This is a genomic window from Lysobacter sp. Hz25, from assembly GCF_046097045.1.
Taxonomy (GTDB): domain Bacteria; phylum Pseudomonadota; class Gammaproteobacteria; order Xanthomonadales; family Xanthomonadaceae; genus Lysobacter; species Lysobacter antibioticus_B.
Window position 1 is genome coordinate 873,671 of sequence record NZ_CP175666.1, and the last position, 57,671, is coordinate 931,341.

Here is a 57,671-nt window from a genome sequence, read left to right on the forward strand (position 1 = left end):
GCGACACAGACCCCGTTCGCCGGTCCTGATTTTTATTCTTGCGCTGCTCGCGACGCACTTGCCGGGCGCGGCGGCGGATCGCGTCGATGCGCCGGGCGCCGATGACGCGAACCGGCGAGCGCTCGACCGCATTTTCGACGACGTCATGGGGCGCTACCGCCTGCCCGGGCTCGCGATCGGCGTAGTCGAAGATGGCGTGGTGACGTACGAGCGCACCGCCGGCGAGTTGGTGGCCGGCGAGGGCGTGGCGATCACGCCCGACAGCGTGTTCAAGATCGCCTCGAACACCAAGTCGATGACCACGGCCTTGCTGGCGCGTCTGGTCGATGCCGGCAAGCTGCGCTGGGACGACCCGGTGACCCGGCATCTACCGGGTTTCCGCATGCACGAGGATTGGGTCACGCGCGAGATGCAGGTGCGCGACCTGCTGATCCACAACAGCGGTCTGCGCGCCGGTGCCGGCGACCTGATGCTGTGGCCGGAGCCGAACACGTTCACCCGTGCCGACATCCTGCACGGCCTGCGCTATCTCAAACCGGTGCACAGCTTCCGCTCGCGTTACGACTACGACAACCTGCTCTACATCGTCGCCGGCGAAGTGGCTGCCGCGGCCGGCGGCGCGTCGTACGAGACCTTGCTGCGGCGCGAAGTGTTCGCGCCCTTGGGCTTGGCGCGCTGCCAGATCGGCGATTGGAGCCGCGATGCGATTGGCGATGTCGCGCAACCGCATGTGCAACGCGACGGCCGCAACGTCGCGGTGCGCCGCGACGGTGCGCAGATCGCGGCGACCACGATGGACCCGGCCGGCGGCGTGCGCTGCAGTCTGCGCGACATGACCACCTGGATCGGTGCCTGGCTCGACCCCGGGCGCGCAGGCGCCGACGGCAAACCTTGGTTGTCGCCGCGGCAGCGTGAGGAGTTGTGGCGGCCGCAGATGGCGATGACGGTGTCGAAGCGGCAACGCGAATGGAGCCGGACCCATTTCGCCGCCTACGGCTACGGCTGGCGGCTCAGCGATGCCGACGGCTTGCTCAAGGTCTCGCACACCGGCACGCTGATGGGCATGTACTCGTTGGTGACCATGCTGCCCGAGCGCCGCAGCGGTTTCGTCGTGTTGATCAACGGCGACGCCGGACAGGCGCGCAGCGTGCTCGACCAAGTCCTGAGCGAACGTCATACCGCACCGGCGCGGGCCCGTACGGTCGCCTATTACGCCGATGCGCTGGAGCGCGAAGCGCAGGCGCCGGCGGCGAAGCGCGCGCCGGATACCTCGAAGCGCACGGCGATACCCGCTTCGGCGCTGCACGATCGTCTGGGCGTCTATCGCGACCCTTGGTTCGGCGAGGCCTCGGTCTGCGCACGCGGTGACGGCGTCGAGTTCGCTGCGCGCAAGTCGCCCTTGCTCACGGGTAAGATCATGAGCGTCGGCGAGCGCCTGTTGCTCGACTGGACCGCGGACGAGGTCGATGCCGAGGCCTGGCTCGACTTCGCGACCGCGGCCGACGGCGCCGTCTCCCTGACACTGGCCAAGGTCGATCCCGATGCGGATTTCAGCTACGACTACGAAGACCTGGCGTTCGCGCGCATTGGCGACTGCCCTTGAGTCGAGTTTGGCGTTGGCGCTCACGGCCTGCGCTACGTCGCCGGCAGTTCTGCCCAAGGCGCAAGCGGTCGCGCCCGAGCTGTCGCCTGCGCGTGATGCCGCCGCTGCGGGCATGGTCGAGATCCGCTCGCTGGTCTGGGACATCTCCTTGGACATCCGCTATGCCGGCCAGGACAACTTCGTCGGCCGCCCGGTGAAGGGTTACGAGGCGGCCGGGTGCTATCTGCACCAACGCGCCGCCCAGGCTTTGGCCCGGGTCGAACGCAGCCTGCGCCCGCAGGGATTGATGCTGCGGATCTACGACTGCTACCGGCCGGTGCGTGCGGTCCAGGACTTCGTCGCCTGGGCCGGCGACCTCGACGATCAGCGCAGCAAACCGCACTACTACCCGAACCTCGACAAGCGCGACCTGCTCGGCGACTACATCTCGCCGACCTCGGGCCACAGCCGCGGCGCCACCGTCGACCTGGGCCTGCTGGAGCTGCGCGAAGACCGTTTCGAGCCGATGGACATGGGCACGCCCTTCGATTTCTTCGACGAAACCGCGCATACCGCGTCGCCGAACGTCAGCGCCCGACAGCGCTCCAACCGCGAGCTGCTGCGTTCGGCGATGCGCCGCGAGGGATTCGAGAATTATCCTCTGGAGTGGTGGCACTACACCTACAAGCCGGAACCCACCCCGAAGACGGCGTTCGATTTTCCGGTGAGGTGAACGCAGGCCGGGACTTCGGCTTTCGGCGTTGCGCTTCGGCCTGGGCGTCCGCATTGCCTGTTTCCCCTCACCCCAACCCCTCTCCCGTAAACGGGAGAGGGGCCAAGAGCGGATGGCTTCGGGTCCTCTTTTCCCTTACGAGAGAGTGACTAAGAGCGGATGGCTTTGGTTCCCCTTTCCCGTTACGAGAGAGGGCTAAGAGCGGACGGCTGTGAGTCCCCTCTCCCGTTTACGGGAGAGGGTTAAGGTGAGGGCGTAGTGCTGCGCGGCCTCAATCGAACCTCAACGTCCCGCGCCTGCGGCATCCGGCAAGTACAGCTCGGCAATCCGCAAGGCGAGGCGATACGGCTCGGGGTCGTTGCGATTGCTCAGCAACACCACGGTCAGGCGCCGCTGCGGGTAGCGCACGATGACGTTGCGGAAGCCGATGCTTTCGCCGGAATGCCACAGAGTCTCGCCGGTGATGCGCCAACCGTAGCCATAGGCGACATCCGCCAAGTCGGTGGACGTATGCGGGCTGAAGGCCAGGCGTCGCGATGCATCGCTGAGCAAGCGATCGTCGTACAGGGCTGCGTCCCAGCGGGCCAGGTCGTCGATCGAGGAATAGATGCCGCCGTCGCCGAGCACCGCGCTGGTCGGGCTCTGGTCGGTGCGGGTCCAGCGGCCCTCCCCGAAGCTGTAGCCGTAAGCGCGGTGCGCGACCTCCGACACGTCGCGCTCGTAGGCGACGGTGTCGCGCATGCCCAGCGGCAGGAAGATGCGTTCGCGCAGGAAGGTGGCGAAGCTCTTGCCCGAGGCTTTTTCGACCGTCAGCGCGAGCAGGGCATAGCCGCTGTTGCTGTAGCGATAGCCCTGGCCGGGGATGAAGTAGGTGCGGTCCTGGTCTTCGAGGACGCGCAGCACGTCGCGGTCGTGCATCTGCCGGTCGCGGTCGTCGAACTCCGGCGGCATGACGTCCTCGTAGTCGATCAGGCCCGAGGTGTGGCTGAGGATCTGGCGGATCGTGATCGCTTCGGCCGCCTTCGGCAGCGACGGCAGCCAACGTTTGATCGGGTCGTCGAGGCCGAGCTTGCCGTCCTGCGCGAGCAACAGCACCGCGGCGGCGGTGAACTGTTTGCTGATCGAGGCCAGGCGGTAGTTGGTCTGCGGAGTCGCGGCGGCGCCGTCCTCGAGCACCGCCCGGCCGTAGCCGCGGCGCAGCACCGCCTGGCCGTCGCGCAGCACCAGCAACGAAGCGCCGGGGCCGTCGCCGGCGTAGTCGCGCATCAAGGCGTCGACGCGTTCGGCCGTGGCCGGGTCGGCGTTCGCAGGATCGGTGGTCGAAGAAACCGGCGCGCCGGCGCAGCCGGCGATCAGGGCGGACAGCCCCAGGGTCAGGGTGATCGTTCGCATCGGCCGATAGTGCGACAGGGTGGGGCGCGGCTGGAAGTGTCTTGGTTATGGTGGGGAGGGGCTGCACAGGCGGGCTCCGCCTTCCTTTCGCGGGGCCGAATACCCAGGGCTTTACCGAGGTATGACGCTGAAGTCTCTGGATTCCCGCTTTCGTGGGAATGACGGCTGGCGGTACGCCCCGAAACCGCCCTGCCGTCATTACCGCGAAGCAGGCTCCGCTTTATTTCGGCGAAGCCGAATACCCGGGGCTTCACCGAGGCGTGGCTCTTAAGTCTCCGGATCTCCGCCTTCGCGGAGACGACGGCTGCAGTGGCGCCGCCCGGGATTCGATCCACCACTGGAACACTCCGGGACCCGATTCGGCGTCTTTCAGTGCTTGCTATTAAATAGCGCGCTATGTAAATTGAGCCCCATGAAGAAGCCCGCCGCCTCCGCCAAATCGCTGCAGCCGACCCTGTTGCTCGACGACCAGCTGTGCTTCGCCCTGTATTCCACCAGCCTGGCGCTCAACAAGGTCTATCGCAAACTGCTCGCCAAGCTCGGCCTGACCTATCCGCAGTACCTGGTGATGATGGTGCTGTGGGAGCGCGACGAGGTGACGGTGTCGGAGATCGGCGAACGGTTGTTCCTCGATTCGGCCACCCTGACGCCGCTGCTGAAGCGCCTCGAAGCCGCGGGCCTGGTCACGCGCACCCGCGCCGCCAGCGACGAGCGCCAGGTCATCATCGAGTTGAGCAAGTCCGGGCGCGCCTTGAAGACCAAGGCCCAGGGCATTCCACAGGGCGTGTCGTGCGCGGTCGAAGGTTGCTCCTACGAGCAACTGGCGCTGATCAAGCAGCAACTCGAAAGCCTGCGCGAGAGCCTGATCCGAAACGGTTGATCGATGTCGGCGGTCCGCCGGAGGCATCGTTCGATTCTGTAAATAGTGTGCGATTAAATAGTCATCGATTCATTTCAGGCGGGCTTGCCGCCCTCCATCACCACCCCACCGGAGCCTCACCATGTCCATCGAAAAAGTCCTCTACACCGCCCACGCTCACGTTACCGGCGGCCGCGACGGCCGCGCCGTCTCCTCCGACAACGCGCTCGACGCCAAGCTGACCACGCCGCGCGAACTCGGCGGCGCCGGCGGCGACGGCACCAACCCGGAGCAGCTGTTCGCTGCCGGCTATTCGGCCTGCTTCATGGGCGCGCTGAAGTTCGTCGCCGGCCGCGAGAAGATCGCGCTGCCCGCCGATGCGGCGATCGACGGCAGCGTCGGCATCGGCCAGATCCCGACCGGTTTCGGCATCGAAGTCGAACTGAAGATCTCCCTGCCGGGCCTGCCGCGCGAACAGGCGCAGGCGCTGGTCGACAAGGCCCACGTGGTCTGCCCGTATTCCAACGCCACCCGCGGCAACATCGACGTGACCTTGACCCTGGTCTGATCGGCGCGGCGATACCGCGTGGGCCCACGATGCGGCCCATGCGGGACTGCGAGCGATGACGAACGGCCCGGTTGCGCAAGCAGCCGGGCCGTTTCCTTTCGAGCGCGGCACTGCGATGTTCGCGGCACTGTTCGATATCTCCCGCACGACGTGCACAGGCTGCGCGGTGAGTTTCGGTGAGCTACATACAGCTGCCTGAATACGGGTGAGGGAACGTGAGTTCGCAACGCAGGCCGATCAATAAACTGCTACGCGATCGCACAGACTCGCCATGGCGTTTCGTTCTCTGCTGTCGCGAATCGACTCGCCAGCTGCGTTGTCGATCACCGCTGTCGTTCGTAACTGTCGAAACAGGATCTCGTCGTTGTCGGTTGGCCGGGCCAGCGCCCGGCCTCGTCGTTGGCACGGGCGTGACGCCGTTGTAATCGAAGGTCCTCGTCCTTCGACCGTCCCCGTCGTGCCAGCTTTGGCTAACGGAGGAACGGTCATGCCCGCAGATGCGCGTCGTCGTCTTCGCCTACATCCCCTCAGCCGCGGCATCGCCCAGGCGATCCCGCTGCTGATCGCCCTGCAAATGTTCGCCGGCCAGGCCCGCGCCGCGTGCACACCGGCCGTGCCGACCGACGGCGCCACGGTCAGCTGCACCGGCGTGCCGATCCTGCTGCCGCCGAATCCGAATAGCTTCCTCAGCAACGCCAACAACCTCGACGTCACCGTCCAGGCCGGCGCGATCATGAGCACGCTACCGGGCGGCACCGCGATGACCTTGGGCGGCACCGGCCTGACCCTCAACAACCTCGGCGCGATCGACGCCAATGCCGCCGGCTCACTGGTGCTGGCGCGTGCGCTCGCGGTCGGCAACCTGATCGCCCCGACCAGCGGCAATGTCGTCATCAACAACCAGGGGTCGATCGAAGGCACCTTCGACGGCACCTTCGGCCTCGGCGGCACGGCGATGCTGGTGGCCAACAGCGGCACCACCACCATCACCAACAGCGGCTCGATCGGGATGAGCGCGTTGGGTCTGTTCGATCCGGTCAATTCGGTCGCAGTCGCCATCTACGGCGGCGGCAACGTCAACTTCACCAACACCGGCACGATCACCGGCCGCGTCGCCTTCGCCAGTCCGGGCAGCGGCGGCAACGTCTTCGTCAACGCCGGCACGATCAACGGCAGCGTCTCGCTCGGCACCGCGCTCAGCAACGACACCTTCGTCGCGGTGACCGGCTCTTCGCTCAGCAACCCGCTGATTCCGCTGCCGCCGGTGACGATACCCACGCCGACCCTGCCGCCCGGGCTGCTGACTTTCGCCGCGACCGGCACGGTCGACGCCGGCGTCGGCGCAATCGACACCCTGGTGCTGCAGAACACCGTTGCCGGCCCGGGTTCGGGCACCGGCGGCAGCGGCTCGATCTCGGCGCTGCAATACCTCAACTTCGAAAACCTGACCGTCAACAGCGGCACCTGGACCTTGAGCGGCGCCGTGGTCAGCGACAGCGCGACCCTCAACGGCGGTTTGTCGTTGTTCGACAATGCGCTGTCGTTCGGTGCAGGCACCCTGACCGCGAACGGCGGTGCGATCCAGGCCTCATTGCCGGGGCTGACCCTGGCGCAGAACGTCAACCTGACCGGCGGCTTGATCGTGCAAGGCCCTAACAGCCTGAACCTCGGCGGCACCGTCAGCGGCGCCGGCGGCCTGATCAAGAACGGCACCGGCACGCTGTCGCTGCTCGGCAGCAACAACTTCAGCGGCGGCCTCGCGCTCAACGCCGGCGGTCTCACTCTCGGCAGCGCCGGCTCGCTCGGCACCGGCCTGTTCCTGGTCGGTGGCCCGGCGACGCTCAACACCGCCTTTACCGGCACCTTGACCAACCAGGTGCAGCTCAACGGCGCGCTGAGTCTCAATGGCGCCGGCACGCTCACGCTCGCCGGCAACGTCAATGGCGCCGGCAGTCTGACCCTCAACAGCGGCGCGCTGGCGCTGACCGGCAGCAACAATTACAGCGGCGGTACCGTGCTGCAGGCCGGTTCGATCGATGTCGGCAACAACAGCGCGCTCGGCACCGGCACCCTGACCGTCAACGGCGCCGGCTCGCTCACCGGCGCGGCCGGCGTGACCCTGACCAACAACGTCGTGCTCAACAACACCCTCAACTTCGGTGCCGGCGGCGGTGGCGGCGCGTTGACCCTCAACGGCACGATCAACGGTGCCGGCGGCATCAGCCTCGCCGGCGCGCCCGGGCTCACCCTCAACGGCAGCAACAATTTTTCCGGCGGCTTCAATCTCGGCGGCGGCGCACTGACGGTCGGCAGCAACACCGCTCTCGGCAGCGGCGCGGTGACCGTCAGCGGCGCCGGCACCCTGGACGCCAACACCGCGGTCAGTCTCGGCAACAACTTCAATCTCAATGCCGGGCTGGGCATCCTCGGCAGCAACGACCTCGCCCTCAACGGCAACCTCGGCGGCCTCGGCGGCCTGACCAAGAGCGGCGCGGCGACCTTGAGCCTGAGCAACGCCAACGCCTTCGCCGGCGGCATCAACCTGCTCGGCGGCGGACTCAGTGTCGGCACCAATACCTCGCTCGGCCTCGGTACCTTGACCGTCAACGGCGCGGCGAATTTCACCTCTACCGCGGCGGTCAACCTCGGTAACGCGGTGGTGCTGAATGCCGACCTCGGCATCGGCGGCAGCAACGACATCGGTTTCGGCGGCCTGATTTCCGGCGCCGGCGGATTGAACTACGGCGGCAGCGCCACCTTGAGCCTCAACGGCGCCAACGCCTTCGGCGGCGGCGTCGATCTGTCCAGCGGCAGCCTCAGCGTCGGCAACAACCTCGCCCTCGGCACCGGCGCGCTCGACGTCAGCGGCAATGCCGGCTTGAGCGCCGGCGTGCCCGGCATCGCGCTCGGCAACGCGGTCAACCTCGCCACCGGCACCACCCTCGCCCTGAGCGGCGCCAATGCGCTCGCGCTCAACGGCACCATCGCCGGCGACGGCGGTCTGTCGATCAACGGCAGCGGCGCTTTCACCCTCGGCGGAAGCAACAGCTTCGGCGGCGGCGTGTCGCTCGCCGCAGGCAATCTCCTGCTCGGCGCCGATGCGTCGCTCGGCACCGGCACGCTCGACGTCGCCGGCAACGCCAGCCTGGCCAGCACTGGCGCGGCCTTGAACCTCGGCAACGCGATCAACCTCGGTGCCGGTGCCGGGCTCACCCTCGGCGGCGGGGCTGATTTGAGTTTCGGCGGCACCATCGGTGGCGCCGGCTCGTTGATCAAGACCGGTGCCGGTGCAGTCTCGCTCAACGGCGCCAACAACTTCGGCGGCGGCTTCGACCTGCAGGCCGGCACGCTCAATCTCGGCACCGATACCGCGCTCGGCAGCGGCGCGCTGTCGGTCAACGGCGCGGCCACACTCAATGCCAGTACCGCGCTGAGCGTGAGCAATGCGATCAACCTCAACGCCGCACTGAGCATCGGCGGCGCCAACGATCTCGCCCTCGGCGGCACCATCGGCGGGGCCGGCGGCTTGAGTTTCAACGGCCCGGCCACGCTCACGCTGAGCGGCGCCAACGTCTTCAACGGCGGCGTCGCGCTCGGCGGCGGCACCCTCGCGGTCGGCTCCGACCTCGCTCTCGGCAGCGGCGCGCTCAACGTCGGCGGCAACGCCGGCCTGACCGCCAGCGCGCCGAACATCGCCTTGACCAATGCGATCAACCTCGGTGCAGGTACGACACTCGCCATCAGCGGTGCCAACGCGCTCTCGCTCGACGGCAGCATCGGCGGCGCGGGCGGCCTGGCGATGAACGGCGCCGGCACGCTCGAACTCGGCGGCGCCAACCTGTTCGGCGACGGCGTTGCGCTCAATGCCGGTACGCTCGGCGTCGGCAACAACCTCGCCGTCGGCACCGGCACGCTCAGCGTCGGTGGCGATGCCGAACTCACCGCGACCGCGCCTGCCATCGCCCTCGGCAATGCCATCACCTTGGCGAGCGGCGCGCAGCTGGGCATCGGCGGCACCAACGATCTCGCCCTCAACGGCAGCATCGGCGGCGCCGGCGGTCTGGCCTTCGACGGCAGCGGCACCCTGACGCTCGGCGCCGCCAACACCTTCGGCGGCGGTTTCGAGCTCGACGCCGGCACGCTCGCGCTCGGCAATTCCACCGCGCTCGGCAGCGGCGCGCTCAGCGTCGGCGGCAACGCCAACCTCAGCGCCGCGATCGCCGGCATCGATCTGGCCAACACCGTCAACGTCGACGCCGGCACCGCGCTCAGCGTGATCGGCAGCAACGGCCTGACCCTGAGCGGCACGGTCATGGGCAGCGGCACCCTGATCAAGGCCGGCAGCGCCGCGCTTACCCTCAGCGGCAACGTCTCCGGTTTCGCCGGCGGCCTGTCGGTGCAGGGCGGCACCCTCAACGTCAGCAATCCGATCACCGCCGGCTTCGCTTCAGCCGCCGGCACCAGCGCCAACTTCAGCGGCGGCGTCGACCAACTCAGTGCGACCGGCGCCATTGCCGGCGCGGTCGATCTCGGCGGCGGCGACGACCGTTTCTACAGCAGCCTGGCGAACCTCGCCGGCACCACCGGTTCGATCAACGCCGGCATCGGCAGCGACACCTTCGCGGTCGGCGGCAGCGGCGAGGGCAGCTTGCCCGGGGCTTCGTTGATCGGCTTCGAACAACTCAACCTCGCTGCCGGCGGCAGCCTGATCCTGCCCGCCGGCGGCACCGCCAACTTCGCCAACAGCGCCATCGCCGGCAACCTGGTGCTCAACGGCACGCTCGCCGGCAACGCTGCGGTCGCGGCGGGCGGCGCACTGATTGGGGACGGCGCGTTGACCGGTGCGTTGACGCTCGGCGGTACTCTCGCGCCTTCCGGCCTGGCCGGGGCGACGGGTGCGGCCGGCGGCAACGGATCGGTCGGCGCGTCGCTCAATGTCGCCAGCCTGATCGTCAATCCCGGCGCGACCCTGCAAGTGCGGCAGACCGGCGCCGGCGTCACCGACAGCGTGATCGTCGCGGGCACGGCGACCTTGAACGGCGGCCAGGTCGTGGCGATTCCGCAGGCCGGCAGCTACGCACCGGTCACCGACTATCGCATCGTCGATGCCGCGGCGATCAGCGGCGCCTTCACCGGCGTCTCGCAAACCGCCTTGCCCTTCCTCGATGCGACCCTGGTGACGATCGGCAACGACGTGTTCCTGCGCTTGAGCGAACACGATGTCGGCGGCAGCGGCATCCGCTTCAATCAGTTCCCCGGCCTCAGCGGCAATCAACAGGCGGTGGCCAACGCCTTGCAGACGATCGCGGACGCCAACAGCGGCCAATTGCCGATCCTGATCGCGGCTGCGCGCGGCCTCACCGCGGCGCAGGCGCCACGCGCGTTTGATACGCTCAGCGGCGAGACCTACGCCTCCATCGTCAGCGCCCAGCGCTACAACGCCGAGCAACTGCAACGCAGCGTCGCCCGCCAGCTCGACCGCGTGCGCGATGCCGGCGTCGAGGACGAGGACACCCTCGGCACCTTGTGGGCGTCCGCGTACGGCGGCCGCGCCGAGTTCGACGGCGAAGGCCTGGCCGGCATCGACAATTCGCTCGCCGGTTTCGCGATGGGCCTGGAAGGTTCGCCCGGCGCGAACTTCCGTTTCGGCGGCCACCTCGGTATGGCCCACTCGAAGATGGAGACCGACCGTCGCGACGACCAGGTCGAAGCCGATCTGTTCAATGTCGGCATCCAATGGTTGTATGCGCCGGGGGCGTTCTGGACCCAGGGCGCGGTCGGCTACAGCTATGCCAGCTACGACGCCGAACGCGAGATCGCGGTCGGCAGCTTCAACGCCCGCACCGATGCGCATTTCAGCGGCGACGGCGTGTACGGCATGCTCGAAGCCGGTTGGCGCTGGGACGGCGCGAGCCTGCGCATCGAACCCTTGCTCGGCGTGTACTACAGCAAGCTCGAAGCGATCCGTTTCAGCGAGCGCGGCGGCGGCGACGCCAACCTGGTCGTGAGCAGCGACAGTTTCGACGCCACCACCGCCGGCATCGGCGTGCGCTTCTCGGGCCTGCCCGGCCAGGGCGCGCGCAAGTGGCGGCCGACCGCGGACATCCGCTATCTGCACGACCTGCAGGACGATCGGCCGTTCGCGCGCAACGCCTTCGCCGGCGCGAGCGTGCCGGACTTCGGGGTCAACGGCTTCGTTGCCGAACGCAATCGCTGGAACGTCGGCCTGGGCTTGTCCTACCAGCTCAGCCCGGTCAGCAGTGGCTTCATCGAGTATCGCGGAGACATCGGCAGCGACGACCGCGCGCATTCGCTCAACATGGGCCTGCGCCTGGGCTGGGGCGGTACCCCGGCGGTCGCGGCCGCGCGCGCGGCGCCGTGGGCCGGTGCCCAGGCCGAAGTGGGCAGCGACGATCCGGCAGCGCCGGTTACGACGAGCTCGACTGCGAAGGCGGCTTCGTCGATGCCGGCCGTCGCGGTCGCCAGCGGCGCCGCCGCGGCCGCGTCGGCACCTTCGAGCAAAGGTGCGACCGCGCAAGCGGCGGCGGCGCCGGCGCGACCCGGCTATTGCCCGATTCGGCCCGCTGCTGTCTCCAAGGCTTCGGGCTCGATCGCCAAGGCCAAGTCGCGCGCTTCGCGGCCGATCTCCAAGAGCAAGCGTGTCGCCTCGCGCGGTACCGGCATCAAGGCGAAGCCGCGTCGCAGTGCGACGCGGCTCGCCGTCCAGACACCGCCTCCCGCCCCTCCGTCGGGTGCGGTGGCCCTGCCGTCGCACTGGTGCGACGAGGCTTCGGCCCGGGTCGAATAGACCGGACCGATGCATCAGCGTCCCCGGCAGGGGGCGCTACTGGCTCCGGTACGCTGGACCGGAGCCAGTAGTCGCTTTTATCGAAACGGCGGCTTCGCGCAGGCATCAGCGCAGCGCGGCCCGCAAGCGCGGCAGGCGCGCGACCAGCCAGCGGTCGAGTACGAACACGAGCAGTAGCGAGGCACCGAGTAAAGGCAACAGCAGGCCGCAGCCCACCGCGATGGCGACGACGGTCTTCGCCTGGGGCGGCGTCGAGGTGCGCGGCGCGCCGAGACGGCCGCGTGGGCGCCGCCGCCACCACATCCACACGCCGCTGAAACATAAGCCGACCACGCCCAGGCAGGGCAGCAGCATGACGAACTGGTTGGCGCGGCCGAAGTAGTTGCCCATATGCAACTGCACGCCGACTTCGACCGCCTGCGCCGCCCAGCCGTAATCGGCGAAGCCGGTGTCGCCGGCGACGCTGCCGCGATAGCGGTCGATCTGCACGCTGCGCTGGCCTTGCGGCCGGTCCGGGTAGACCACCGCCGAATAAACGCCATCGGCGCTTTGAGGCAAGGACAGGCGATAGTCGGCGACGAGTCCCTGCGCGGCGAGTGCGCGCACCGCGGCATCGATGCCGATGTCGCTCGCCGGCGACGGTGAAATGCCGGTATGCCCGCCGTGATGCGCATGCGCGGAGACCGGCATCGGCGCGTCGCGCAAGGTCCACGGCGTTTCGCCGATGGCTTGGGCCATGGTCGTGGGCGTTGCGGCCTGGGTGGTCGCGGCGGGGCCGTGGTGGCGATGCTGTTCGGGATAACCGATGCCGAGCGACTGCGTGCCGGCGCGCAACAGATCGCCCCACACCCCGGCCCAGGGCAGGCCGGTCAGGATCAGGAACACGATCAGCGCCGAGGTCCACACCCCGGTCGCGCCATGCAGGCTGCGCCAGAAGCCGCGTCCGCGCGCACGCAGATCGGGCCACAAGGCGCGATACCAGCCGGGGCCGGACGGCCACCACAGATACAGGCCGGAAGCGATCAACAGCAGCGCCCAGCACGCGGCCAGCTCGACGATGGCGTCGCCGACGCGGCCGAGCAGCAGAGAGCCGTGCAAGGTGTCGGCGAAACCGACCAGTGTGCGGGCATAGACGAAGGCGCCGTGGACGCGGGCAGTGCCGGGGTCGACGAACACCCGCAGCGGTGCGCCCTGTGCCGGCGTCACGAACACCTGCGCGGTGCGGCGCGGTTGCGAGGGCAGGTCGATGCGCGTCACCGTCCCCGGATACGCCGCCTGCACGGCCGCGATCAGGCGCGACGGCGGCAGCGAGGCGCGGCGTTCGGGGGCGAAGCGCAAATCGGCGTGGACCGTGTCCTCGATCTCGTCGTTGAACAGATAGATCGAACCGGTGATCGCCAGGATCAGCAGCAAGGGCGCGACGAACAGGCCGGCATAAAAATGCCAGCGCCACACCGCGCGATAGAGATCGTGACCGGCTGCGGACATGTCAGAACGAGTGCGAATAGGTCAGCTCCAGCGTGCGCGGCGCGCCGAGGTAGACCTGGGTTGCGCTGTAGCCCGACCACTGCGCATAGAAGGCGTTGCCGAGATTGCGCAGGCGCAGGCTGTAGCGGCTGGCGGACGAAGGTTCCCAGGCGACCGAGGCATCGGCGACGGTATGCGAACGGACCCGGTAGGCGTTGGCGTTGTCGGTGTAGAAATCGCCGACGTGGCGCAGGCCGAGGCCGAAGCTCAGGGGCAGGCCTTCGAGGCGATACCAAGCGTCGAGGCTAGCGTTGCGCTCGGGCACGTTCGAGGGGCGATTGCCGCTGCGGTCGATGCCGCCGGCTTCGAGCAGGCGGTCGAAACGCGCCGACAGCAAGGACGCGCTGGCGTCGATGCGCAGTCGCGAGGTGGCCTGCGCCGACAGAGAGAACTCGACCCCGCGCGAGGACTGACGGCCGTTCTGCACGGTCAGTGCCGGCTGCAATGGGTCGCGGGTCAGGATGTCGTCCTGGCGCAAGCGGTAGGCGGCCGCGGTCAGTTGCAGGCGATCGTCGAACCATCGGGTGCGCAGGCCGATTTCGATCGAGTCGCCTTCGCTGAGCTCGAAGGCGTTGTTGCGCTGGTTGATGGTCAGGAACGAGCTGACCGGCAACACCGCATTGCTGTACTGCGCATACAGCTGAGTGTCGGTGCGCAGATCGAACACACTGCCGAGCCGCCACGAGGTCGGGTTGAAGCGGCGGCGGAAACCGCTGCGCAAGCCGGTGTCGAGATCGACGCCATCGCGATCCAGCGAGATGCGCTCGTGGCGCAATCCGCCGACCAGCAGCCAGCGCGGGCTCAGGTTGATCGCGTCTTCGGCGAACAAGGCGGCGACGTCGACGCGGGTGCCGAAATCGTTGCGGCCATTGCGGAAATTGGCGGCGGTGTCGGCCGGAAAGCGGCCTCGCTCGTGCGCGGCCAGGTCGACCGGCGCGGCGCGGCCGAAGCGGCGCAGGTTGAAGAAGTCGGTATCGCTGTACTCCAGTCCCGCCGCGAACACGTGTCGACGCCCGGCCAGGCGGCCGTCGTGACGCAGGCTGAGGCGCTCGTTCCAGACCCGCTGCTCGTGGTGGATGCGGGCGCTGCTGCGGTCGAGCAGGCCGCTGGCGGCGTTGTAGCTGAAGTCCTCGGTGTTGTTCCAGCGGCGCTGCGCGTCGTAGACACTGAACTCGTTGCTGAGCGACCAATGCTCGTCGATGCGATAGTCCAGGCGCGAGCGCAGCCAGGTCGAATGCGCATCCATGCGGCCGTCGCCGACGTTGTAGTTGCGTGCGCGCGCGGCCCGGTCGATCGCCAGGCCGAAGGCATTGTCGACCAGCCCGCTCGGTGCGGTTGCCAGCGTGCGCGGCACCAGCGGCGTGCCGAAGTAAGCGGTGTCGAAATCGTCGCGCTGATCGTCGAGTGCGAGGGTGGCCGACAAGCGCTCGTTCGGGCGCCACAGCAGCGAACCGCTGAACGCCAGCGCCGCCGAGTCGGTGTCGTCGACGTGGCCGCTCGAACGATTGGCGCTGAGCACCGCGCGGATCGCCAGGCATTCGCTGAGCGGCAGGTTGCCGTCGAGGCCGAGGCGGGCGCTGCCGTGGCTGCCGTAGCCGAGCAGCAGTTCTCCGTTGCGCTCGTCGAGTTGCGCGCTCTTGGGCACGTAGTTGATCGCGCCGGCGAGCACGCCCTCGCCGTACAGCACCGAGGCCGGGCCCTTGAGTACTTCGATGCGCTCGAAGTTGAAACTGTCCCAGTTGCGCGAGGAGAAGCCCGAACTGGTCAGGCGCACGCCATCGAACAAGTAGGAGATCGCGCCGCTGGCGAAGCCTCGCATCGAGGCCACGCCCGGCTGCCCCGGCAGATTGCCGGCCATGACCCCGGGCATCGCACGCAGGGCTTCGACGCTGTCGCGCAAGCCGCGCGCTTCGATGTCGTGACGATCCAGCACGTCCAGCGTTGCCGGGATTTCATCCGGGTCCAGGCCGAGCCGGCTCGCGGTGGCGACCGAGCGCGCCGGCGCTGGCGCGGCGAGCACGCGGACCGCATCGAGGTCGACCGCCGCGGCGTCGGCGTGGGCGAGTTGGGGCGCGAGCGCCGCGGCGAAGCAGGCCAGGGCGAGGCAGGAGCGGTGGTGGTGACGGTGCATCTGCGGCATCGGGACTCGGAACGACGGCGGCGCGGCCGCACTGCAAGGTGGCGGCCACGGTCGCGGCGGATAGGGGGAGGCGGCGCTTGCAGCCGCCGGGCGCGCAGATGCTAGGCGAGGCAGTGGCGTAGCCGGCTGCGGCAAGTTGCCGCACTGCGCCTTCCGACCTGCGGTCGCGCCGCTCGCGTCCGCTGCGATGCATTCCGGCCTATGCTGGCGGCCCGCGCTGCAGGACTGGCGCGGCTCGCCCCGGCCTCGCGCCGCCCCGTTTGCCCGCCACGGTGACGCCATGACCCGAAAGATCGAAGGCCCCTTCGACGTGAAACTCAGCCCGGAGCCGGTGCACGACGCGGCCACGGGGAAATTCGGACGCATGGCGATCGACAAGCGCTTCCATGGCGAACTCGATGCGGCCAGCCGCGGCGAGATGCTCGCGGCGATGACCGAGGTCAAAGGCTCGGCCGGCTACGTCGCCCTGGAAAAAGTCGAGGGCCGCCTGGACGGACGCAGCGGCAGCTTCCTGTTGTTGCACCGCGCCCTGATGGTGCGCGGCGTGCCCGACCTCAGCATCGTGGTGGTGCCGGACTCGGGCACCGGCGAACTGCTCGGCCTGACCGGCACGATGGGCATCGACATCCGCGAAGGCGGCGCGCACTTCTATCGCTTCGAGTACGCGCTGCCCGAAGCCGAGTAGGCGAACGACGGACGCTGGTTTGAATCGTCGTGCCGGCGCGCCGCCGGTCCGGCAGGCACATCGCGCAAAGACGCCCGCGCGCGTCTCAAGCACCATCGACGGGACAATCCATCGCGGCCCTGCGAACGCCGTCGCGGCGCTTCCGTGCGAACGTGTGCGCCGATCCTCCTGCCTTGCCGGCCCCGCAGAGCGGGCGCCGCGACGCTGCATGGATCGGCGCTTGCATGCGCATCGCACCGCCTCGTCGCCGCCCTTCGGGCGAGGTCGCTCCGTCCGCTTCGTTCGTCTCGATAGTCCTTCCCCATGCGCCAGACCGCTGTTCTGCTTTCTGCTCTGTTGTTCGCTTCCGGCGCGCACGCCGCCGGTCGCGAGGCCTGCACCAACGGCCACACCCGGCTTCCTCCCACGGTCAATCTGCGCCTCGACAACGATCTGTTCGGCGGCCAGGACCAGGGCTATAGCAACGGCATCCAGCTGACCCTGGTCTCGCCGAACCTGGCCGACTACACCGACGACCCCTGCATTCCGCGCCTCGCGCGTTGGGTCAACCGTCGCCTGGATGCGCTGCAGCCCGAAGGCTTCGAACAGCGCAACATGATCGCGACCTTCGCCCAGGGCATCTTCACCCCGACCGACTACACCCGCGGCGACCTGATCGAGGACGACCGGCCGTACGCGGCGGCCTTGCTGGTCGGCCTGGGCTATAACGCCCGCAACGGCGATTACCTCCAGACCACGCAGCTGCAGTTCGGCCTGGTCGGGCCGTCGGCGTTGGGCAAGCAAGTGCAGAACGAAGTGCACAAGATGCTCGGCGACGAGACCTTCCGCGGCTGGGACCACCAGTTGCACGACGAACCGGTGTTCCGCATCGTCCACGAACGCATGCACCGCTATTCGGCCGGCGACGCCCATAACGGCCGTTGGGGCTGGGATGCGATCGGCCATTACGGCGGCAGCTTCGGCAACCTGGCGACCTATGCCAACGCCGGCGCGGAACTGCGTTTCGGCCTGCGCCTGCCGGACGATTTCGGCAGCACCCCGCTGCGTCCGGCCGGCGAGAACACCGCGCCGACCCAGCACTACAACACCGGCAACCGACGTTTCGGCGCGCACCTGTTCATGACCTTCGATGCGCGCTGGGTGTTGCGCGACATCACCCTGGACGGCAACACCTTCCGCGACAGCCACAGCGTCGACAAGCGGCCGCTGGTGGCCGATGTCGGCTACGGCCTGGCGGCGATGCGCGGGCGCTGGAAGTTCGCCTTGGCGCGGTATCACCGGACGCGGGAGTTCGAGGGGCAGAGGCAGACGCCGGTGTTCGGGAGTTTTACCGTGAGTCGGGCGTTTTGACTCACAGGATGCAGTTGCCTCCACTGTAGGAGCGGCGTGAGCCGCGACCGCGGGACGCGCAGAGACAACAACGCCGATGTTGCAGCATTGAAGCGGTGCACCGTCGCAGGGTAGGAGCGGCGCAAGCCGCGACCGCGCTGTTTCTGTCTCGCGGCGTATCGCTCAAGCAAGATCAAGATCAAGATCAGGGTCAAACGCTAAAAGCTTCCGCCACTAAAGCGGCGGGTTACTTTCTTTTGTCATAAGCAACAAAAGAAAGGTAACCAAAGAAAAATGCTTTTCTTTGAATCACAGGCCCGCACGAGCGGTGCATTCGCGGGGATTTTTCATACGGGACATCCATGTCCCGATGAAAAACGGCGCGCATCCGTGCGCGCCGCCCTCCGGGTCTTCGTCTGCCTTCGCTAGTGCGAGGCGACGCACAGCAACAGCAAAATCCTTGCGGCAACGGCAACGGCAACGGCAATTTTGTTGTTGCCGTTGCTCTGAAGAGCTTGGCGCGGCGATGAGCTAGGGAGAACACCTGGAGACCCGGAGGGCGGCGCGCAGGACGTGCGCCGTTTTCCGATAAGACAGGGACGTCTTATCGGAAAATCCCGGCGCGCGCATCGCACTCGTGGCCTGTGCCCTTGCAAGGAAAGCCCTTTTCTTTGGTTACCTTTCTTTTGGGCCAGCAAAAGAAAGTAACCCGGCCGCGTTAGCGGACGGAAGCTTTGCTCTGGCTGTTGCTTCATCGCTCTGCTGCAAGAAGCGCGGCACCCGCGAGTGGCGCGGTCGCGACTTGTGACCGAAGGAAATCCAGTCGGACGCCGCTCCTACCCTTTAAAGCGGTTAGGACGGCGACGTAAGCACGAGGCGACTCGCCTCACTCCAAGGTGATCCCCGCCGCCGCCGGCGTGCGGTCTTTCAGGGTTTCGCTGGCGCGCGCCCACCATTCGCGGTGTTCTTCGCTGGCGCAATACTCGGCGTAGGACAGCTTGGCGATGGTCGCCAGGGAATAATCCGGACGGCCCTCGGCCAGCATCGCGCTCATCGCGCGCAGCAGGGGCAAAGAAGGCAGCAGGTCTTCGATGAAGAGGAATTGGCCGGCCTGGTTCACTTCGAGGAAATGCGCATCGCCATTGCCGTCGATGGCCAGGTCGATGCAGCCGAACACCAGGCCGAGTTCGCGCATCAGCGCGGCGAGCTTGGCTTGGTCCGCGGTCGAGAGCTCGCCGACTTCGGCCTGCAGCCCCTGGGTGTTCTGGGGGACGCGCCAATCGACGAAGCCGTCGTCGTGTTGGGTGTACAGGCGCGCGGCGAAGTAGCGGTCGCCGATCGCGGTCACGCGCAGGTCGTAACGTTTGTCGACGTAAACCTGGTAGATACCGGGGCAGTGCAACAGGCTCTGGTCGTCTTCGAGCATCGCCGGTTCGACGATGCGCGCATAGGTGCTGAACATGCGACCGCTCTCGGCATCCTTCCAGGTGTGGGTCAGGAAGGGCTTGTAGACGACGCGGCCGTGGCGCTGGACGAAACGGCGGATCTCGGCGGGGTCGTGCGAGACCAGGGTCGGAGGGAAGCGCAGGCCGCAGTGATGGGCGGCGCGCAGTTGCACGAGTTTGTTCTCCGCCATCGCCGCGGCAGCGGGGCGATTGACCCACAGCCGGTCGGCGCCTTGATCGGTCAGGGCATAGACGTTCTTGAGGAAACGCCCCCATTCGCCGCGCAGAAAGGGCTGGTCGCCGGCTTGCGCGCGCGGGAAGGATTCGGGATTGCGCGGCCGCCGGTACCAGACCGTGCCGACGCTGGCGTCGTCGAGCGGGCCGCTCATGCGCAGGCCGAGGTCGGGGTCGCAATGCAGGGACATCGCGCCGAGTTCGGCTTCGGCCAGCGAGCTCAGCCAGGTCGCGTCGATACCGCTGGCGCGCAAAGCCCAGCGCGCGGCGGAAGCATGGATGTCGTGGGCCAGCGAAGACAGGATCAGCGGACGGCGGTGAGCGGGCATGGAAGCGTTCGTGTTTTTAGGGCGTTGAAAACGGCACGCCCCGTCGGACGGGGCGTGCCGGGTCATGCGTGGCGGCGGGGTTTACGCGCACGTCGCTCGCGCGCGGGTCCACCCTGCCTGGTGCATGGACTGCATCCGATCAGATCGACCGGAAGGCGAAGCGATTACAGGAAATCGGGATCGCCCGGATCGTCGCCGTTCGGACCGGTGGCGTGGGTGCTGTCGCCCTTGCCGCCGGAGATCGCTGCGATCTCGTCCAACGAAAGTTCGCGCGCCGCGATGCGGGCGAGCGGGCGGGCGGCTTCGTCCTGAGGCAGAGCGTTGTTGCTGTAAACGTCTTGCTTACTCATGGAGCGTTCTCCTAAACCGTAGAGTGCCAGGATGAGTTGAAAGGCCGTCCCGGCGTCGGCACGAGCATCGATGCTAGCAACTATGAAAGTCGCGGTTTGCTAATCGCGATCTCACTTTCGCCCTGAATGCGCGAAGCGATGGGGATTGCAAACTCGGGCGTTGTGATCTGTTCACTGATGCCGTCGCGCAAGGCGACGACGCGGTCTGCGCTGCGGATCGTATCGGGCCGGTGCGCGATGACGATGCGGGTCATGCGCAAGGCGGAAATCTCGCGATTGATCTCGTGCTCGCGGGCGACGTCGAGGTGGCTGGTGGCCTCGTCGAGCAACAGGATCGCCGGCGACCGGTACAGGGCGCGCGCCAACAGCACGCGTTGTTTCTGTCCGCCCGACAGCGACGAACCCAAGTCGCCGACCAGCGATTCGTAACCCATCGCCATCGCCGCGATGTCGTCGTGGATGCGCGCCGCGCGCGCCGCCGCCTCGATGCGCCCGGGGTCGGCGGCGTGGTCGAAGGAGGCGATGTTCTCGCCGATCGAGCCGGCGAACAGCACGTCCTCCTGCATCACCGCGCCGAACAGTTCGCGGTACGCGGCTAGGCCGTACTCGTGGATGTCGACGCCGCCGATGCGGATCGTGCCCGAGCTCGGGCGCAGCAGGCCGAGGATCAGCTTGGCCAGGGTGGTCTTGCCGCAACCCGAGGCGCCGACGATCGCCACCGATTCGCCGGCTTCGATGTTGAAACTGCAGTCGCGCAGGATCCACGGCTCGTCGTCGGCATAGCGGAAGCTGAGCCGCTCGATCTCGATGCGCGGCGCCGGCACCGGGCCGGCGTAGTCGGTGTGCACGTGCGCTTCGGGCGGCTCGAAGGCGATGTCGGCGATGCGTTGGCCGTGCAGGCCGAGCAGGCGCAGGTCGACGAGCTTGTCGATCAGGCTGCCGGTGCGGGTGGCGAACAGGTCGGCATAGGCGACGAACACCACCATCATGCCGGCGCTGAAGCGGCCCTGCAGGGTCAGCCAGGCGCAGAGCCAGATCAGCAGCACGCGCTGGGCGCCGAACACCAGCTTCGACAAGGCCGAGAACACCGCGGTGGTGCGGGCGATCGCGGCCTCGCGATTGGCCACCTCGACGCTGGCGTTGGCGATGCGCCCGCGGCGGTCGTCCTGTTGATTGCCGAGCTTGATCGTCTGCACGCCCTGGATCGACTCGATCAACAGGCTCTGCTGCTTGGCGACGTGGATCAGCTGCTCCTCCTTGAGCCGCCACAACCGCCGGTACGCGGCCCAGCGCAGAATCGCGTAGACGGCGAACGCGGCCAGCACCAACGCCGTCAGCGGCGGGCTGTAGAACAGCAGCAGCGCCAGCACCAGAGTCACGGTAAGGCCGTCGAGCAGGCTCTCGACGAAGCTGCCGGTCAGGGTCTGCTGGATCGCCTGCACCGAGACGAAACGCGACATCACTCCGCCGACATGGCGCTTTTCGAAGAAATCCAGCGGCAGCCGCATCAGGTGGCCGAACAGATTGGCCAGCCATTGCGAGTTCAAGGCGGCGCCGAGGTCGGCGACCAGCCAACCGCGCATCGCCGTGAGCGTCGCCTGGAACACCACCACGACCAGGAAGCCGATGCCGAGCAGGTTCAACAAGCCGATGTCGGCGGCCACCAGAACGCGGTCGATCACCCACTGCATCGCCAGCGGCAGCAGCAGGGTGAACACCTCCAGGCTCAGCGCCAGGATCAGGATCTGCGCACCGGCGCGGCGCAGGCCGACGATGCGGCCGGCGAGCCCGCGCAGGCTCAGGCGCTGGCGTTCGCGCATCGGCACGAAGTCGGTCTTCGGCGACAGTTCCAGGGCGATGCCGGTGTAGTGGCGGCCGAACTCGGCCAGCGGCAGACTGACCGCGCCGCGCGCCGGGTCGTGCAGTTCGGCGCGGCCGCGGGCGATGCGCTTGAGCACGACGAAATGATTGAGGTCCCAATGCAGCACGCACGGCAGGCGCAGATCGGCGAGGTGCTCGATCTCGGCCCGCAACGGGCGGGTGTCGAAGCCGAGCGCGCCGGCGATCTTGATCAAACGCGCCAGGGTGGCGCCGCGCGGCGACACCGGGAAGCGCCGGCGCAGGCTGCTCAGATCGATGTCGTGGCCATGGTGGACGGCGATCATCGCCAGACAGGCCAGGCCGCACTCGGCCAATTCGTTCTGCTGGATGACCGGCACGGGCTTCGCGCTCATGAGCCCGTCCGATGCGCGTCGGGTGCGGCCTCGGTGTTCGACAGCGGCGCCGACACGAACTCGTAGAGGCGTCGCTGCTCCAATTGCAGCTCCGCATCGACTCGCATACCCGCCTGCAATGCCTGCGTGCCGATGCGCTGGCGATCCAGCTCGACCTGCACGGACCAGGCCGGCGCGTCCGGGCGCAGGCCGCTGCGCCGGTGGACCTCGTCGGGCGATGAGGCCGCGGCGGCTATCGCGACCACGCGGCCTTGCTGCACGCCGTAGCGCTGATACGGGAACGCGCGGTAGCGCAGGACCGCCGGCGTGCCGGGGCGGATCGCGGCGATGGCGCGATCGGGCACCCACACCTGCGCCTGCAGGGGCGAGGGGCCGCTCGGTGCGGCCTGCGCCTGCGCTACGAGCACACCGTCGACGCGTTCGCTATGGGTGTAGCGCCCGAATGCGAGCAGCGCTGCCAGTGCGAGCAGACCGAGCAGGGCGAGCGCGGCCATCGGCCAGCCCAGGCGCGAGATCGGCAGGCGGATGCTGCCGAGCCAGCGTTGTTTCCTGGCTTCCAGCATTTCGCGTCTGAACAGGTCTTCGTGCACGTAAGCCTCAGACGCGTGGCGAGGATCCAAGGGGGCCGTTCGGCGAACCCATGGCGATCACGGTGCGTCTGTCGTCTCCTGCCGTTACGACTCGGTCGCTGAGTGTCGTACAAGGCCGATGGCGTTTCCAGGTCGCCATTGTCGAACGCCGTCACGGTTCGCGGGGATTGCAACAAATCGTTCAGCCCTGCTGCTATCTGCTATGCCGCGATGCGAAGGCGATCGAGGCGCAGCGCATGCTCAAGCGGCATCGCGCGCGGGTTTGCGCCAGCGCGGCCAGCTGCCGAGGGTGATCGCGCGCAACAGCCATTCCATCGGGCCGTAGCCGTGACGCTGCATCCACCAGGCGCTGAGGCGCAGTTGCGCGCCGAACAGCAGGATCGCGAAAACCAGCACTGCGAGCGGCGAAACCCGTCCCATCAGGCCGAGGCCGTAGCCGGTGAACACCAGCGCGGCGGCCGCCGATTGCAGCAGGTAGTTCGACAAGGCCATGCGCCCGGCCGGGGCCAGCCATCGCACGAGTCGCGGGCCGGCGCGGCCGGCGAAGCCGCTCATGGCCAGGGCGGCATAAGCGCCGGTCAGCAAGGGCGCGGTCAGCAGGCTCAAGGCCAGCGCCGCCAGTTCGAGCGCGCCGCCGGGCTCGAAGGTGGAGACGCCGGCATAGAGCGCCGCAGCCGGCAGGCCGATGCCGAAACCCCAACGGCGCAGCCTGCGCAGCAACGGTCGATAGCGATCGAGGCGGGCGAACACTTGGCGACGGCCGGCGACCCGGCCCAACAGGAACATCGCCAAGGCGCATGGCGCCTGCATGAAGGCGAGCACGATCCCGGTCGACGCCAGTTCGCTTATGCGCTGGGCGACGACCGCGCTGGGCGGCCCGGTGAAGCCGGCGAGGGTCGCCTGCGCTTCGGCCGCGGCCATGCGGGCATCGGCGGCGCCGGTTTCGCCACTGAGCCGAATCAGCAAAGCCAATCCGGCCCAGGCGACGGCGGTGGCCACGATCAGGGCCAGGGCGCTACGCAACGCGGCGCGCTCCGACAGCGCGCGCATCGCCAGCAGGGCCAAGCCCATCGCCGCATAGGTGCCGAGGATGTCGCCGTGGAACAGCAGCACGGCATGGGTCAGGCCGATCAGCCACAGCCCGAGCAAACGCCGCAGCATGCGCGGCACGAAGGCCTCGCCGGCGCGCTGCGCCGAATCGAGCTGCAGGCTGAAGCTGTAACCGAACAGGAACGAAAACAGCAGGTAGAACTTCATCTCGAACAGGCCGGCAACGAGCAGGCGCACCGCGCGGTCCAGCCCTCCGTCGTAACCCGGATCGGGCAAGCCCAGGCCGTAATAGGGCGAGGCGAACACGCCGAGGTTGACGACCAGGATGCCGAACAGGGCGAAGCCGCGCAGGGCGTCGAGCTGTTCGATACGTGGCGGCACGATGCGGGCGGATGCGGTCATGTGGGCGGCACGAACGGGGGAGCGTGGATGCTGCGCGCGGCGCCGTGGCGCTCGCATCGGGCCGGCGACGGGAGCCAACCGGGACGTTTGGCGGATTCGCCGCGCGCGGAAACTGGAATACTGGCGGCATGAGCGAAATCCCCGCCGCACGCCCGGTGCCGGCCGCGCGCGCGCCGGCGCGCCGCTGGTGGAGCGGGCTGTTCTGGAAATGCCTGCTGTCGATGCTGATCGCCTCGTGGATCAGCACCGCGCTGCTGTCCGGCCTGGACCTGTACCTGTCGCGCACCGAGGTGCGCGAGGCGATGGCGCCGCCGGTGCTGCAGGGCGCGATGCAACGCGAATTGCAGCAGTTCGGCGCATTGCCCGACCTGGCCATGACGTCGCACGCGCAATGCGAAGCGATCCTGCAGGCGTTGCTGGTGCGCATCGTCGGCATGGACTCGCAGGAGTGGATGAACTCGCACAGCTTCGCCGGCAGCACCCACGACGGCCGTTTGTCGATCCGCTATCGCGACCGCGACGGCCGCCTCTGCCGCTATCCCTCGCAGGCGAGTGCGCCGCTGGCGCAGCTGCTGGAGGAGATCGAGCAGGAAGCGGTGTCGTCGCATGCGCCGGTGCCGCGCCGGCACGAGCGCGAAGGCGACTGGATCAGCGCGGTGGCCTTGCCGCTGGCGCGGACCCCGGGCGCGACCCTCAGCGTCGGCCAGCACGCCGGCGGCTCGCTGGCGACCTTCATGCACATGGACTCGGGCGACATCGAAAGCCTGGCGATCTATCTGGTGCTGATCAGCGCGATGTCGGCGATCGCCGTGGCGACCCTGCTGACACGCCGGATCGGCCATGCCGAGCGCGCCGCGGATGCGTGGGCCGCGGGCGAACTCGGCGCGCGCATCCACGATGCCGGTCGCGACGAGTTCGGGCGCTTGTCGCAGCGTTTCGACCGCATGGCCGATGCGCTCGGCGAAGTGATCCAGGTGCGCCAGGCGTTGGCGGTGTCGGAGGAGCGCAACCGCCTCGCCCGCGACCTGCACGACACCGCCAAGCAGCGCAGCTTCGCCCTCGGCCTGCAGCTCAGCGTGCTCGATCACCTGAGCCAGCGCGAGGGCGGCGAGCAGGACCCGCGCCAGATCACCTTGATCAAGGCTGCGCTCGGTCTGACCGGGCAACTGCAGCGCGATCTGGCCGACGTGATCCAGCGCTTCTCGGCGCCGACCGTGGCCGAGCAGGGCTTGCGCAAGGCCATCGAGGACACTTGCTCGCATCTGCTCGCCGGCAGCGAGATCGAGTGGCGGCTGTTGCTCGACGGCGTCGCCGAGCGCGGCCTGGGCGCGTGGCCGCAGCATGCCGGTCAGCTGTTGATGATCGCCACCGAGGCGGTCAGCAACAGCCTGCGCCACAGCGGTGCGCGCCGCATCGAGGTGGTCCTCAACAATTCCGGCAACCGCTACGGCTGGACCATCCAGGACGACGGCTGCGGCTTCGTCCCCAACGAACACGAGGCCACCGGCATGGGCCTGGCGAACATGCGCTTGCGCGCACGCACGCTGCCGGGCGGACGCTTCCGGCTCGCCAGCTCGCCCAGCGGCACGGTGGTGACCGTGTCGTTCACGTTGGAATCGCAGGGAATCCAGGCATGAGCACATCGGTATTGCTGGTCGACGACCACGAGGTGGTGCGCAAGGGCATCCGCAGCCTGTTGATGCTGACCGACGACTTCGAAGTCGTCGGCGAAGCCGGCGGCGGCGCCGAGGCGATCGCGCTGGCGCGCGAACTGGCGCCGGACCTGATCGTGATCGACCTGATGATGCCCGACGTCGACGGCGTCGAGGCGATCCGCGCGATCAAGGGCCTGAGCCCGCGCAGCGCCATCGCGGTGCTGACCTCGACTGATCAGGACGACCTGGCCTTCGCCGCGATCGAGGCCGGCGCGCAGTCGCTGTTGTTCAAGAGCATGCTCGGCGACGAGCTGCTGGCGACCTTGCGCCGCATCGCCGGCGGCGAGGCGGTGATCCACCCCTTCGTCGCCCAGCGCATCCTCAAGGCGGTGCGGCGCAAACGCGAGCCGCGCGAGGACCCCTTCGCCTGCCTGACCGAACGCGAGTTGGACGTCTTGCGCAAGCTCGCCGAGGGCGGCAGCAATGCGCGCATCGCCGCGGCCTTGAACATCGGCGAGAAGACGGTGAAGTCGCACCTCGGCAACGTGCTGGCCAAGCTGCACCTGGCCGACCGCACCGAGGCGGTCGCGTTCGCCTGGCGGCGCGGCCTGATGTCGGCGGAATCCGAGCACGGCGGCGGCTGAAGGTTCCGCGACCTCATTCAACCGTGGTCTCCGCGAACGCGGGGCGCATGGATGCGCTTGCGGGCGACTGACTCGCGCACTCATGAACGCCAGGGCGTTATGCGCCCGGGCCGGGGGAGAGACTTCACAGCGATGCCTCGGTGAAGCCCTGGGTTCCCGCCTACGCGGGAACGACGGTAGGGAGGTCTCGCTGCGCCTCTCAAAGCCGTCATCCCCGCGAAGGCGGGGATCCAGAGACTTCAGAGCGACGCTTCGGTGAAGCCCTGGGTTCCCGCCTACGCGGGAACGACGGTAGGGAGGTCTCGCTGCGCCTCTCAAAGCCGTCATCCCCGCGAAGGCGGGGATCCAGAGACTTCAGAGCGACGCTTCGGTGAAGCCCTACGCCCCGCCTGCGCGGGGACGACGACAAATAACTCTCGTGGCTTCTCAAGCATGCGTGCGTTTTGCGATGGTCCGGAATGACAGATTCGGCAAAGTCGAATCGATCGCTCCGTCGCCTCGCTCGCCGCGCAAGCGTCGTTAGTCATGCCTGCCCGATGAGGTGAGCGGGTAGGGAGGCGCGCGTGTCCCTGCGTTTGTGATTCACACAGGTCGCACGAAGATCGACCGAACACGATGCCGCCATAGGCATCGGACCACTGCTTCAAGCGCCGCCACGCCGCGCTTTCGACACGATAAGGGACTACTGACCGATGCAAGGCAATACCCGCACCACGCGCAAAAGCGTCACGCAACGCATGCATTCCCGTTCCCTGCTTTCGCTCGCCATCGTCGGCGGCCTGCTCGCCGTTTCGGCGTCGGCCGCGGCGCAGAACGCGAACACGATGGGCCAGCTCGGCAATCCCGACAGCTGGCGCAGCGACGAATTCAACTCCGATTGGGGCCTGGCCGCGAGCAACGCCCAGTACGCCTATGCGCGCGGCCTGACCGGTAAGGGCATCCGTCTGGGCGTGTACGACAGCGGCACGGTGTTCGGCCATCCCGAGTTCGCCGGCAAGGACCACCGCGCCGTGCACATGGCCGACGTGCTCGCCGACGGCAGCGTTTGCACCAACACCTCGATCATCGGCGGCGCCGGCGCCTGCTTCACCTCGCGCGGCGACCAGGCGCAGATCCGTTACGTCGGCTTCAACGCCAACGTGCCCGAGAACATCCGCCGCATCATCCAGGCCGGCCCCTACGTGCAGCCGGGCTGGGAGTTCAACACCCACGGCACCCACGTCGGCGGCACCATCGCCGCCAACCGCGACGGCAGCGGCATGCACGGCGTCGCCTTCGGCGCCGACCTGACCGCGGCCAAGTGGTCGTTCAACAGCGTGCGCGAGTGGGCGCGCAGCGCCACCGGCGGCTACAGCGTCGTCAGCATCGGCGGCGTCGGTCCGGAAGACGCGACCGTCGCCGGCATGTACGCGCAGATGAACGAGCAGGGCGTGCGCGCGCTCAACCACAGCTGGGGCTTGGCCAACGAGCCGAGTACGCTGGCCCAGCTCGACGGCTATCTGTTCGACCCCGACAACGCCGCCTATTTCGACACCTTCGCCAAGGGCTCGCTCGACAAGGGCATGCTGCAGGTGTGGGCGGCGGGCAATCACAACGTCGCCGGCACGACCCCGCAGACCGCGCCGCAAGCCGGTCTGTACGCGAGTCTGCCGCGCGGCCGCGCCGAACTCGAGCCGTACTGGCTGACCGTGGTCAACGTCAATCAGAACCTGGTGCTGAGCGCTTCGTCGATGCGTTGCGCGCAGACCGCGAACTGGTGCGTCGCCGCACCGGGTTCGACGATCAACTCGACCGTGCTCGGCGGCGAGGAATCGCTGCAGGGCGGGCTGGTGCGCAATCCAGACGGAACGATTTCCTTCGACATCAGCGCCGGCGCGCCGACGTTCGAATACGGCAACCTCAGCGGCACCTCGATGGCGACGCCGCACGCGGTCGGTTCGCTCGGCCTGCTGATGGAGCGCTTCCCCTATCTCGCCAACACCCAGGTCCGCGACATTCTGCTGACCACCGCGACCGATCTCGGCGCGCCCGGCGTGGACGAGATCTACGGCTGGGGCTTGATCGATCTGAAGAAAGCCATCGACGGCCCGGGCCAGATCCGCGTCGACACCGACGTGGTGATGGACCGCCCGGGCGGCGGCGCCAAGGTGTGGGACGGCAAGGCCTGGGACGACTGGCGCAACGACATCGGCGGCCCCGGCGTGTTGAGCAAGTCCGGTCTCGGCTGGCTGCGCCTGAGCGGCAATAACAGTTTCGGCGGCCTCAAGGTCAAGGACGGCGTGCTCGAACTGACCGGCAACAACACCTACGCCGCGCAGGTCGAAGGCGGCACCTTGGTCGTCAACGGCAGCCTGACCACGGCCTCCTTGCCGGTGCTCGCCGGCGGCGCGCTCGGCGGTAGCGGCCGCATCGTCGGCGACGTGCGCATCGAAGGCGCGGTGTCGCCGGGCAATTCGATCGGCACCCTGAGCGTGCAGGGCAATTACGTGCAAGCGGCGGGTTCGACCTATGTCGCCGAGCTGTCGGCCGGCGGCGCCTCCGACCGCATCGACGTCAGCGGCCAGGCCCGTCTCGAAGGCGGCAAGCTGGTCGTGTTGCATGCGCCGGGCCAGTACATGCTCGGCCAGTCGTTCAACCTGATCAGCGCGGCCGGCGGCGTCAGCGGCCAGTTCGCCTCGCTCGACCAGACCGCGTTCTCGCCGTTCCTCAAGTTCGGCCTCAACTATGCGGCCAACCAGGTCGGTATCGACGTGACCCGCGGCGCTTCGCTGGCGGCGAGCGCACAGACCGACAACCAGCGTGCCGCCGCCACCGCGGCCGACCGTCTCGCGATCGGCCAGGGCATTCCGCAGCCGCTGACCCAGCTGTTCCCGGAGCAGGCACTGGCCGCGCTCGACGCGCTCAGCGGCGAGGCCCACGCCAGCCTGCGTTCGATCATGGTCGACGACAACCGCCATGTGCGCGATGCCGCCTTGGGCCGTGCGCGCGCCGGTCGCGGCGATTTCGCCGCCGACAGCGCCGGCGAATCCTCGCAGGGCGCCTGGGTGCAGTTGCTGAAGTCCGGCGGCACCCTGGGCGGCGACGGCAATGCCGCGCGCAACGAGTACAACGGCTCGGCCACCCTGCTCGGTTACGACTACCGCTTCGACGGCGGCTGGCGCATCGGCGTGCTCGGCGGCAGCGGCCGCAGCGACAACAACGATGCCCGCAACGACAAGGGCCGCATCAAGACCCGTCACTTGGGCCTGTACGCCGGCCAGAACTGGGGCGGTTTCGGCCTCAGCGCCGGCGTCGCGTTCGCCCGTCACGACGTCGACCTGGATCGCGGCATCGCCTTCAACGGCTTCAACGATCGTGCCCGTTCCAACTACGACGCCGACAGTAAGCAGGGCTTCGTCGAAGGCGGCTACCGCTTCGACGCCGGCGCCTGGGCGTTCGAGCCGTATGCGCAGTTCGCCCAGGTGCGGGTGAAGAGCGACGGCTTCCAGGAAAGCGGCGGCGCCGCAGCGCTGACCGGCCGCAGCGCCGACAGCCGCGTCAACCTGTCGACGCTGGGGCTGCGCTTCAACGTCGACCTGAAGGGCTCGCAGCAGGAGCTGAGCTGGCTGAGCCTGCGCGGCGGCCTCGGCCGTCGCCATGCCAGCGGCGACCTCAACCCGGCGACCTCGGTGGCCTGGCGCGGCGGCGACGCCTTCCAGGTCCACGGCGCGCCGCTGGCCGACGACGCCACCTTGCTCGAAGCCGGCATCGCCGCACGCCTGAGCGCGAACGGCTTGTTGGAACTGAACTACAGCGGTCAGCTCGCCGACGAGGCGCACGACCACGGAGTCAACGCGCGGTATTCCCTGCGCTTCTAACCCCCCGCCCGAAGGGGGAGCCCCCGAAGTCGCAACGATCTAGGTCGTTGCGGCTTCTTTTTTGGCGTCGCGCAGAAGCCAGAGCCAGAGCAAATCCCCCCTGGCCCCCCTTTTTCAAAGGGGGGATCGTTCGGTGAAGGTCGGGTGCTTTCTGCCTATCAGCGGGCAGGGGTAAGGCGAAGCAGAGCAGCAGTGCTGCAGAGCAGGACTGAGGCAGAGCAGGGGCAAGGCAAAGCGAGGTAAGGCAAAGCGCAGGTAAGGCGAGGTAAGGCAAGAGGCAAGAGCGGACGTTGGGGCGGTGCGGCGAGTCGCATCGGCGGACACCCCATGCAGCGACACCTCTCCCAGGCCATGGCCGAGCCATTCCCCCCTTTGAAAAAGGGGGGCAGGGGGGATTTGCTCCGGCTCGGGCTCCAACTCATCCCGACGAACCCAACCCCGCCACCGCTCATCCCAGCCAACGCCCATCTCCCACCCCGACCATCGCCATCCATCGGACCCCAGCGTTGCGCCGCGCCCGCTTATGCCGGCCGCCGCATTCGGCGATGATGAGGCCCCGCCGCCATCGCCCCGTGCATCGCGCCGGTTCCCCACGACTCCGGAGATGCGCATGTTCGAGCTGTCGGCACTGTTGGCCTTCGCCGGCCTGGCCCTGGTCATGGTCCTCACGCCCGGGCCGAACATGATCTACCTGGTCTCGCGCTCGATCTGCCAGGGCCGCAAGGCCGGGCTGATCTCGCTGGCCGGGGTCGGCGTCGGCTTCTTCTTCTATCTGTTCGCCGCCGCCTTCGGCATCACCGCGCTGTTGTTCGCGGTGCCGTTCGCCTACGACGCGCTGCGCATCGGCGGCGCGATGTATCTGCTGTGGATGGCCTGGCAGGCGGTGCGGCCCGGCGGGCGCTCGCCGTTCCAGGTCCGCGACCTTGCTGCCGACAGTCCGCGCCGCTTGTTCACCATGGGCCTGCTGACCAGTCTGTTGAACCCCAAGGTGGCGATGTTTTATCTGGCGCTGCTGCCGCAGTTCATCGACCCGCAGCGCAGCGTGATGCTGCAGTCGCTGCTGCTGGGCAGCCTGCAGATCGCGATCAGCGTCGGCGTCAACGCGTTGATCGTCGCCGGCGCCGGCGGCATCGCCAACTTCCTGGCCGGACGGCCGCGCTGGGTGACCGCGCAGCGCTGGGTCATGGGCGGGGTGTTGTCGGGGCTGGCGGTGCGCATGGCGGTCGACGCCCGCCGCTGAGGCTCAAGGCGCGCGGCCGGCCGCCTGGTCGCGCGCGCGCTGGATGATCGCGCGGACCTGGGCGCGGTCGCGATGGCGCGAAATCGGCACCGCGCCGAGCGCGATCGCGCGTTCGCGCATCTGCGCGGTGACGTCGTAGTGGCAGCCGCTGGCCTTGTCCTGGAACGATTCGCGGCGTTTGCCGAGCCGCGCCGCGAAGGCGTGCAACTCGTCGAGGCGGTCGGCCATCAGATGCGCCCAGCGTTCGCCGCGCCAGGGCCACACGGCATCGTCGACGTACACGGTCACCGCATCTCTCCAGGGAATGAATCCAGCCGCGTCGCGGACGATTCTGTCACGACGCGCGGCTGAGAGCCGCGCAGGCGACAGGCTGTGCCCAGTATCCGACAATCGCTGTGTCGCGGGCGTCTTCCCTCGCTCGCAGGAGCCATCATGCGGATCTCGGCCATCCACCACGTCGCGATCATCTGTTCCGACTATCGACGCTCGAAACATTTCTACACCCAGGTGCTCGGACTGAGCGTGCTCGCCGAGGTCTATCGCGAGGCGCGGCGTTCGTACAAGCTCGATCTGGCCTTGCCCGGCGGCGGCCAGATAGAGCTGTTCTCCTTCCCCGATCCGCCGCCGCGGCCGTCCTATCCGGAAGCTTGCGGCCTGCGTCATCTCGCTTTCGCGGTCGACGACATCGACGCCTGCGTCGCCGAGCTGCAGTCGCAGGCCGTCGCGGTCGAGGCGGTGCGCGTCGACGAATACACCGGGCGCCGTTACACCTTCTTCGCCGACCCCGACGGTTTGCCGATCGAATTCTACGAACGCGGCTGAGGCGCCGCGGGGCCGCCTCAGGCGTGGGCGACGAGATGGCCGTGCTCGCGCCAGGCCTCGAAGCCGCCGGCCAGCGGGCGCACGCGCTTGAAACCGCGCCGGCGCAGTTCGCGCGCGAGGGTCGCGGCGGAGGCTTCGTTCGGGCAATCGCAGTAGACGATGACCTCGTCGCGCCGCTCCAAGGGAACATCGGCCAGGGACATGTCGGCCAGCGAAGCGACGAACACCGCACCGGGAATCCAGCCCGAGGCATCGCGTTGCGGCTGCGAGCGCACGTCGAGGATCATCGGGCCGTTGCCGTCTTCGAGCAGCCGATAGAGCTCCGGCACGGTGATCCGCGCCATGCGCAGTTCGCGCAGGAATAGGCGGCGCTTGAGCAGCTTGTAACCGACGAAGGCGGCGATGGCCGCGGCCACCAGCAGCAGGCCGTAGCGGCCGAGCGTCTCCAGGCTGTCGAGCACGTCGTTGACGGCCTCGTGGAAGACCGCGCCGACCGCCACCGCGAGGCCGGCCCAGAGCAGGGCGCCGATGCCGTCGTAGAAGGCGAAGCGGCGCGCGCTGGTGCCGGTCTCGCCGGCCAGGGTGGTCGCGACCGCGGCGAAGCCGGGCACGAACTTGGCCACCACCAGCGACGGCGCACCCCAGCGCGCATAAACGCCGCGGGTCATCAGCACGCACGAGTCCGGCGACAGCGAGACCTTGCACATCAACCGCAGCAAGGCCGCGCCGATCCGGCGCCCGCCGAGATACCACAGGCTGTCGGCAAGCAAGGCGGCAAGCGCGGCGATCAACAGGATCGGCCACAGGCTCTGCTGCTGGTCCACCGCAATCGCGGCGGTGACGATGATCGGCGGATAGGCCGGCACCGGCAGCCCGCCCTGATCGAGGAACACGCTGACGAAGACCACGAGCAGGCCGTAGGTCTGGATCAGATGCAGCAGGGCGTCCATCGATCGGTCCTAAGACCGCGTTACGCGGTCGGAAAACATGGCAATGCCGCCTCACGCGGTCGGGAAAGATGAGTAAACCGCCTCACGCGGTCGGGAAACACGAGCAAGCCGCGCCGGGCGGCCGGGTAAACGCGGGCAAGCCAACGTGGTCAGGCGGCCTCGCACGGCTGGAAAACCATCGGCAGTTTCCGCCCGCGCCGCGTCCGCTGCAATCGCATGGCGGCGACGGATCGTTGCGGGCCTGGCATCGGCGCCGCGGTCGCCGGACCGCCGCGTTCGGACCCGATGCGGGTCCAAACTGCGGTCGCCGTAGCCTTGGGCGTCACATCGGCGGCCGCACAATGCCCCGTGCCGGGACGATGCGGCCGGCCGTCACGGGAGTGTTCGATGCGCCTGGAAGGCAGTCAGGAAACCTTGTTGATCACGCTTTATGCCAAGGCGATGGACAACCGCGCCACGCCGTCGATCCTGCGCGACGCCCTGGCCGACGACCTGGTCCGCCACATCGACTACGATTTCGAACGCTTCGGCCTGGGCCCGTCGGACATCCGCGGGCTGGCGCTGCGCTCGCGCATCATCGACGGCTGGACCCGCGCCGCGCTGCAAGCTCGCCCCGACACCCTGGTGCTGCATCTGGCCTGCGGCCTGGACTCGCGCGTGTTCCGGGTCGATCCGCCCTTGGAAGTGGATTGGATCGACCTCGATTTTCCCGATGTGATCCGCCTGCGCGAGGCGCTGCTGCCGCAACGCGCCGGGCGCTACCGCACCTTGCCGAGCAACGTCATGGAGCCGGACTGGATCGAGCGCCTCGACAACCAGCGCCCGGTCCTGGTGATCGCCGAGGGCCTGTTTCCCTACCTCGACGAGCGCCGCGCCCGCGAACTGGTGCGGCGCCTGATCGAACGGTTTCCGCAGGGCGGGCAATTGCTGTGCGATCTGTACAGCCCGCTCGCGCTGCGCCTGCTCCGCCACGCGCCCATGATCCGCGCGACCAAGGCCCGCATCGGCGATTGGACCCGCGCCGAACCGCGCAGCCTGGAAGCCTGGCATCCGCGGCTGCAGTTCGTCGACGAGCCGCGCCTGAGCGAAGTCGTCGAGGTGGCGGCCCTGCCGCGGGCGCAGCGCTGGCTGTTCAAGCTGTACGACCGCTCCGAATGGCTGCGCAACCTGGGCCGCGTGGCCCGTTTCCGCTTCTGACCAGCGAGCAGTCCCGCTTCCTGCAGGAGCGGCGTGAGCCGCGACCGTGTTCTTACGGTTGCGCCGTCGCTGCAGCTTCGTGGTCGCAGCTTACGCAGCTCCTACAGGGCTCCCGCCAGATTCGCTTGCGCGCTTGGGTGGGAGCGGCGTCCCACAGAGAACCCTTTGGTCACAAGCCGCGACCGCGGCACCACCCTGCATCGCTGCGTCGAGGTCTGTGTTGCGCAGCCCGCGGTTACCGCCCTGAACGGCGCACTCCGCTCATTCCGCCAAGGCCGGGTCCGGTTTGCGAAACGCGATCGCCAGCCGGTTCCAGGCGTTCATCGAGATTGCGGCATAGGTCAGTGCGACCAGGTCGTGGTCGGCGAACTGCGCGCGGACCTCGGCATACACCGCATCCGACACAGGCGCCTGGTTGACCGCGGTGATGGCTTCGGCCCAGGCCAGGGCGGCGCGTTCGCGCGCCGTGAACGGGCCCTCGGCCCAGACCCGCAGCAGGTGCAGGCGGCGATGGCTTTCGCCGCGCCCGACCGCCTCTTCGGTGTGCACGCGCAGGCAATAAGCGCAGCCGTTGATCTGCGAGATGCGCACGTTGACCAGGTCGATCAACGAGCGCTCCAGGCCGCTCTTGTCGACATAGCTTTGCAGGCCGGCCAGGGCGCGGGTGCCCTGCGGGTCGACGGCGTTGTAATCCAGGCGGGCGGACATGGCGGTCTCCATCGGATGAGCGTCGTGCGACGCGATGGCGCCACGTTAGGATGTTTGTTCCTGAAAGGCATTCCGCCACGGATGCAAATCGAGATTGCATGAATGAACAATCCCTGGGCTGGGACGACTACCGCTTCATCCTCGCAGTCGGCCGCGCCGGCTCGCTGAACGGTGCGGCCAAGCGCTTGGCGGTCAGTCATCCGACCGTGTTCCGGCGCATCAACGCGATCGAGCGAGCGCTCGGCACGCGTTTGTTCGAACGCGCCCGCGACGGTTACACGCCGACGCCGACCGGCGAGGAAGTGATCGCCGTGGCGGCCGAGATCGAAACGCGCATCGCCGCGACCGAGCGGCGCCTGGCCGGGCTGGATGCACGCCTCAGCGGCCGTATCCGCGTGACCACGGTCGAGCCGGTGCTGTACGGCCTGTTGCCGCCGCTGCTGACGAAATTCCGCCGCGAGCACCCGGGCATCGTGCTGGAGCTGGTCGCCGACAATGCCGTGCGCGACCTCAGCCGGCGCGAGGCCGACGTCGCCCTGCGCCCCGGCAGCAAACCGCCGGAAGGCCTGATCGGGCGCAAAGTCGCGCGTCTGGCCGCGGCGGTGTACCGGCCGCGTACGCTGCGGCTGCCGCGCGGCGCCGGCCCCGAGGCCCTGGCCGGTTGCGACTGGGTCGTGCCCGACGACAGCCTGGCGCACATCGGCATGGCGCAATGGCTGCACCGACAGCGTTACGACGAACGCGCGGTGCTGCGCGCCAACAGCCTGTTGGCCCTGCGCGACGCGGCCGCGCACGGCATCGGCCTGGCGGTCTTGCCTTGTTTCCTCGGCGACGCCGATCGCCGCCTGGCGAGGGTGGGCGAGCCGCTGGAGGGCCTGGCCGCGTACCTGTGGTTGCTGAGCCACCCGGACCTGCGCCGCACCGAGCGCATCCGGGTGTTCAGCGAGGCCATGCGCGAAGGATTGGCCCGCTTGCAGCCGATGCTGGATGGCCGGACGGCCACCGCATAGGCCCGTGGACGGGCGGAGGCGGATGCTCGCACCCGCTTCCGTGAAGCCGGTCCGCCCGGATCGTCCGGCACAAAAAGTCCACAGTTACTTTTGAAACCTGTGACTGAACGCACATCACATTAGGAAAAATCCTACACGCTTAGGGGTGTTCCGACGACGGTTTACTGTTCACGCAAGACGCATCTTTTGATTGCTCCGACGGCATCCGGATACAGATTCGCCCTAAGGCGAACTTCCCCCCACCGCGCCGGCTGAACTTTTACAAGGATGAATCATGTTTCGCGTCGAACTGAAGCAGCGTGATGGCAGCGACGACAGTGCGCTGGCGGTAGCGATTGCAGAGATCGCGCAGGAATACCGCAGCGCCGAAGCGGCGTTGCGCGCAGTACTGCCGCAGGCCAGGAGATACGCCGCGCACGCCCCGAAGGGGCTGTGGCTGCGTATCTACGATGCCGATTCGCAGCCCGTGTTTGGCACGTTGGTTCCCTAGGGCCGACGTGCGGTTTGCGCCGCCCGGCTGACAGGGAGTCTGGCCGGGCGGCGCGGGCCTCCTTGCGTCCGCAACGCGGGCGCCGAGCGAATGCGTCCGCCGGCTCGGCTCAGGCCTCCTCGATGCGGCTCGCGCAAGGCCCCATGGCCGAATTTGTCGCGCTCTTGGGTAGGAGCAGCGCGAGCCGCGACCGCGTCCTGTCCGCTTGCGTCGTCGCTGCGGCTTCGCGGTCGCAGCTTGCGCAGCTCCTACAGGGGGCTCCGGTGAGATTCGTCCGCGCTCTTGGGTAGGAGCGGCGCGAGCCGCGACCGCGTCCTGTCCGCTTGCGTCGTCGCTGCGGCTTCGCGGTCGCAGCTTGCGCAGCTCCTACAGAGGCTCCGATGAGATTCGTCCGCGCTCTTGGGTAGGAGCAGCGCGAGCCGCGACCGCGTCCTGTCCGCTTGCGTCGTCGCTGCGGCTTCGCGGTCGCAGCTTGCGCAGCTCCTACAGGGGGCTCCGGTGAGATTCGTCCGCGCTCTTGGGTAGGAGCGGCGCGAGCCGCGACCGCATTCTGTCCGGTTGCGTCGTCGCTGCGGCTTCGCGGTCGCAGCTTACGCAGCTTCTACAGGGGCTCCGGTGAGATTCGTCCGCGCTCTTGGGTAGGAGCGGCGTGAGCCGCGACCGCATTCTGTCCGGTTGCGTTGTCGCTGCGGCTTCGCGGTCGCAGCTTGCGCAGCTCCTACAGGGGCTCCGGTGAGATTCGTCCGCGCTCTTGGGTAGGAGCGGCGCGAGCCGCGACCGCATTCTGTCCGGTTGCGTCGTCGCTGCGGCTTCGCGGTCGCAGCTTACGCAGCTTCTACAGGGGCTCCGGTGAGATTCGTCCGCGCTCTTGGGTAGGAGCGGCGTGAGCCGCGACCGCATTCTGTCCGGTTGCGTTGTCGCTGCGGCTTCGCGGTCGCAGCTTACGCAGCTCCTACAGGTTCTCCGGTGAGATCCGCGTGCCGTTTGGGCGCAACCGCCGGGCTTGGCTTCTGCTTTCCCTACGGCGCATCGATCCAACCCCGCGCTGTTGCGGCGATCAGATCCGCGGGGGTGTCGAGGTCGTGTTCCAGCTCCGGGGCGCGCAGCCGCCAGACCGTCTCGACGGGCAGGCGCTTGAGCACCGCGCCGAAGCCGCGGTCGCCGTGCAGTTGTTCGGCCTCGCGCCAGACCGCGGCGGCGATCACCGCCGGGATGCCGAGGGCATCGCCATGTGCGGTCGCGGCGCAGCCGGAGGCGGCTCGCGCGGCGCCCTCGAGCAAGGCCTGCAGATGCCCTGCCTCCAGCGCCGGTTGATCGCAGCCGAGCACCAGCACCGGCGTCTCGATAGCGAAATCGCCCAGCGCGCGCGCGGCGGCGCGCAGGCTGCTGGCGAGGCCTTCTTCCCAGGCGTCGTTGTCGATGCATTCGACCGCCAGATCGGCGACCAAGGCGGCCATCGCGCCGCTGCGCGCGCCGAGCACGATCAGGACGCGTTGCGCTCCGGTCGAGATCGCCAAACCTGCGGCACGGTGCAGCATGGTCTCGCCGTCGCGACGCAGCCCCTGCTTGGGCTGTCCCAGGCGGCGGCTCGCGCCGGCGGCCAACACCACGGCGACATGCCTCATCGCTCAGGGGGCGCCGTGGCGATGGGTCTGCAACTGCGCGGCGATGCTCAGCGCGATCGCTTCCGGGCCTTCGCCGCCGAGCTTGAGCCCGATCGGCGAATGCAGGCGCGGCGCCAGTGAGGTTTGCGCCGAGGCCGGCAGCACGCGGAACAGGTCTTCGCGCCGCCGCACCGGGCCGAGCAGGCCGACGAAACCGATCTGCTGGCCGTTGGCGCTTTCGGCCAGGTGTTCGAGCGCCTCGCGGTCGAGATCGAAATGGTGGTGCATCACCAGCGCCGCATCGTGCGGGCGCGCGGTCGCCAAGGCCTGCGCGGGGCTGCGTTCGATGGCGTGGTCGGCGAGCGCGCCGGCCGCACTCCATCGCGAGCGCCGCTCGACCAGGGTGGTCATCCAGCCCAGGGTGCGCAGCAGCGGCAGCAGGGTCGGGGTTTCCGGGCCGGCGCCGAACACCAGCACCGACGGTGGCGCGGGGACGTCGAGGTCCCATTGCGCGGTCGCGGCCGACGACCACGGCGGCGTGTTGACCGCGAGGGTCCAGCGCATGCGTTCGTCGCCGACCGAGGCGGCAAGGGCGCCGTGGCTGCGCAGGTCGAGGTGCAGGTCGCCGTGGCCGCGCCGCCACTCGTCGATCAAGGCCGGCCATTCGCGCAACGCCGACAGCGGCAACAGCGCCAGGCGCAGGCGGCCGCGGCAACCGACCGCGGAGCCGGCGAACAGGTCTTCGTCGCTGCGGGTGTCGATGTCCATCCACTCGATGCCCTGCGACTGCGCGGCGTCGCGCGCGCGCAGTTCGATGTCCGGCTCGATGCAGCCGCCGCTGAGCCAGCCGACCTGGCCGTCGCGCGCACCGAACAAGGCCATCGCGCCCGGGCGTACATAGGTCGAGCCTTCGGTTTCGAGCACGACCGCCAAGGCGGCCGGATCGCCGCGCGCGGCCGCGGCGGCGCTGGCCTCGAGCACCGCGCGCGGACCGCCGGGCGCGCTGCGCTTCGGGAACGTGGGGTCCGGCGAGTCGGCCATGCGATACGCCCCAGGGAGGAGAAGTTTCGAGTCTAGAGCGTTAGCGGCATCGGCGGCGTTGCGGTGCATCACGCCGGCCGGAGGCGGCAGTTTTGGGCAAGCCGCGATCGAGGCCGGCGCACGAAAATGCTGTGACGTGTCGCATCGCTCGCCAGCGCGGCGCGGACTTGGGGCGCAACATGCGCACCAAGACTCGGAGAATCCGGCAAGCGCCCTGTTTCGGCGCTTCATCTTGGTATCGAAGGCGATCTGGCGGCGGCCAATTTTGAGGAGTAGGCTCGGACGACCCCAGCCGCCGCGAGGGAACCATGAAGCTTCTTGTCAACGGCACCGAACACGAGGTTGCCGCGCCACCGGACATGCCCCTGCTGTGGGTGCTGCGCGACCTGATGCACCTGACCGGTACCAAGTTCGGTTGCGGCATCGCACAGTGCGGTGCCTGCACGGTCCATGTCGACGGTGCGCCGCGACGCGCCTGCGTGACCCCGGTCGCCAGCGTCGAAGGCAAACAGATCACTACCATCGAAGGCCTGTCGCAGGACGGCAGCCATCCGGTGCAACGCGCCTGGGCCGAGATCGACGTGGTCCAGTGCGGTTACTGCCAGTCCGGCCAGATCATGTCGGCGGCTGCCTTGTTGACCCAGATCCCCAAGCCGACCGACACCGACATCGACCAGGCCCTGTCCGGAAACATCTGCCGTTGCGGCACCTATCCGCGCATCCGCGCGGCGGTGAAGCGCGCGGCCGAAATCGGCAAGGCCTGATCGCGTCATCCCCACGACGTCATGCTCGCAGCGCCGGCACCTTGGGCGCTTTAGGAGGTCGATGTGAATACCGTACCGGCGCCGTCGCGGCGCCAGTTCCTCAAGACCAGCGCGCTGATCGGCGGCGGCCTGGTGGTCGGCTTCGTGGTGCCCGGCGCCAAGCGCTTCGCCCACGCCGATCCGGCCGCGGCCGCGGCGGTATCGAGCGGTTTCGTACCCAACGCCTTCCTGCGCGTGGGCGACGACGACACCGTGACGGTGTTGATCTCGCATTCGGAGATGGGGCAGGGCGTGTGGACCGGCCTGGCGATGTTGATCGCCGAAGAACTCGACGCCGACTGGTCGAAGATCAAGGTCGAACACGCGCCCGCCGCGCCGGCGTATGCGCACACCGCCTTCGGCATGCAGATGACCGGCGGCTCGACCAGCACCTGGTCGGAATTCGATCGCTATCGCCAGGCCGGCGCGACCGCGCGCGCCTTGTTGGTGGCGGCCGCGGCGCAACGCTTCGGGGTGCCGGCCGATCAGGTCCGCACCGAGAATGGCGTAGCCATCGCCGGCGACAAGCGTGCGCGTTACGGCGAGCTCGCCGCCGACGCGGCCAAGCTGCCGGCGCCGACCGCGCCGCAGACGCTCAAGGAGGCCAAGGACTGGAAGATCATCGGCAAGCCGACCAAGCGCCTGGACTCGCCGGAGAAAATCACCGGTAAGGCGAAGTTCGGCATGGACGTGCAGTTCGACGGCTTGTTGACCGCGGTGGTCGCGCGTGCGCCGGTGTTCGGCGGCACGGTCAAGTCCTTCGATGCGGCGCCGGCCAAGGCTGTGCCCGGCGTACGCGACGTGCTGCAGGTGCCGAGCGGCGTGGCGGTGATCGCCGATCACTACTGGGCGGCCAAACAGGGCCGCGATGCGCTCGTCATCGATTGGGACCTCGGCCCGAACGCGGGCCTGGACACGACGAAGCTACGCGAAGACTTCCGCAAACTCGCCGCCACCGAAGGCGACATCGCCGCGCAGGCCGGCGACGTCAAGGGGGGGCTGGCCAAGGCCGCCAAGACCATCGAGGCCGAGTACAACGTGCCCTATCTGGCGCATGCGCCGATGGAGCCGCTGAACTGCACGGTCAAGATCGAGGCCGACCGTTGCGAGATCTGGACCGGCACCCAGTTCCAGACCGTCGACCAGCAGGTCGCGGCCAAGATCACCGGCCTCAAGCCCGATCAGGTGCAGATCCACACCATGTTCCTCGGTGGCGGCTTCGGCCGCCGCGCCACCCCGACCGCGGATTTCGTCACCGAAGCGGTGCACGTCGCCAAGGCCGCCGGCAAACCGGTCAAGACCGTGTGGTCGCGCGAGGACGACGTGCGCGGCGGCTATTACCGGCCGATGTATCTGCAGCACGCGCGCATCGGTATCGATGCGCAGGGCATCCCGGTGGCGTGGCAGCACGTGCTGGTCGGGCAGTCGATCATCGCCGGCACGCCGTTCGCCGGGGCGATGATAAAGAACGGCATCGACGCGACCTCGGTCGAGGGCGTCGCCGATTCGCCGTACCTCAAGGGCGTCGCCGACTACCGCGTCGACCTGCATTCGCCGAGCACCGGCATCCCGGTGCTGTGGTGGCGCTCGGTCGGCCACAGCTACAACGCCTTCGTCATGGAGAGCCTGATCGACGAGCTGGCCCATGCCGCGGGCAAGGACCCGGTCGAATACCGCCGCTCGCTGCTCAAGGAACATCCGCGCCATCTGGCGGCGCTGGACCTGGTCGCCGACAAGGCCGGCTGGGGCACGGCCCTGCCGGCAGGTCGCGCGCGCGGCGTCGCGGTGCACGAATCCTTCGGCAGCTATATCGCCCAGGTCGCCGAAGTCTCGGTCGAGCCCAAGCCGGGCGGGGGGCACGCCATCCGCGTGCACCGTTTCGTCTGCGCGATCGACTGCGGCCTGGCGGTCAATCCCGACGGTGTGCGCGCGCAGATGGAATCGGGCATCAACTTCGGCCTCGGCGCGGCGCTGTACAGCCAGCTGACTTTCAAGGACGGACGGGTGCAGGAGTCGAACTATCACGATTACCGCGTGCTGCGCCTGGACGAGGCGCCGCAGATCGAAGTGCACATCGTGCCGAGCACCGAGAAGATGGGCGGCGCCGGCGAGCCCGGCACCGCGCCGGTCGCGGCGGCCGTGGCCAACGCGGTGTTCGCACTCAATCAACAGCGGCTGCGCGAACTGCCGCTGCAGTTGCCGGCCTGAGGAGACGACGATGCGTGCATTGATCATCGCCATCGCGGCCCTCGCCGCGACCGCTTGCGGCCCGAAGGTCACCCCGGAGCAACGCGAGCAGGGCATCGCCGCGTTCGCGACCGTGCAGCAGGTGTTCCAGCATCCGCGTTGCCAGAACTGCCATATCCCCGGCGACCAGCCGCTGCAATTCGATGCCGGCCTGCCGCATGCGATGGGCGTGGTGCGCGGCCCCGAAGGCAAGGGCGCGGCCGGCCTGCCGTGCTCGACCTGCCACGGCGAAGCCAACCTGCCGGCGAGCTATGGCCCCAATGCACCGCCGGGCGCGCCGCATTGGCAACTGCCGCCGCCGGATCACAAGATGGCCTGGATCGGGCTGCCGGCGCCGAAGCTGTGCGAGATGATCAAGGACAAGAAGAGCAACGGCGGACGCGATTTCGCCGCGCTGATCAAGCACGTCAGCGAAGACAAGCTGGTGCTGTGGGGCTGGGCGCCGGGCGGCGAACGCAAGCCGGTGTCGGTGCCGCACCCGGAGTTCGTCGCCAAGTTCAAGACCTGGGCCGACGCGGGCGGGCCGTGCCCGGCGTCGTAGCCGGTCGCGAATCATCGTGTCGATGCGGCTGATCTTGAGGGGTAGAAGTAGAAGCGGCGCGAGCCGCGACCGCGAAACCGCGCTTACGTCCCAACTGGGAGGTCGCGGCTTGCGCCGCTCCTACCCTTGAAGCGGTCTTCAGTGACTGGGTGGATCGCAAGCCACGCTCTCGATCTGCAAGGTGCAGTGCTCGATGCCGAAGCGCTCGTCGAGCTGCCGTACCAGTTCGCCGCGCAAGGCATCGGCGTCGACGCCTGCGTCGACGACCAGGTGCGCGGTCATCGCCGGAGTGCTCGACCCCAGCGACCACACGTGCAGATCGTGGACGTCGCCGACGCCGGGTGCCTGTAGCAGCACCGTGCGCACCGCGGCGAGGTCGATGCCGCCCGGCACGCCTTCCATGAGCACGTTGCCGGCCTCGCGCAGCAGGGTCCAGGTGCGCGGTAGCACCCACAGGCCGATCAACACGGCCAGGATCGGGTCGACCACGGTCCAGCCGGTGAAGCGGATGACGATGGCGCCGGCGATCACCGCGACCGAGCCGAGCATGTCGCTCCACACCTCGAGGTAGGCGCCTTTCATGTTGAGGCTTTCGCCGCTGCCGGCCTTGAGCAGGCGCATCGCGACCAGGTTGACGATCAGGCCGAGCGCGGCGATCGCCAACATGCCGGTGGTCGCGATCTGCGGCGGTTCGCTGAAGCGCCCGGCCGCTTCCCACAGGATGTACGCGGCGACCGCGAACAGCATCAGGCCGTTCGCCATCGCGCCCATCGCTTCCATGCGCGCGTAGCCGTAGCTGCGTTTCGCATCCGCCGGCTTGCGGCTCAGCCGCACCGCGGTCAACGCGATCATCAGCGCGAGGGTGTCGGTGCCCATATGCGCGGCGTCCGACAACAGCGCCAGGCTGTTGGTGAGGAAGGCGCCGACGACTTCGGCGATCAGGAAACCGCCAGTCAAGCCGAGCGCCCACCACAGGGGACGCTCGTGGCGGATCGTGGTGCTGCCGTGGTCGTGTCCGCTGCTCATATCGATCTCCCTGTTTGCGTCGTAAGCGGATCGCCCGCGGGCGATGCCCAGGATCGAGGCGGGCCGCGCGAACGCGACCCGCCATGCTGCCGCGTCAGTGGGCAGGCGAGGGCTCGGCCGCGGCCGGCGCCGGTGGCGGATCGAGCTTGCGCTCGCCGGCGTCGTTGCGGTGCAGCCAGCGGTACAGCACCGGCAGCACCAGCAGGGTCAGCAGGGTCGAGGAGACGATACCGCCGATCACCACCGTCGCCAGCGGCCGCTGCACTTCCGAGCCGGCCCCGACGTTGAAGGCCATCGGGATGAAGCCCAACGAAGCCACCAGCGCGGTCATCAGCACCGGCCGCAAGCGGCCCAGGGCGCCGTCGACGATGGCGTCGTCGAGTGGGTCGCCTTGTTCGCGCAGCTTGCGGATGAAGGCGATCATCACCAGCCCATTGAGCACGGCCACGCCGGACAGGGCGATGAAGCCCACCCCGGCCGAGATCGACAATGGAATGCCGCGCAGGGCCAGCGCGATCACGCCGCCGGTCAACGCCAGCGGCACGCCGCTGAAGACGATGGCGGCATCCTTGGCCGAGCCGAAGGCCATGAACAGCAGGGCGAAGATCAGCACCAGGGTCACCGGCACCACCACTGCCAGGCGTTGGCTGGCCGAGATCAGTTGCTCGAAGGTGCCGCCGTAATCGATCCAGTAACCCTCGGGTACCTTCACCTGGGCATCGAGTTTCTGCCGCAGCTCGGTGACGAAACCGCCGAGGTCGCGGTCGCGCACGTTCGCGGTCACCACGATGCGGCGTTTGCCGTTTTCGCGGTTGATCTGGTTCGGGCCGAGGATCGAATTGAGCTTAGCCACTTCGCGCAACGGCACCGTGCGCGGCGCACCCGAACTCCAGGTGGCGTCGCGGCTGGATTCGTCGCGGTCGCCTTCGCTGCGCGCGGGCAAGGGCACCGGCAGGTCGGCTAGCGCCGCAGTGTCCTGGCGCAGGCGTTCGGGCAGGCGCACGACCAGGTCGAAGCGGCGGTCGCCTTCGAACAACTGCCCGGCGACTTCGCCGCCGACCGCGGTCGCCACGGTGTCCTGCACCGCGGCCGGATTGAGCCCGTACACGGCCAGCGAGCGGCGGTCGGGTTCGACGCTGAGCATCGGCAGGCCGGTGACCTGCTCGGCCTTGACGTCGGCGGCGCCGGGCACCTGCTTGGCCACCGCTTCGATCTGCCGGGCGATCTTGAGCAGTTGCTGCAGATCGTCGCCGTAGACCTTGATCGCGACGTCGGCGCGCACGCCCGAGATCAACTCGTTCATGCGCATCTGGATCGGCTGGGTGAACTCGAAATTGTTGCCGGGCAGGGTGCGCGCGAGCGCTTCGATTTCTTCCATCAGCTTGGCCTTGGTCTTGCCCGGGTCGGGCCAGCGTTCGCGCGGCTTGAGCATCAGAAAGGTATCGGCGACCGACGGCGGCATCGGGTCGCTGGCGACCTCGGCGGTGCCGATCTTGCTGAACACCCGTTCGACTTCGGGCATCGTTAAAAACGCCTGCTCCATCGTCTTCTGCATGGCCACCGACTGGGTCAGGCTGGTGCCGGGAATGCGCATGGCCTGCACCGCGACGTCGCCTTCGTCGAGGCTCGGCACGAACTCGCTGCCCATGCGCATCGCCACCGCGCCGCTGAGGATCACCAGCACGGCGGTGCCGGCCAACACCGTCATACGGCTGCGCAAGGCCCAGGCCAGCACCGGCTCGTAACGGCGGCGCAGCCAGGCCATCGCGCGGTTTTCCTTTTCGGCGACCTTGCCGCCGAGGAAGGTCGCGACCGCAGCCGGAACGAAGGTCAGCGACAGCAGCATCGCGCCGGTCAAGGCCAACACCACGGTGATCGCCATCGGGTGGAACATTTTTCCTTCGATGCCGCTGAGCGCGAAAATCGGCAGGTAGACCGCGGCGATGATGCCCAGGCCGAACAGGCTGGGGCGGATGACTTCGGCGGTGGCCGAGGCGGTGAGGTCGTGGCGTTCGTCGTCGCTCATCTCGCGGCCGAGCGCATGCTGGGCTTCGCCGAAACGGCGCAGGCAGTTCTCGATGATGATCACCGCGCCGTCGACGATCAGGCCGAAGTCGAGCGCGCCCAGGCTCATCAGATTGCCGGACACGCCGCCGCGGACCATGCCGGTGATGGTGAACAGCATCGCCAGCGGAATCACCAGTGCGGTGATCAAGGCGGCGCGGAAATTGCCGAGCAGCAGGAACAGCACGACCACCACCAGCAGCGCGCCTTCGACCAGGTTCTTCGACACCGTGGCGATGGTGCGGTCGACCAGCGAGGTGCGGTCGTAGACCGGGTTGGCGCTGACGCCCTTCGGCAGGCTGGCGTTGGCTTGTTGCAGTTTCGCCGCCGCCGCCTGCGAGACGTCGCGGCTGTTGGAGCCGACCAGCATGAACACCGTGCCGAGCACGACTTCGTGGCCGTTCTGGGTGGCCGCGCCGCTGCGCAGTTCGGGGCCTTCGCCGACTGTGGCGACGTCGCGCACCCGGATCGGCACGCCGTCGCGGCGGTCGAGAACGATGTCGCCGATCGCCTCGATGCCGACGATCTGCCCCGGCACGCGCACCAGGAACTGCTCGCCGTTGCGTTCGATGTAGCCGGCGCCGACGTTCTGGTTGTTGGCGGCGAGCGCGGCGACCACGTCGCGCTGGGTCAGGTTCAAGGCCACCAGCCGCGCCGGGTCCGGGGTGATGTGGATCTGCCGCGCGTAGCCGCCGATGGTGTTGACCTCGGTGACGCCGGGCGTGTTGCGCAACTGCGGGCGGATCACCCAGTCCTGCAGGGTGCGCAGGTCGGTGGCGTTGTACGGCGTGCCGTCGGCCTTGCGCGCCTTCGGCTCGGCGTCGACGGTGTACATGAAGATCTCGCCGAGGCCGGTCGCGGTCGGGCCGAGTTCGGGTTCCAGGCCGGCCGGGATCTGCGATTTCACCTGCTGCAGGCGCTCGGCGACCTGTTGCCGGGCGAAGTACAGGTCGGTGCCGTCCTTGAACACCACGGTCACCTGCGACAGGCCGTAGCGCGACAGCGAGCGGGTGTAGTCGAGTTTCGGCAGGCCGGCGAGCGCGGTCTCGATCGGAAAGGTCACCCGCTGTTCCGATTCCAGCGGCGAATAACCCGGCGCCTGGGTGTTGATCTGCACCTGCACGTTGGTGATGTCGGGGGTGGCGTCGATCGGCAGTTGCCGGAAGCTCCACACGCCGATCGCGATCAGCGCGCCGGTCAGCGCCAGCATCAGCCAACGGTGGCCGATGGCGAAACCCAGGATGCGTTCGAGCAGACCCGAGCGCGCCGGGGCCGGCCCGGTCGTCGTGTCAGTGCTCATGCGAAGCTCCCGATTTTTCGATGTCGGCCTTGATCAGGAAGCTCTGCTCGACCACCACCTGCTCGCCGGCGCGCAGGCCGGACAGCACTTCCATGCGCCGCGCGTCGCGGCGCCCGACCCGAACGGGTTTGGCGATATAGCGCTCGCCTTCGCGCACGAACACCACGTCGCGTTCGTCCATGCGTTGCAGCGCGGTCAGCGGCACCGCCAGCGATACCGGCTGCTGTTCGACGGTAACGCGCGCGCGCACCGCCGAACCGGGCCGCCACAGACCGTCGGCATTGGCGATGGAGGCGCGCGCGACGGTGCTCTGGCTCGCGGTCGCGGTGCCGGGCAGGATGCGGTCGAGCGTGGTTTCCACGCCTTGTTCCTCGCCCATGCGCATCACCGTCACCGGCACGCCGGGGCGCAGATGCGAGGCGTCGGCGCCGAACACATGCAGATCGACCCACAAGGTCGACAGGTCGGCGACCTCGAACAGGGTCGTGCCTTCGACCGCGACTTCGCCGACCGAGGCGTTGCGCGCCAGCACCACGCCGGTGATCGGCGAGGCGATGGCGTAGGTGGTCAGGCTGAGGTTGCTGTCGACCGTGGCCAAAGTCTGGCCGGCCTTGACGCGGTCGCCGACGTTGGCGCGCAGCGAACGCACCGGGCCGGGATAGCGCGCGGTGATGTTGGCGATGCGGCCTTCCAGCGGCGTGACCAGGCCTTGCACTTCGTGCTCGTCGGCGATGGTGCCGGGGCCGGCGGCGGCGACGACGATGCCGGAACGCTGGGCGATCGCGGCCGGGATCGTGGTGCTTTCGGCTTCCTCTTCGGCCTCGCCTTTCTCGCCATGGCCGGCTTCGCCTTCGCCGTGACGGTGCTCGTCGCTGGCTTCGTCGGCATGCGTGCCCTCGGCTTTGGCCGCTGGGGTTTCGGCGGAGCCGCCGCAGGCGCTCAAAGTCAGAGCCAACAGGCCCGCGGCGATCAACAGTTCGGGCTTCATGGGGTGGCTCCTGCGGGGGCGGACGGTGGGGCGAGGAAGGATTCGCCGGTGAGGCGCTGGATTTCGATCAGCGCCAACTGCGCGTCGAGCGCGGTGTCCAGGCGCTGTTTGCGCACGGCCACGCTGTCGGCCTGCAGCAGGGCCAGTTCGAGGTAGCTGATGGCGCCGGCGCGGTAGGCGTACTCGGCGGCGTTTTCGGCCCGGCTCATGCGCGGCAGGACCTCGTCCTTGAGCCGTGCGACTTCGAGTGCGCCGACCCGGTAGCGGCCGTGCGCTTCGACCAGGGTCGAATACAGCGACAAGCCCTTGGCTTCGCGCTCGGTTTCGAGCAAGGCCAGTTCGGCCTGGGCGCCGCGGATGCCGGGCTCGGCGCGGCCACGTGCGCCGAGCGGCATCGACACGCTGCCGATCAACGCGGTGTCGCCGCCGTCCTGCAGGCGGCGCACGCCGATCTGCCAATCGATGTCGGCGCTGGCCTGGCTCTGCGCCAGGCGCACGCGTGCTTCGCCGATGCGGCGCGCGTCGACGAACCGGGTCAGCTCGGGGCTGCGGTCGAGCAAGCCTGCCAAGGCAGTGGCTTCTTCGATCTTCGGCAAGGCATACGGGTCACCGGCGACGGTGGCGAAACCCGGGTCGCGCTCGCCCCACAGCGCGGCCAGGTGTTGGCGCGCGGCGAGCAGGCTTTGCTCGCTGCGCGCGCGATCGAGTTCGGCGCGCGCCAGCGCGGCCTGTGCGGTCAGCAGGCCGGACTCCGGCGACGCGCCCGCGACCAGGCGCTGGCGCGCGGCGGCGACGGTGCGCTTGCGCTGGCCGATGTCGAACTGTGCCAGTTCGATCCGGCGTTGCGCGGCGACGATGCCGAGATAACGCCGCGCGGTCTCGGCCAGCAGGTCGAGTCGGCGGCTTTGGCGATCGACCGCGAGCGCATCGATGCGGCTCTGGGCGAAGGCGCGGCGCGCGTCGAGCTTGCCGCCGCGTTCGAACACCGAGGCCAGGCTGAGGGTGATCTCGGCCCCCTTGACGCCGCTGACCGCGCCGCTGCCGAAGACGTTGTCGACCGCGGCGCCGGCGACCCAGGCCGGACGCTGCGCGGCGAGGTCGCGCTCGGCTTCGAGCACCGAACGCTGGCTGCCGAACAGACGCAGGTCGGGGTGGGCGTCGCCGATGCGCGCGAAGGCGTCGTCGAGGGTGAACACCGAGGCCGCGCGTGCGGTCCCGGTTGGGGTGGAAGCGGACGGGCTTGAGGTGGACGGGCCCGAAGTGGAAAGGCTCGAAACCGCGGCAAGGGGAGGCCGCGCCTGTGCCGAAAAGCACAGCGCGGCCGTCAGGACGGCCAAGGCCGCCGGACGCAAACGCATGGGGAGTTCTCCTGAATCTCGAAAGACGCCGGGCGCGAACGCAGCGCACGGCGACGAAGACCCGCGCAGGCCGACGCGGCGCCGCAGGGCGCGCGCGTGCGGCCGGCTCAGGCCGGCATCGGGATCAGGCGGAGATCGGTGGGCGGAACGGGACCGCGGTCGGGGTCGGCACGAACGCGGTCGAGACGGCCGGCACCGGGGCGGCGGCACTGGCTGCGAGCAGGCCGACCTCGAAGCGCGGCAGCAGCGCGGCTTGCAGGGCGCAGCAGTGGCTCAGGTGCCAGCGGGCGTCGCCGCAGCCGTCCGGGTCGGCGCCGTCCGGGGCGGCGTTGTCGCCGGCGGATGCGCCGGCATGCTCGTGCGCCAGCGCCGCGACCGGCCCGGCGAGTTCGCCGATTTCGGTCGCGAAGGTCAGCGTCGGCTTGACCAGCATCACGGCGATCAGCACGCCGAAGACGAGGTAGCGGAACGCGGTCGCGATGGCGGAGGGGCCGGGCATGGCGGGCATCTTAGGAGCCGCCGACCGCGCTATACAATTTCAGGCCCCGCGCCGCCGTTCATGTGCGGCCGTAGCGCATCGCCACTGAATGCCGGCCGCCGCGGCTCTGCCGCGGTTCCACCCTTGCTCCCGATTGCGGCGATAATCGCGCCGCGCAACGGACCTGCGGAACCGAGGGCAGGGACACCCAGACAGCAGTCCGGACAGGATCGGCAATGGCGGTGCCTCGGCGCCGTCATATCGTTTGCCTAGTCTGCGCACGTATTCGGTAGTGGCGGTACAGGGGGTTTGGCAGTGAAGGTTGTTGTGAAACCGGTGTGTGAGTTTCCCGCCGGTCGTTGGTCGAAAGCCGGTGCGCGCGCGATCGCCGGTCTGGCCCTGGGCGTCGCCCTGGGCGGTTGCGGTTCCGAAGCTCCGCACAGCGCCGTGTCCCCGGCGCCGGTTGCCGATGCCGCGCTGGAGTTGCCGGCGCCGCTGGACGAACTCGATATCGAAGGATTGCGCGCGCGCGCCACCCAGGCCCTGCGCGAGCAGCGCATCCACACCCCGGCCGGCGACAGCGCGGTCGACTATTACCTGGCCTTGCGCGACAAGGAGCCGGGCCAGATCGACGTGATCGGTGCGCTCGACGAGTTGCAGCCCTATGTGGTGATCGCCGGCGAACAGGCCTTGCTCGACGACGACCTGGCCGAATCGCACCGTTTGCTGGACTTGCTGGCGCGCATGGACCCGCAGGCGCCGGCCTTGCCGCGCATGCGCGAAAGCCTGCGTGTCGCCGAGGCCAGCCGCGAGCGCAAGACCCGCGAGGAAACCGAACGCCTGATGGCCGAGCGCACCGACGCGGCGACCGTGCTGTCGGCGCGTCGCGAGGCCGCGCGCACCGCCAATACGGCGTTGGCGAACGCGGCGATGAAGGCCGATGCGGCCGCCAGCGCGCTCGCCGCCGATGCCGCGGCCGTGAAAACCGGCAGCGCGTCGACGGCGCAACCGGTGGCGGCGTCGGCCGCGACCCCGGCAGCGTTGCCGGCCACGACGGCGAAGGCCTCGCCGGCGATGCCGCGCCTGCTCGCCGATGCTAGCCCGCGTTATCCGCTGCCGGCCTTGAACCGCAAGATCGAGGGCAGCGTCGAGATCAGCTTCACGATCCTGCCCGACGGCCGCGTCGGCGCGCCCAGGCTGGTGTCCTCGGAACCGGCCGGGGTGTTCGACGCCGCCGCGCTGGCAGCCGTGGCGCGCCTGCGTTTCGAGGCCAGCGGCCAGTCGCATACGGCCCGCCGCACCCTCAATTTCCGCCTGCCTTCGCGCTGAAGCCCGCGGCGGCGGGCGGCCGGCCTTTACATGGCCGACGGCGACGACCGATTGCGACGGCGGACACGTCCGCCGGGACGGGAGCTTGGCGGTCCGCGCGCTGTGCCGCCACAATGCGGCGATGGAGACTTCCGCACCCCCCGCCTTACTCGAAACCGTCGAACGCGAGACCGGCCCGGCGCCGACCTGGAGCGTGCTGTGGCTGCACGGCCTGGGCGCCGACGGCCACGACTTCGCCCCGATCGTGCCCGAACTGCTGCGCCGCGACTGGCCGGCGCTGCGCTTCGTGTTCCCGCACGCGCCGGTGCGCGCGGTCACCATCAACAACGGCGCGCGCATGCGCGCCTGGTACGACATCCGCGACATCAGCGATCTGGCCCAGCGCGCCGACGAAGCCGGTGTCGACGAGTCGGTGCAGCAGGTCGATGCGCTGATCGAGCGCGAGATCGAACGCGGCGTGCCGGCCTCGCGGATCCTGCTGGCCGGCTTTTCCCAGGGCGGCGCGATCACCCTGGCCACTGCATTGCGGCGCAAGCAGGCGCTGGGCGGGCTGATCGCCCTGTCGAGCTATCTGCCGATGCCCGAGCGCCTGGTCGCCGAGGCGACTGCGGTCGCGCCGAGCCAGCCGGCCTTCATGGCCCACGGCCGACACGACCCGATGGTGCCCTACGCCGGCGGCGAACGCGCCGCGGCGAGCCTGCGCGGCCTGGGCTTCCAGGTCGACTGGCATGCCTATCCGATGGCGCATCAGGTCTGCGCCGAAGAGATCGACGCGCTCGGCGACTGGATGTCGCAACGGTTCGCCGCCACGGCATGAGCCGGCTCTGACCATGATCGAGTCCGCCGGCGAACACGAACCGTGGCTGCCGGACTTATGCCGTTTGCCGCGGCTGGTGGTCATGCTGAGCATGGCCGAGCTGATCGTGATCGTGTTGGCGCTGGCGCCCGACGGTACCCGCTGGGACCTCGGCCGCTTCGTGTCTTCGAGCGCCTTCGCGCTGTGGCTGGCGCTGGCGATCTCGGTGCTGCTGTGCGTCTCGCGGCGCCAACTGTCGCGTTTGCCGCCCGGCGTGGGCGGCTTCATCGCCACCGCGACGGCGGCGGCGATCGCCGCGGCGGTCGCGGCGGTCACCCACATCATCGACAGCGTCACCGGCATCGGCCTGGTGCCGCCGGGGATCTCGTTCCAGCGCTTCGTCGGCGGTACCGCGGCGGTGGCGATCCTCGCCGTCGGCGTGGTCCTGCGCTATCTCTACGTCAACGACAGTTGGAAGGCCCAGGTCCGCGCCAACGCCCGCGCCGAGGTCGATGCCCTGCAGGCGCGGATCAAGCCGCATTTCCTCTTCAACAGCATGAACACCATCGCCGGCCTGGTGCGCAGCGACCCGGTGGTCGCCGAGCGCGCGGTGCTGGACCTGTCGGACCTGTTCCGGGCCGCGCTGGGCGCGTCCAAGTCCGACTCCAGCCTGGCCGAGGAGGTCGAGCTGGCCGAGCGCTACCTGGCGATCGAGCAACTGCGCCTGGGCGAGCGCCTGCGGGTGGTCTGGCGCAAGCGCGAGCCGCTGCCGTGGCGGATGCCGCTGCCGCGCCTGGTCCTGCAGCCCCTGGTCGAGAACGCCGTGCTGCACGGCATCTCCCGGCTGCCGGGCGGCGGCGAGATCGAAATCGAGCTGACCGAGCTCGCCGACGAGCTGCTGCTGCGCATCCGCAACCCGGCCCCGCCCCCGGCCGACGGCCGCAGCGGGGCCCGCCACGCCCACAGCAGCATCGGCCAGCGCCTGCGTTATGCCTATGGCCCGACGGTGCGGATGACCGCGGGCTGGAACGAAGGCTACTATCTGTGCGAACTGCACGTGCCGACCGGGGTGGAGGCGCATAGCCGATGAAAGCGACGAGGCCGGCCATGAGAGTGGTGATCGCGGATGACGAACCGTTGGCGCGCGAGCGCTTGCGCAGCCTGTTGGCCGAGCGCGACGACGTCGAGGTCGTCGCCGAAGCGGCCGACGGCCAGCACGCCTTGCACGCCTGCGCCGAGCACCGGCCGGATCTGGTCCTGCTCGACATCGCCATGCCCGGCATCGACGGCCTCGAAGCCGCGCGCCATCTGGCCGCGTTCGAGCCGCGCCCGGCGGTGGTGTTCTGCACCGCCTACGACGCCCACGCCTTGTCGGCGTTCGAGGCCGAGGCGATCGACTACCTGGTCAAGCCGGTGCGGGCCGAACGCCTCGACGCCGCGCTCGAACGCGTGCGCACCTTCGCTGCCGGCCGCGAGCGCCATGTCGGCGGCACCGAGACCGCGCCCGGGCAAAGCCGCAGCCACCTGTGCGCGCGCTTGCGCGGCAGCCTGCGCCTGATCCCGATCGAGGACGTGCATTACCTGCACGCCGAAGAGAAGTACGTGATCGTCCATCATGCGCGCGGCGAAGACCTGATCGAGGAGTCGCTGAAGTCGCTGGAAGACGAATTCGGCGAACGCTTCGTGCGCATCCACCGCAACTGCCTGGTCGCGCGGCACGAGATCGTCGAACTCAAGCGCGACTCCGAAGGCCACGTACAAGCCGTGTTGCGTCATGGCAAACAACCGCTGGAAGTCAGCCGTCGCTGCGTGGCGGCCCTGCGCGAGACGCTCAAGCATTTGTGAGGCTTTGGGATTTGGGATTTGGGATTTGGGATTCGGGATTGGGGATTAGGGATTAGGGATTAGGGGATTAGGGGATTAGGGGATCGACTCGTCCCGAGCTCGCCGAACCAAGGGTAGGAGCGGCGCGAGCCGCGACCGCGCTGCCTCAATCTCGCGCCGCATCCGGCCGTAATGCACTGTAGGAGCGGCGTCCCACTAGATTTCCTCCGGTCATAAGCCGCGACCGCGCTGCTTGCTGTGGCGGTGTGTCTTGCCGCAGAGCGGTGAATCAACATCAAGGTCTAAAGCTTGCGCCCGCTAACGCGGCCGGGTTACTTTCTTTTGCTGGCCCAAAAGAAAGCTAACCAAAGAAAAGGGCTTTCCTTGCAAGGGCACAGGCCACGAGTGCGATGCCCGCGCCGGGATTTTTCGATAGGACATCCTTGTCCTATCGAAAAACGGCGCACGTCCTGTGCGCCGCCCTCCGGGTCTCCACTTGACCGGTAAAGCGGCAAAGCAGATCAAAATCTCGGCAACGGCAACGGCAACGGCAACGGCAACGGCAACGGCCTGTGGCGCCTTGGGATAGGGCGGCCTTCCTTCGGTCACTGGCCGCCACTGCGTTCCCCCCGGATCCCCATCCGTTGCTGATTCCGCAACCGATGCCGCCCCCGTGGCCCGCCCTGGCGGCTTTTGATGCCGACCCCCGCCAGCGGCGATAATGCCGGCATGAAGACCCTGCGCATCGCCACCCGTAAGAGCCCGCTTGCCCTGTGGCAGAGCGAGCATGTCGCTGACCGGCTGCGCGCCGCGCATCCGGGGCTCGAGGTGACCCTGGTGCCGATGAGCACTCGCGGCGACGAAGTGCTGGACCGCTCGCTGGCCGCGATCGGCGGCAAGGGCCTGTTCCTCAAGGAGCTGGAGCTGGCGATGCTGCGCGGCGAAGCCGACTGCGCGGTGCACTCGCTCAAGGACGTGCCGATGGAGTTGGAGCCGGGTTTCGCCCTGCCGGCGATCCTCGAACGCGCCGACTACGCCGACGCCTTCGTCAGCAACCACCACGACGGCATCGACAGCCTTCCGCTCGGCGCCCGCGTCGGCACCTCGTCGTTGCGCCGGCAGGCGCAGTTGCGCGCCTTGCGCCCGGATCTGCAATTGCTCGACCTGCGCGGCAACGTCAACACCCGGCTGGCCCGGCTCGATGCCGGCGACTACGACGCCATCGTCCTGGCCTGCGCCGGCTTGCAGCGCCTCGGCTTCGACGCGCGCATCCGCGCCCGCCTCGAGTCGCCGTATTGGCTGCCGGCGCCGGCGCAGGGCGCGATCGCGATCGAATGCCGCGAGGACGACGTCGCCGCGCGCACGTTCTGCGCCGCGCTCGATCACGCCGCCACCCGCACCTGCGTCGAAGCCGAGCGCGCCATGAATCGCGCCCTGCATGGCAGCTGCCATGTACCGGTGGCCGCCTACGCTCGCCTGGACGGCGAACACCTGCGCCTGGACGGCCAGGTCGGCTCGGCCAGCGACGGCCGCGCCGTGCGCGCCCACGGCGAAGGTCGCGGCGACGCCCCGGACTGCCTCGGCATCGAGGTCGCGCAACGTTTGCTGGAGCAGGGAGCGGGCGAATTCATTGCCGATTCGCTGGTGGACATCGACGCGGATTGATTCGGGCCTCGGCTGCCCAAGGTCGTAGGCGTTCTACGCTGTCGTTGAGTTGCGCGCCCTCAGTTCAAGCCTTCGCCTTCGTGTGCGATCGTTTTTGCCTTGGGGTAGGAGCGGCGCGAGCCGCGACCGCGCTGCTTCGGTCCCGCGGTGTATCGCTCCCGCTAGACCGGGATCAAGATCAAACGCCAAAAGCTTCCGCCACTAAAGCGGCGGGTTACTTTCTTTTGTCATAAGCAACAAAAGAAAGGTAACCAAAGAAAAATGCTTTTCTTTGAATCACAGGCCCGCACGAGCGGTGCCGACGCAGGGATTTTTCATACGGGACATCCCTGTCCCGATGAAAAACGGCGCGCATCCCTGCGCGCCGCCCTCCGGGTCTTCGGTTGCCTTCGCTAGTTCGAGGCGACGCACAGCAACCACAAAATCCTGACGGCAGCGGCAACTTTGCTGGTGCTGTTTCCATTGCTGTTGCTGTTGCTGTGAAGAGCTTGGCGCAGCGACGAACTTGCGAGAACACCTGGAGACCCAAAGGGCGGCGCACAGGACGTGCGCCGTTTTTCGATAAGACAGGGACGTCTTATCGAAAAATCCCGGCGACAGCTGCGAACTCGCAGGGGAGCTTCGTCAAGGAAGGCCTTTTCTTTGGTTAGCTTTCTTTTGGGCCAGCAAAAGAAAGTAACCCGGCCGCGTCAGCGGACGGAAGCTCTAGATTTTGCTTCACCGCTCTGAGGTGAGAAACGCCCACGTGGCAAGCAGCGCGGTCGCGGCTTGCGCCGCTCCTACCCAAAAGCAGACGAACCGCCAACCTGTCGGCGCCGCAGCGGAGCAAAAGAAAGTAACCCGGCCGCGCCAGCGGGCGGAAGCTTCAGATTTTGCTTCACCGCTCTGCGGCAAAAAAAGCGGGGCGACGACAAGCAGCGCGGTCGCGGCTCGCGCCGCTCCTATCCAAAAGCGGACGCGCCGCCAACAGCAGGCGCCACAGCGGGCCAAAAGTAAGCGACCCGGCCGCTTTAGCGGGCAAGCGCTGTGGTGCTTCTTTCAATGCTGCGGATCTTTCAATGCCGCGGATCGCGAAGCTCGATCGAGCGGAATCAAAACCGCCGAATCAACTCGATGGAACTTTCCGCACTCTCGCTACCGCCCCCGCCATTGGAATCGTGACGGATCGCGAAGTCGGTTTCGAGCTTCCAGTACGGCCACAGATCCACGTCCAGGCGCACCGACTGTTTGACGAAGGTGTCGCCGTGGCCGCTCTCGAACTGCACTCGCTGGCTCCAGCGCGCGCGGTCGCCGATGCGCTGGCCGATGCTGACTTCGCCGCGGAACACGGTGCCGGGGCGGTTGATGCCGTCGTCGTGGAGCGGGGCGAGTCGGTAGCCGGCGCCGAAGCTCAGGCCGACCTGGGTCGGGCCGTCGCGCAAGGCCTGCACGCCGTAGCGGGTGCCGATGCGGTAGTCGTTGGAGTACATGGCGCGGCTGGTGCGCGAGGTCGCCGGCGCCCTGACGCCGCCGACGTGGCGTTGCGAGCCGGGCAGCAGCACGGTGCGCAGCGGCGGCAGATCGAGCGGGTCGATCTCCGGGCCCTTGGCGCGCCCGGACGTGGCCAGCCGCCATTCCTCGTCGCCGCAGCGGGTCGAAAAACAGTACAGGCGCATCTGCGCCGGATCGCTCGCAATGGCGATCAGCGTCGGGTCGCCGCCGAAGGCGGGGGTCGGCAATGTCACCAGGGGCGCGCCCAGGAGGGCGAGCCCGATCGTACCGAGCATCGTCTTGGCTT

42 protein-coding genes (1 of these 42 cut by a window edge) are annotated in these 57,671 nt (G+C 68.6%); 23 read left to right on the plus strand and 19 right to left on the minus strand.

The features are described from left to right. Nucleotides 1-1,603, plus strand: the 3' portion of a protein-coding gene (locus tag ACKN61_RS03605; RefSeq protein ID WP_408952355.1) for a serine hydrolase. Its footprint begins 2 nt before the window's first position; the window shows 1,603 of its 1,605 coding nt (coding positions 3-1,605); its start codon straddles the left edge of the window (only 1 of its three bases is visible, at nucleotide 1); its stop codon occupies nucleotides 1,601-1,603. Further along, nucleotides 1,542-2,315, plus strand: coding sequence for a M15 family metallopeptidase (locus tag ACKN61_RS03610; protein ID WP_408952356.1), 774 nt, complete (start codon nucleotides 1,542-1,544; stop codon nucleotides 2,313-2,315). The genes ACKN61_RS03605 and ACKN61_RS03610 overlap by 62 nt, the downstream gene beginning before the upstream one ends. A gap of 282 nt (nucleotides 2,316-2,597) precedes the next feature. Here ACKN61_RS03610 and ACKN61_RS03615 read toward each other — a convergent pair whose 3' ends face one another. Continuing rightward, nucleotides 2,598-3,707, minus strand: coding sequence for a serine hydrolase domain-containing protein (locus tag ACKN61_RS03615; RefSeq protein ID WP_408952357.1), 1,110 nt, complete (start codon nucleotides 3,705-3,707; stop codon nucleotides 2,598-2,600). 412 nt (nucleotides 3,708-4,119) lie between these two features. Between ACKN61_RS03615 and ACKN61_RS03620 the strand changes: the two genes are divergently transcribed. From ACKN61_RS03620 to ACKN61_RS03630, 3 genes are all read left to right on the plus strand, one after another. After that, nucleotides 4,120-4,587: a MarR family winged helix-turn-helix transcriptional regulator gene (locus ACKN61_RS03620; protein WP_408952358.1), complete on the plus strand. Its 468-nt coding sequence runs from the start codon at nucleotides 4,120-4,122 to the stop codon at nucleotides 4,585-4,587. 121 nt (nucleotides 4,588-4,708) lie between these two features. Further along, nucleotides 4,709-5,134 carry an organic hydroperoxide resistance protein gene (locus ACKN61_RS03625; RefSeq protein ID WP_031373027.1) on the plus strand — a complete coding sequence of 142 codons (426 nt, stop codon included), beginning with the start codon at nucleotides 4,709-4,711 and terminating at the stop codon, nucleotides 5,132-5,134. 487 nt (nucleotides 5,135-5,621) lie between these two features. Continuing rightward, on the plus strand, nucleotides 5,622-11,942 hold the full coding sequence (locus tag ACKN61_RS03630) for an autotransporter domain-containing protein (RefSeq protein ID WP_408952359.1): 6,321 nt from the start codon (nucleotides 5,622-5,624) through the stop codon (nucleotides 11,940-11,942). Between the two features lie 105 nt (nucleotides 11,943-12,047). Here the strand turns inward: ACKN61_RS03630 and ACKN61_RS03635 are convergent, their stop codons facing one another. After that, nucleotides 12,048-13,430: a PepSY-associated TM helix domain-containing protein gene (locus ACKN61_RS03635; protein ID WP_408952360.1), complete on the minus strand. Its 1,383-nt coding sequence runs from the start codon at nucleotides 13,428-13,430 to the stop codon at nucleotides 12,048-12,050. A 1-nt stretch (nucleotide 13,431) separates the two neighbouring features. Continuing rightward, the gene (locus tag ACKN61_RS03640) at nucleotides 13,432-15,609 is read right to left on the minus strand and encodes a TonB-dependent receptor (protein ID WP_408952361.1); all 2,178 of its coding nucleotides are present in this window, start codon (nucleotides 15,607-15,609) and stop codon (nucleotides 13,432-13,434) included. A 280-nt stretch (nucleotides 15,610-15,889) separates the two neighbouring features. Here ACKN61_RS03640 and ACKN61_RS03645 point away from each other — a divergent pair, with 280 nt between their 5' ends. Next, the gene (locus tag ACKN61_RS03645) at nucleotides 15,890-16,294 is read left to right on the plus strand and encodes a DUF3224 domain-containing protein (protein WP_408952362.1); all 405 of its coding nucleotides are present in this window, start codon (nucleotides 15,890-15,892) and stop codon (nucleotides 16,292-16,294) included. Between the two features lie 303 nt (nucleotides 16,295-16,597). After that, complete coding sequence (locus ACKN61_RS03650; protein ID WP_408952363.1) at nucleotides 16,598-17,644, plus strand: lipid A deacylase LpxR family protein; 1,047 nt, start codon at nucleotides 16,598-16,600, stop codon at nucleotides 17,642-17,644. 865 nt (nucleotides 17,645-18,509) lie between these two features. On the opposite strand, the gene ACKN61_RS03655 is transcribed toward ACKN61_RS03650, so the two are convergent. The 5 genes from ACKN61_RS03655 to ACKN61_RS03675 all read right to left on the minus strand — a co-directional run bounded on the left by ACKN61_RS03655 (nucleotide 18,510) and on the right by ACKN61_RS03675 (nucleotide 24,257). After that, a complete protein-coding gene (locus ACKN61_RS03655; RefSeq protein ID WP_408952364.1) occupies nucleotides 18,510-19,631 on the minus strand; it encodes a hypothetical protein in 1,122 nt (373 codons plus the stop codon). 164 nt (nucleotides 19,632-19,795) lie between these two features. Continuing rightward, nucleotides 19,796-19,981, minus strand: a complete 186-nt coding sequence (locus ACKN61_RS03660) for a hypothetical protein (protein WP_031372533.1) — start codon at nucleotides 19,979-19,981, stop codon at nucleotides 19,796-19,798. A gap of 80 nt (nucleotides 19,982-20,061) precedes the next feature. Next, a complete protein-coding gene (locus ACKN61_RS03665; protein ID WP_408952365.1) occupies nucleotides 20,062-22,215 on the minus strand; it encodes a peptidase domain-containing ABC transporter in 2,154 nt (717 codons plus the stop codon). Then, a complete protein-coding gene (locus ACKN61_RS03670; protein ID WP_408952366.1) occupies nucleotides 22,212-22,805 on the minus strand; it encodes a hypothetical protein in 594 nt (197 codons plus the stop codon). Before ACKN61_RS03670 ends, ACKN61_RS03665 begins: the two co-directional genes overlap by 4 nt. 240 nt (nucleotides 22,806-23,045) lie before the next feature. Then, nucleotides 23,046-24,257, minus strand: coding sequence for a DUF418 domain-containing protein (locus tag ACKN61_RS03675; protein ID WP_408952367.1), 1,212 nt, complete (start codon nucleotides 24,255-24,257; stop codon nucleotides 23,046-23,048). 128 nt (nucleotides 24,258-24,385) lie between these two features. Here ACKN61_RS03675 and ACKN61_RS03680 point away from each other — a divergent pair, with 128 nt between their 5' ends. From ACKN61_RS03680 to ACKN61_RS03695, 4 genes are all read left to right on the plus strand, one after another. After that, nucleotides 24,386-25,894 (plus strand): ATP-binding protein, encoded by a 1,509-nt coding sequence (locus ACKN61_RS03680; RefSeq protein ID WP_408952368.1) that lies wholly within the window; start codon nucleotides 24,386-24,388, stop codon nucleotides 25,892-25,894. Then, nucleotides 25,891-26,556 carry a response regulator transcription factor gene (locus ACKN61_RS03685; RefSeq protein WP_031372538.1) on the plus strand — a complete coding sequence of 222 codons (666 nt, stop codon included), beginning with the start codon at nucleotides 25,891-25,893 and terminating at the stop codon, nucleotides 26,554-26,556. The genes ACKN61_RS03680 and ACKN61_RS03685 overlap by 4 nt, the downstream gene beginning before the upstream one ends. A gap of 737 nt (nucleotides 26,557-27,293) precedes the next feature. Next, nucleotides 27,294-30,413, plus strand: coding sequence for an autotransporter domain-containing protein (locus tag ACKN61_RS03690; RefSeq protein WP_408952369.1), 3,120 nt, complete (start codon nucleotides 27,294-27,296; stop codon nucleotides 30,411-30,413). Between the two features lie 610 nt (nucleotides 30,414-31,023). Further along, nucleotides 31,024-31,653, plus strand: a complete 630-nt coding sequence (locus ACKN61_RS03695) for a LysE family translocator (RefSeq protein WP_057919883.1) — start codon at nucleotides 31,024-31,026, stop codon at nucleotides 31,651-31,653. 3 nt (nucleotides 31,654-31,656) lie between these two features. Here ACKN61_RS03695 and ACKN61_RS03700 read toward each other — a convergent pair whose 3' ends face one another. Further along, nucleotides 31,657-31,941: a DUF4031 domain-containing protein gene (locus ACKN61_RS03700; RefSeq protein WP_408952370.1), complete on the minus strand. Its 285-nt coding sequence runs from the start codon at nucleotides 31,939-31,941 to the stop codon at nucleotides 31,657-31,659. 144 nt (nucleotides 31,942-32,085) lie between these two features. Between ACKN61_RS03700 and ACKN61_RS03705 the strand changes: the two genes are divergently transcribed. Beyond that, nucleotides 32,086-32,475, plus strand: a complete 390-nt coding sequence (locus ACKN61_RS03705; protein WP_408952371.1) for a VOC family protein — start codon at nucleotides 32,086-32,088, stop codon at nucleotides 32,473-32,475. Nucleotides 32,476-32,492: 17 nt separating this feature from the next. On the opposite strand, the gene ACKN61_RS03710 is transcribed toward ACKN61_RS03705, so the two are convergent. Further along, on the minus strand, nucleotides 32,493-33,425 hold the full coding sequence (locus ACKN61_RS03710; protein ID WP_408952372.1) for a DedA family protein/thiosulfate sulfurtransferase GlpE: 933 nt from the start codon (nucleotides 33,423-33,425) through the stop codon (nucleotides 32,493-32,495). Between the two features lie 387 nt (nucleotides 33,426-33,812). On the opposite strand from ACKN61_RS03710, the gene ACKN61_RS03715 reads away from it, so the two are divergent. Then, nucleotides 33,813-34,622 carry a class I SAM-dependent methyltransferase gene (locus ACKN61_RS03715; RefSeq protein WP_408952373.1) on the plus strand — a complete coding sequence of 270 codons (810 nt, stop codon included), beginning with the start codon at nucleotides 33,813-33,815 and terminating at the stop codon, nucleotides 34,620-34,622. A 261-nt stretch (nucleotides 34,623-34,883) separates the two neighbouring features. Here ACKN61_RS03715 and ACKN61_RS03720 read toward each other — a convergent pair whose 3' ends face one another. After that, a complete protein-coding gene (locus ACKN61_RS03720) occupies nucleotides 34,884-35,330 on the minus strand; it encodes a carboxymuconolactone decarboxylase family protein (protein ID WP_408952374.1) in 447 nt (148 codons plus the stop codon). Nucleotides 35,331-35,428: 98 nt separating this feature from the next. Here ACKN61_RS03720 and ACKN61_RS03725 point away from each other — a divergent pair, with 98 nt between their 5' ends. Beyond that, the gene (locus ACKN61_RS03725; RefSeq protein ID WP_408952375.1) at nucleotides 35,429-36,340 is read left to right on the plus strand and encodes a LysR family transcriptional regulator; all 912 of its coding nucleotides are present in this window, start codon (nucleotides 35,429-35,431) and stop codon (nucleotides 36,338-36,340) included. Between the two features lie 274 nt (nucleotides 36,341-36,614). Continuing rightward, the gene (locus ACKN61_RS03730; protein WP_031372547.1) at nucleotides 36,615-36,830 is read left to right on the plus strand and encodes a hypothetical protein; all 216 of its coding nucleotides are present in this window, start codon (nucleotides 36,615-36,617) and stop codon (nucleotides 36,828-36,830) included. A 1,019-nt stretch (nucleotides 36,831-37,849) separates the two neighbouring features. Here ACKN61_RS03730 and ACKN61_RS03735 read toward each other — a convergent pair. Both ACKN61_RS03735 and ACKN61_RS03740 read right to left on the minus strand, forming a co-directional pair. After that, nucleotides 37,850-38,455, minus strand: coding sequence for an NTP transferase domain-containing protein (locus ACKN61_RS03735; protein ID WP_408952376.1), 606 nt, complete (start codon nucleotides 38,453-38,455; stop codon nucleotides 37,850-37,852). Nucleotides 38,456-38,458: 3 nt separating this feature from the next. Further along, complete coding sequence (locus tag ACKN61_RS03740; protein ID WP_408952377.1) at nucleotides 38,459-39,475, minus strand: XdhC family protein; 1,017 nt, start codon at nucleotides 39,473-39,475, stop codon at nucleotides 38,459-38,461. A gap of 308 nt (nucleotides 39,476-39,783) precedes the next feature. On the opposite strand from ACKN61_RS03740, the gene ACKN61_RS03745 reads away from it, so the two are divergent. The 3 genes from ACKN61_RS03745 (at nucleotide 39,784) to ACKN61_RS03755 (ending at nucleotide 43,066) form a co-directional block, all read left to right on the plus strand. Then, a complete protein-coding gene (locus tag ACKN61_RS03745; RefSeq protein WP_057916659.1) occupies nucleotides 39,784-40,239 on the plus strand; it encodes a (2Fe-2S)-binding protein in 456 nt (151 codons plus the stop codon). A 63-nt stretch (nucleotides 40,240-40,302) separates the two neighbouring features. After that, nucleotides 40,303-42,486, plus strand: a complete 2,184-nt coding sequence (locus ACKN61_RS03750) for a molybdopterin cofactor-binding domain-containing protein (protein ID WP_408952378.1) — start codon at nucleotides 40,303-40,305, stop codon at nucleotides 42,484-42,486. Nucleotides 42,487-42,496: 10 nt separating this feature from the next. After that, nucleotides 42,497-43,066 (plus strand): hypothetical protein, encoded by a 570-nt coding sequence (locus tag ACKN61_RS03755; protein WP_408952379.1) that lies wholly within the window; start codon nucleotides 42,497-42,499, stop codon nucleotides 43,064-43,066. Nucleotides 43,067-43,204: 138 nt separating this feature from the next. On the opposite strand, the gene ACKN61_RS03760 is transcribed toward ACKN61_RS03755, so the two are convergent. The 5 genes from ACKN61_RS03760 to ACKN61_RS03780 all read right to left on the minus strand — a co-directional run bounded on the left by ACKN61_RS03760 (nucleotide 43,205) and on the right by ACKN61_RS03780 (nucleotide 50,310). Continuing rightward, nucleotides 43,205-44,092, minus strand: a complete 888-nt coding sequence (locus ACKN61_RS03760) for a cation diffusion facilitator family transporter (protein WP_408952380.1) — start codon at nucleotides 44,090-44,092, stop codon at nucleotides 43,205-43,207. 94 nt (nucleotides 44,093-44,186) lie between these two features. After that, complete coding sequence (locus tag ACKN61_RS03765) at nucleotides 44,187-47,456, minus strand: efflux RND transporter permease subunit (RefSeq protein ID WP_408952381.1); 3,270 nt, start codon at nucleotides 47,454-47,456, stop codon at nucleotides 44,187-44,189. Further along, nucleotides 47,446-48,444, minus strand: coding sequence for an efflux RND transporter periplasmic adaptor subunit (locus ACKN61_RS03770; RefSeq protein ID WP_408952382.1), 999 nt, complete (start codon nucleotides 48,442-48,444; stop codon nucleotides 47,446-47,448). The genes ACKN61_RS03765 and ACKN61_RS03770 overlap by 11 nt, the downstream gene beginning before the upstream one ends. After that, nucleotides 48,441-49,802 (minus strand): TolC family protein, encoded by a 1,362-nt coding sequence (locus ACKN61_RS03775; RefSeq protein ID WP_408952383.1) that lies wholly within the window; start codon nucleotides 49,800-49,802, stop codon nucleotides 48,441-48,443. Before ACKN61_RS03775 ends, ACKN61_RS03770 begins: the two co-directional genes overlap by 4 nt. A 124-nt stretch (nucleotides 49,803-49,926) precedes the next feature. After that, nucleotides 49,927-50,310 carry a hypothetical protein gene (locus tag ACKN61_RS03780; RefSeq protein ID WP_408952384.1) on the minus strand — a complete coding sequence of 128 codons (384 nt, stop codon included), beginning with the start codon at nucleotides 50,308-50,310 and terminating at the stop codon, nucleotides 49,927-49,929. A 297-nt stretch (nucleotides 50,311-50,607) separates the two neighbouring features. Between ACKN61_RS03780 and ACKN61_RS03785 the strand changes: the two genes are divergently transcribed. The 5 genes from ACKN61_RS03785 to hemC all read left to right on the plus strand — a co-directional run bounded on the left by ACKN61_RS03785 (nucleotide 50,608) and on the right by hemC (nucleotide 55,894). Continuing rightward, entirely contained in the window at nucleotides 50,608-51,609 is a 1,002-nt protein-coding gene (locus ACKN61_RS03785) for a TonB family protein (protein ID WP_408952385.1), read from the plus strand. A gap of 121 nt (nucleotides 51,610-51,730) precedes the next feature. Continuing rightward, the gene (locus ACKN61_RS03790; protein ID WP_408952386.1) at nucleotides 51,731-52,426 is read left to right on the plus strand and encodes an alpha/beta hydrolase; all 696 of its coding nucleotides are present in this window, start codon (nucleotides 51,731-51,733) and stop codon (nucleotides 52,424-52,426) included. Between the two features lie 13 nt (nucleotides 52,427-52,439). Then, nucleotides 52,440-53,495, plus strand: a complete 1,056-nt coding sequence (locus ACKN61_RS03795; RefSeq protein WP_408952387.1) for a sensor histidine kinase — start codon at nucleotides 52,440-52,442, stop codon at nucleotides 53,493-53,495. Nucleotides 53,496-53,512: 17 nt separating this feature from the next. Beyond that, on the plus strand, nucleotides 53,513-54,250 hold the full coding sequence (locus tag ACKN61_RS03800) for a LytTR family DNA-binding domain-containing protein (protein ID WP_036148912.1): 738 nt from the start codon (nucleotides 53,513-53,515) through the stop codon (nucleotides 54,248-54,250). A gap of 708 nt (nucleotides 54,251-54,958) precedes the next feature. After that, nucleotides 54,959-55,894, plus strand: a complete 936-nt coding sequence (gene hemC, locus ACKN61_RS03805) for a hydroxymethylbilane synthase (RefSeq protein WP_408953750.1) — start codon at nucleotides 54,959-54,961, stop codon at nucleotides 55,892-55,894. A 1,091-nt stretch (nucleotides 55,895-56,985) separates the two neighbouring features. Here hemC and ACKN61_RS03810 read toward each other — a convergent pair. Beyond that, entirely contained in the window at nucleotides 56,986-57,660 is a 675-nt protein-coding gene (locus ACKN61_RS03810) for a DUF481 domain-containing protein (protein WP_408952388.1), read from the minus strand. Nucleotides 57,661-57,671: the final 11 nt, after the last annotated feature.

Excerpts from the sequence above, each read along its gene's own strand:
- ACKN61_RS03610 (WP_408952356.1), top strand. The coding sequence starts at position 1,542 with ATGCGGATTTCAGCTACGACTACGAAGACCTGGCGTTCGCGCGCATTG.
- ACKN61_RS03615 (WP_408952357.1), bottom strand. The coding sequence starts at position 3,707 with ATGCGAACGATCACCCTGACCCTGGGGCTGTCCGCCCTGATCGCCGGC.
- ACKN61_RS03620 (WP_408952358.1), top strand. The coding sequence starts at position 4,120 with ATGAAGAAGCCCGCCGCCTCCGCCAAATCGCTGCAGCCGACCCTGTTG.
- ACKN61_RS03625 (WP_031373027.1), top strand. The coding sequence starts at position 4,709 with ATGTCCATCGAAAAAGTCCTCTACACCGCCCACGCTCACGTTACCGGC.
- ACKN61_RS03630 (WP_408952359.1), top strand. The coding sequence starts at position 5,622 with ATGCCCGCAGATGCGCGTCGTCGTCTTCGCCTACATCCCCTCAGCCGC.
- ACKN61_RS03635 (WP_408952360.1), bottom strand. The coding sequence starts at position 13,430 with ATGTCCGCAGCCGGTCACGATCTCTATCGCGCGGTGTGGCGCTGGCAT.
- ACKN61_RS03640 (WP_408952361.1), bottom strand. The coding sequence starts at position 15,609 with ATGCCGCAGATGCACCGTCACCACCACCGCTCCTGCCTCGCCCTGGCC.
- ACKN61_RS03645 (WP_408952362.1), top strand. The coding sequence starts at position 15,890 with ATGACCCGAAAGATCGAAGGCCCCTTCGACGTGAAACTCAGCCCGGAG.
- ACKN61_RS03650 (WP_408952363.1), top strand. The coding sequence starts at position 16,598 with ATGCGCCAGACCGCTGTTCTGCTTTCTGCTCTGTTGTTCGCTTCCGGC.
- ACKN61_RS03655 (WP_408952364.1), bottom strand. The coding sequence starts at position 19,631 with ATGCCCGCTCACCGCCGTCCGCTGATCCTGTCTTCGCTGGCCCACGAC.
- ACKN61_RS03660 (WP_031372533.1), bottom strand. The coding sequence starts at position 19,981 with ATGAGTAAGCAAGACGTTTACAGCAACAACGCTCTGCCTCAGGACGAA.
- ACKN61_RS03665 (WP_408952365.1), bottom strand. The coding sequence starts at position 22,215 with ATGAGCGCGAAGCCCGTGCCGGTCATCCAGCAGAACGAATTGGCCGAG.
- ACKN61_RS03675 (WP_408952367.1), bottom strand. The coding sequence starts at position 24,257 with ATGACCGCATCCGCCCGCATCGTGCCGCCACGTATCGAACAGCTCGAC.
- ACKN61_RS03680 (WP_408952368.1), top strand. The coding sequence starts at position 24,386 with ATGAGCGAAATCCCCGCCGCACGCCCGGTGCCGGCCGCGCGCGCGCCG.
- ACKN61_RS03685 (WP_031372538.1), top strand. The coding sequence starts at position 25,891 with ATGAGCACATCGGTATTGCTGGTCGACGACCACGAGGTGGTGCGCAAG.
- ACKN61_RS03690 (WP_408952369.1), top strand. The coding sequence starts at position 27,294 with ATGCATTCCCGTTCCCTGCTTTCGCTCGCCATCGTCGGCGGCCTGCTC.
- ACKN61_RS03695 (WP_057919883.1), top strand. The coding sequence starts at position 31,024 with ATGTTCGAGCTGTCGGCACTGTTGGCCTTCGCCGGCCTGGCCCTGGTC.
- ACKN61_RS03705 (WP_408952371.1), top strand. The coding sequence starts at position 32,086 with ATGCGGATCTCGGCCATCCACCACGTCGCGATCATCTGTTCCGACTAT.
- ACKN61_RS03710 (WP_408952372.1), bottom strand. The coding sequence starts at position 33,425 with ATGGACGCCCTGCTGCATCTGATCCAGACCTACGGCCTGCTCGTGGTC.
- ACKN61_RS03715 (WP_408952373.1), top strand. The coding sequence starts at position 33,813 with ATGCGCCTGGAAGGCAGTCAGGAAACCTTGTTGATCACGCTTTATGCC.
- ACKN61_RS03720 (WP_408952374.1), bottom strand. The coding sequence starts at position 35,330 with ATGTCCGCCCGCCTGGATTACAACGCCGTCGACCCGCAGGGCACCCGC.
- ACKN61_RS03725 (WP_408952375.1), top strand. The coding sequence starts at position 35,429 with ATGAATGAACAATCCCTGGGCTGGGACGACTACCGCTTCATCCTCGCA.
- ACKN61_RS03730 (WP_031372547.1), top strand. The coding sequence starts at position 36,615 with ATGTTTCGCGTCGAACTGAAGCAGCGTGATGGCAGCGACGACAGTGCG.
- ACKN61_RS03735 (WP_408952376.1), bottom strand. The coding sequence starts at position 38,455 with ATGAGGCATGTCGCCGTGGTGTTGGCCGCCGGCGCGAGCCGCCGCCTG.
- ACKN61_RS03740 (WP_408952377.1), bottom strand. The coding sequence starts at position 39,475 with ATGGCCGACTCGCCGGACCCCACGTTCCCGAAGCGCAGCGCGCCCGGC.
- ACKN61_RS03745 (WP_057916659.1), top strand. The coding sequence starts at position 39,784 with ATGAAGCTTCTTGTCAACGGCACCGAACACGAGGTTGCCGCGCCACCG.
- ACKN61_RS03755 (WP_408952379.1), top strand. The coding sequence starts at position 42,497 with ATGCGTGCATTGATCATCGCCATCGCGGCCCTCGCCGCGACCGCTTGC.
- ACKN61_RS03760 (WP_408952380.1), bottom strand. The coding sequence starts at position 44,092 with ATGAGCAGCGGACACGACCACGGCAGCACCACGATCCGCCACGAGCGT.
- ACKN61_RS03765 (WP_408952381.1), bottom strand. The coding sequence starts at position 47,456 with ATGAGCACTGACACGACGACCGGGCCGGCCCCGGCGCGCTCGGGTCTG.
- ACKN61_RS03770 (WP_408952382.1), bottom strand. The coding sequence starts at position 48,444 with ATGAAGCCCGAACTGTTGATCGCCGCGGGCCTGTTGGCTCTGACTTTG.
- ACKN61_RS03775 (WP_408952383.1), bottom strand. The coding sequence starts at position 49,802 with ATGCGTTTGCGTCCGGCGGCCTTGGCCGTCCTGACGGCCGCGCTGTGC.
- ACKN61_RS03780 (WP_408952384.1), bottom strand. The coding sequence starts at position 50,310 with ATGCCCGCCATGCCCGGCCCCTCCGCCATCGCGACCGCGTTCCGCTAC.
- ACKN61_RS03790 (WP_408952386.1), top strand. The coding sequence starts at position 51,731 with ATGGAGACTTCCGCACCCCCCGCCTTACTCGAAACCGTCGAACGCGAG.
- ACKN61_RS03795 (WP_408952387.1), top strand. The coding sequence starts at position 52,440 with ATGATCGAGTCCGCCGGCGAACACGAACCGTGGCTGCCGGACTTATGC.
- ACKN61_RS03800 (WP_036148912.1), top strand. The coding sequence starts at position 53,513 with ATGAGAGTGGTGATCGCGGATGACGAACCGTTGGCGCGCGAGCGCTTG.
- hemC (WP_408953750.1), top strand. The coding sequence starts at position 54,959 with ATGAAGACCCTGCGCATCGCCACCCGTAAGAGCCCGCTTGCCCTGTGG.
- ACKN61_RS03810 (WP_408952388.1), bottom strand. The coding sequence starts at position 57,660 with ATGCTCGGTACGATCGGGCTCGCCCTCCTGGGCGCGCCCCTGGTGACA.